This is a genomic window from Arthrobacter cavernae, assembly GCF_017368795.1.
Classification (GTDB): domain Bacteria; phylum Actinomycetota; class Actinomycetes; order Actinomycetales; family Micrococcaceae; genus Arthrobacter; species Arthrobacter cavernae.
Genome location: NZ_JAFNLL010000023.1, coordinates 1 through 40970, shown reverse-complemented (window position 1 = coordinate 40970; position 40970 = coordinate 1). Strand labels below are relative to the sequence as shown.

The following is a 40970-nucleotide window of genomic DNA, read 5'->3' as shown; positions in this document are numbered from 1 at the left end:
GGGCCTCTCACGGGACCCCGTGTACGCCGTCGAGCACGCCGTGACGGTTATCGCCACCTCGGTCCGCCGCAACTGACGTGGCCGGAGCTGACACGGAAACTGAAGCAGTCCGCTTAAATCCAAGTGGCCGGCACCCAACGGGTGCCGGCCACTTGATCAGCTCAGTCGAACTGGAGAAACCTTAGAGTGCGTTGACCTTCTTGGAGATCGCCGACTTGCGGTTTGCAGCGTTGTTCTTGTGAATAACGCCCTTGCTGACAGCCTTGTCCAGCTTGCGGCTGGCAGCAACAAGAGCAGTTGCAGCAGCATCCTTGTCCGAGGACTCAACGGCGACGGCAACGGCGCGGATGGCCGTCTTCAGCTCAGACTTGACTGCGTTGTTACGCAGGCGGGCCTTCTCGTTGGTGAGGATGCGCTTCTTCTGGGACTTGATATTAGCCACGTGTGTGAACTCTCTTTTTAATGCGGAAATGGTCTAGAGGGTTTTCAGGTTGGCCATCGACTGAGCGGCGTGGGGATGCCTATGGCAGCCAACCATGAGTGGCCGTCGACCTGCACGGACACACAGCTACAAAGGATAGCAGATTCGTGCGGCCGGACCGGGAATGCGGCTTAGCTCCAGCCGTGTCGCGTCCGCAGTTCCCGGGAGACCGTCTGGAATGTGGCGTTGTCCAGGATGGCGCCTTCGCGCCGGACGGTGGACGGGTTGACCCGGATGATCCTGTCCAGCTTCACCTCGCTCGGACGCCATTGGCGGTCCCAGGGACCGGCGCCGATGTCCACGTAGTCTCCGGACCGCGTGCCGTTGTCGTGGTCCTTGCTGGTCAACATGAGCCCCAGCAGCCACTTGCCGTCCCGCGCCACCAGAAGGACGGGACGGTCCTTCCCCCGGGAGTGGTCGTCCTCGAACGGCACCCAGCTCCACACGATTTCGCCCGGATCGGGCTGGCCGTCCGGTTTGGGGGAGTAGTGGATGGACGCCACGCCCTGGAAGTCGCCCGGGTAGGAGCCTGCGGACTCCCCGATGGCCGGACGTCCCGGCGTCGGGTGTCCCGACGCCGGACGCCGCACCTTGGTGGGGGCCGCCGCTTTGCCGCCCAGGAACCGCAGTGAACGCTTGATCAGATCGCCGAATACGCGCAGCTCGAATGCCATGGCACTACCGTACTGTGCCTTGCGCGGCATGCTCCCGCCCGGGAGTCGCTGGGCCCGGCCGGACCGCTGCGGGATTCCGCGTCCTTGCCCGGCCGGCCAATGTACGGCGAACCGCGCGTTCATGGGACACTGGAAGTTCAAATACGCGGCAAGAGCCGGGTGGGCATCGCCACTCCGGTAAACGGCCGTGTGAGTGTCGACAGTAAGGACCCTGCGTGTCTCCCATGGCCCGCACCGCACCGGTGCCCGCCGCGACAGATCCGGCCATCATCCGGAACTTCTGCATCATTGCCCACATCGACCACGGTAAGTCCACCCTGGCCGACCGCATGCTGCAGTACACCGGCGTCGTTCAATCACGCGACATGAAGGCCCAGTATCTGGACCGCATGGATATCGAACGTGAGCGTGGCATCACCATCAAGTCCCAGGCAGTCCGCATGCCCTGGGAACTGGATGGCACCAGCTACGCGCTGAACATGATTGATACCCCCGGCCACGTCGACTTCACCTATGAAGTCTCGCGCTCCCTGGCAGCCTGTGAAGGTGCAGTGCTCCTGGTGGATGCAGCGCAGGGCATTGAGGCCCAGACCCTGGCCAACCTCTACCTGGCGATGGAAAACAACCTCACCATCATCCCGGTGCTGAACAAGATCGACCTCCCGGCGGCACAGCCCGAGAAGTACGCGGCGGAACTGGCCAGCCTCATCGGCGGCGATCCGGAAGACGTGCTGCGCGTCTCCGGCAAGACCGGTGCGGGCGTCGAGGCACTGCTGGACAAGATCGTCCGCGATCTCCCGGCTCCGGTCGGCGACCCGGATGCCCCGGCCCGCGCCATGATCTTCGACTCGGTCTATGACACCTACCGCGGCGTGGTCACTTACGTCCGTGTGGTGGATGGCATGCTGCACCCGCGTGAGCGCATCCAGATGATGTCCACCCGTGCCACTCACGAGCTCCTGGAAATTGGTGTCAGCTCCCCGGAGCCCACCCCTTCCAAGGGCCTGGGCGTCGGCGAGGTCGGCTATCTGATCACCGGCGTGAAGGACGTCCGCCAGTCCAAGGTCGGCGACACCGTGACCAACCTGGCCAAGCCCGCATCGCAGTCCCTGGCCGGCTATGCGGACGCCAAGCCCATGGTCTTCTCCGGCCTGTATCCGCTGGACGGCACGGACTATCCGGTGCTCCGCGACGCCTTGGAAAAGCTGATGCTCAACGACGCGGCGCTCGTGTACGAGCCCGAAACATCCGCCGCGCTGGGCTTCGGCTTCCGCGTGGGCTTCCTGGGCCTGCTGCACCTGGAAATCACCCGTGAGCGTCTCGAGCGTGAGTATAACCTGGACCTGATCTCCACGGCCCCCAACGTGGAGTACGAGGTGACGCTGGAGGACAAGAAGATGGTCCACGTCACCAACCCCAGCGAATACCCCACCGGCAAGATCGCCGAGGTCCGCGAGCCCATGGTTTCCGCCACCATCCTGGCGCCGAACGAGTTCGTCGGCGCCATTATGGAGTTGTGCCAGAGCCGCCGCGGCGTCATGGGCGGCATGGACTACTTGTCCGAGGACCGGGTGGAAATCCGGTACCGCCTGCCGCTGGCCGAGATCGTCTTCGACTTCTTCGACATCCTCAAGTCCAAGACCCGCGGCTACGGCTCGCTGGACTGGAAGGCCGACGGCGATCAGGTGGCCGATCTTGTCAAGGTGGACATCATGCTCCAGGGCGAGCAGGTCGATGCCTTCTCCGCCATCACCCACCGTGACAAGGCCTACGCCTACGGTGTGATGATGACCACCAAGCTGCGCGAGCTCATCCCGCGCCAGCAGTTCGAAGTGCCCATCCAGGCCGCCATTGGCTCCCGGATCATCGCCCGCGAAAGCATCCGGGCGATCCGCAAGGACGTTCTTGCCAAGTGCTACGGCGGTGACATTTCCCGTAAGCGCAAACTTCTCGAGAAGCAGAAGGAAGGCAAGAAGCGCATGAAGATGGTGGGCCGCGTCGAGGTGCCGCAGGAAGCCTTCATCGCTGCCCTGACCACGGACGAGTCGAAGGACAAGGCCAAGAAGTAATGCGGCTGTTCGCCCAGAAAACAGCGGTACCGGCGCACGGCGGCACCCATGCCTAGCGTCCTTCCGCTCGGCGACCCGGCACCTGCGGACGGCCTCTTGCCGCCGCAGGTGCTCGACGGCGTCGGGCAGCGCAAGTTCGGGCTGTACGTGCACATCCCCTTCTGCGCTGTCCGCTGCGGCTACTGCGACTTCAACACCTACACGGCCACCGAGCTCGGTGGCGGGGCCTCGCAGGATGCCTACGCCACCACGGCAGTGTCCGAAGTGGACTTCGCCGCCCGCGCCCTGGCGGCGTCCGGGCTCCCGCACCGGCCCATGGGCACCGTCTTCTTCGGCGGCGGCACCCCCACGCTGCTCCCGGCGGAAGATCTCGCGCGGATCCTGGCTGCCGCCGTCGGGCACTGGGGCCTGGAAGCCGGCGCCGAAGTGACCACGGAAGCAAACCCGGACTCGGTCACGCCCGAATCCCTGCAGCTGCTGGCGGATGCCGGGTTTACCCGGGTTTCCTTCGGCATGCAGTCCGCGGTTCCCCACGTCCTGAAGGTCCTGGACCGTACCCACACGCCCAGCCGCGTTCCGCAGGTGGTGCAGTGGGCGCGCGACGCCGGCCTGGCCGTCAGCCTCGACCTCATTTACGGCACCCCCGGCGAGTCCATGGACGACTGGCGGCTCTCCCTGGAGACCGCATTGTCCTATGGTCCGGACCATATCAGCGCCTACGCGCTGATCGTGGAGGACGGCACCAAGCTTGCCGCCCAGATCCGCCGCGGGGAAGTTCCCGGAATCGACGACGACGACCATGCCGACAAATACGAACTCGCCGATCAGCTGATCATCGAGGCAGGGCTCAGCTGGTATGAGGTCAGCAACTGGTCGCGGACACCGGAGCAGGCCTGCCGGCACAACCTCGCCTACTGGCGCGGGGACGACTGGTGGGGCATCGGCCCGGGCGCGCATTCCCATGTGGGCGGCGTGCGCTGGTGGAACGTCAAGCACCCCACCGCCTACGCTTCCCGGCTGGCCGGCGGCGTGTCGCCCGCGGCAGGCCGGGAAACCCTCGACGCCGGAACCCGGCAGGTGGAGCGCATCATGCTCGAGGCCCGCCTTGGCGCTGGTCTCGCCGTCGACGCCCTCGACAAGGTCGGCCGCCATGCCATGGCGGGGCTCATCGCCGACGGGCTCGTGGATCCTGGGGCCGCGTTCAAGGGCAGGTTGATACTGACCCTGAGAGGCCGCCTGTTGGCCGACGCCGTGGTGCGCCGGATCCTCCCGGAGTAACTTTCAGGCTTACTTGATCCAGCGCAGGTTCAGTCGGTACCTGTGCGGCTGGCCGTGGTTGACGCGGATGCCGGCGGAAACCGAGAAGCAGGTCAGCGCGATCCAGATGCCGGTGGCAAGAATGGCAAACAGGTTTCCCACCACGGGCAGCAGCACCAGGATGTTCGCGAGCACGGCGGCGATGGTGGGCGGAAGCGTGAAGTTCAGGGCTTCCTTGGATTCCTGCGCCGTGAAGGGGCCGCGGTCGCGGAAGATCAGGTAGATCAGCAGGGAAGGCAGGCAGCCCAGGATGCCGCCGAAGTGGGCCAGCGTGGCCCACTGCCGGTCTTCGCTTGCTGTCAGGGGGAGGGCGTTGGCAGGAGCGCCATGGTACTGGGGCTGGCCTGCGGCGCTGCCCGGTTCTTCAGGAGCGTTCTGTGCCACTGTTTCTTCCTTAGGCTGTAAAGACGGTGCGGTCGTGCTGTCCCAGAATACTTCCTCGGCGCTTCATCGGCGGACCAACTCCCCGCTGCGCCATGGCAAATTGCCGAGGAAGCAGGGCCAATTGCTCAGGGAACAGTCAGGAAGTCGATGACTTCCTCCACCCTTCCCAACAGCGATGCTTCCAGATCCGCATAGCTGCGCACGGCGCCGAGGAGCTTTTGCCAGCCCAGACCAACGTCCTCGGCGGTGCTCGACGGCCAGCCAAAGGCCTTGAGGATCCCCGTTTTCCAGTCCATGCCGCGCGGGACCTCGGGCCATTGTTCAATGCCCAGCACCCTGGGCCGGATGGCCTGCCACACGTCCACATAGGGGTGGCCGACAATCAGCACGTTTCCCGCCGCCCCGGGCAGGGACATGGCGTCCGCGGCGATCCTGGATTCCTTGGAACCCGGCACCAGGTGGTCAACCAGGATGCCGAGCCTGCGGCCGGGGCCGGGGGAGAAGGCCGCGATCGCGGCCCTGAGGTCGTCGACGCCGTGCAGCGGCTCGACGACGATGCCCTCCACGCGGAGGTCGTCACCCCAGACCTTTTCCACGAGTTCGGCGTCGTGCTTGCCTTCAACCCAGATGCGGCTGGCCTTTGCCACCTGGGCGCGCTGGCCCTCGACGCGGACGGAGCCGGACGCCGTCCGGCCCGCCTGCGCACCGGCGGCGGGAGGGCGGGCGGCCGGCGGCATGAGGCGGATGGCCTGGCCCTCGAGCAGGAAGCCGAAGCCCAGTTGGAAGGACTTGGTCTTGCCGCGCCGGTCCTCGAGGGCCACCACGTGCATCCCGCCGGACTTCTCCACCCGCGTGACTTCGCCCACCCAGCCGGACTGCACGTCCTCAAGCACCATGCCGCGCTGCACGGCCACTGCGGGAAGTTGGCGTTTGGCCGGAGCAGACATGTCCTGCGGGCCCCAGTTGTCGTAGGACACAGAATTCACACCACTTTGCATCGGATCCTCACCGGCCGGACGGGCCGGCGGCTCCCGCGTGAAGGCATTCTCGGCGCAGGCGGTTCAATGCTAACAACGGCTTGGCTCATACTAGACTTGTTAGCACTTGGGCATGTTGAGTGCTAAGCAGAGGTCCGGCTGACAGCCACATCCGGGCCCGGGTTGGTCTGACGGGAGGTGTTGCAGTGAGCGAGCCACGAAAGCTGGAAGTGCTGCGCGCCATCGTTGAGGACTACGTCCACTCACGGGAGCCCGTCGGTTCCAAAGCGCTGGTTGAGCGCCACCACCTGGGCGTCTCCAGCGCCACTATCCGCAATGACATGGCCATCCTCGAAGAGGAAGGCCTGATCGCCGCGCCCCACACCAGTGCCGGCCGGATTCCCACGGACAAGGGCTACCGGCTCTTCGTCGACCGCATCTCGGCCGTCAAGCCGCTGTCGGCCGCGGAACGCCGAGCCATCCACTCGCTTCTGGAGGGGCCGGACGAGCTTGAGGACATCCTCGAACGCACCGTGCGGCTCCTGTCGCAGCTGACCAACCAGGTCGCCGTCGTGCAGTATCCGCACCTGAGCCGCGCCCGCGTGCGGCACGTCGAATTCGTGCTGCTTGCCCCCCGCCAGGTCCTTGTGGTGTTGATTGCCGATACCGGCAACGTGGAGCAGAAAGTCATCGACGCCGGTTCGGACGTGTCGGACGAGGCCCTGACCGCACTGCGGGCACGGTTCCTGGGCAGCATCTCCGGTTCGCAGTTGGACCTGATGCCCCAGGTCCTGCCCTCGGTTGTGGCGCTGTGCCCGCCCGCGCTCCGCGGCCTGGCCCAGGTCCTCGCCCACGGACTGGAAACGCTGACAAGCAGCAGCCGTGAAGCACGGATCCTGATGGCCGGCACGGCCAACCTTGCCCGGTCCAACGTTGACTTCCCGCTGAGCATCGGACCAGTGCTCGAGGCACTCGAAGAGCAGGTGGTCATGCTCCGGCTGCTCTCGGACATGGGCGATGACCCTCGCGGCGTAACGGTCAGCATCGGACGCGAGAACCCCTACGATGGCCTCTCCGAGGCGTCCGTGGTGGCAACCGGCTATGGTCCCGGCACCAACGCCAAGATCGGCGTCCTGGGGCCCACCCGGATGGACTATCCCACCACCATGGCGGCCGTCCGCGCCGTCGCCCGCTACCTTTCCCGCATTCTCGGCGGCTGAAAACCCCGCCGCCCAGCAACGATCGCAGTACAACCAGGAAGAGATACCGATTTTGAGCAGCCACTATGACGTTTTGGGAGTCTCATCGGAAGCCACCGGTGAAGAGATCAAGAAGGCGTACCGCAAGCTGGCACGCAAGCTGCACCCCGACGTCAATCCCGGAGAAGAAGTAGCCGAGCAGTTCAAGGCAGTCACCCACGCCTACGAGGTCCTCTCCGACCCGCAGAAGCGCCGCGTGTACGACACCACCGGCAACGAGAACGGCACCGACAACGGTTTCGGCGGAGGCTACTCCGGCCAGGGCTTCGCGTTCCAGGACATCTTCGATACCTTCTTCGGCGGCGGTGGCGGCCATGGCGGCCCCGCGTCGCGCATCCGCCGCGGCCAGGACGCCCTCATCAGCGTCCGCATCGATCTGCGCGATGCCGTCTTCGGCGTCAACAAGAAGCTCGAGGTGGACACCGCGGTGATCTGCCCCACCTGCAACGGCTCCTGCTGCCGCGAGGGCAGCCACCCCGAACGCTGCGACATCTGCGGCGGCAGCGGCCAGGTCCAGCGCGCGGTCCGCTCCATCCTGGGACAGGTCATGACTGCGGCCCCCTGCGGCTCCTGCGAAGGCTTCGGCACCATCATCAAGGACCCCTGCAACGAGTGCAGCGGCCAGGGCCGCATCCGCAGCCGCCGTTCGCTGACCATCAAGGTTCCCGCTGGCGTTGCCACCGGCACGCGCATCCAGCTGTCCGGCCAGGGCGAGGCAGGGCCCGCCGGCGGCCCCGCCGGCGACCTGTACGTCGAGATCCGCGTCAACAACGATCCCACCTACATGCGCGACGGCGACGACCTCCACGCCACGCTCAGCGTCCCCATGACGGCCGCAGCACTTGGCACCGAGCTGCGCCTGGAAACTTTCGACGGCACGCAGACCATCGACGTCAAGGCCGGAACGCAGTCCGGCGAGGTCATCACCCTGCACAGCCTGGGCGTCACCCACCTGCGCGGCTACGGCCGAGGCGACCTGAAGGTGCACCTGCAGGTGGAAACCCCCGGCAAGCTTGACGCCGCCCAGGAAGAACTCCTGCAGCAGCTGGCCAAGCTGCGGGGCGAGCAGTTCACCGAGGGCAAGCTCGTGGCCAGCGGAGGAGTCTTCGCCAAGCTCCGGGACAAGCTCGGTAACCTGTAACGGTGAGCAACCCCGTATTCTTCGCCCCGGCCGGCAGCTTGGACGGGCTGGGGCCCGGTTCGGTGTTTGTCCTGGACGGTGCCGAGGCCCGGCATGCCGTGACCGTCAAGCGCCTTGCCGTGGGCGAGCCCGTGGACATCGCCGACGGCGCGGGGAAGCGGCTGACAGGGAAGGTCTCCGAGGCCGGATCCGGAACCTTGGCCGTGGTGGCCTCCGAGGTCCTGGAGGAAGCCCGCCCGGCCATCCGGCTGGTGCTGGTCCAGGCCCTTGCCAAAGGCGACCGTGACGAACTTGCCGCAGAGACCGCCACGGAACTCGGCATCGATTCGGTGGTTCCCTGGCAGTCCGAACGCTCCATTGTGCGCTGGAAGGGCGACCGCGCCGCGAAAGCCCATGCGAAATGGCAGTCCGTGGTCACTGCCGCAGCCAAGCAGGCGCGCCGTGCCTGGATCCCGGACGTCCGCACCATCGTGGACACTGCCGGGCTGGCGAAGGCCGTGGAATCGGCGGACCTGGCCATCATCCTGCACGAGGACGCCCGCAGGCCGCTCAGGACGGTGCTGGAACAGTGGAGGGAACAGCTGCCGGAGCACGGCTCCGAGGAGCAGCCGCCCCGCGAAGTGCTGCTGATTGTCGGGCCGGAGGGCGGAATCTCGCCGCGCGAGGTAACCCGCCTGAGCGACGCCGGTGCCGTCACCGCCCTGTTGGGCCACCACGTGCTGCGGTCGTCGACGGCGGGACCCGCCGCCGTCGTACTGGCCAGCGACATCCTCGGCCGCTGGTGAGCAGCGGAAGGTGATCAGCGGACGCTGAAGGTCCGCGTATCCGTGTTCAGTTCCGTGGCATCGGCCGGGCCGGCCGGCTGGGAGACACGGAGTTCGTACTTTCCCTGCCCCAAGGCCACGGTAAAGGTGAATACGCCGCCCTCGCCGGGAACGGTGGACGCGGTCGTCTGCCCGTTGAGATAGTCCGACTTCTCGCCGTTTCCGTTCTCGCGCAGGATCTGCCAGCGCAGGGCCTTGGCTGTGTCGGTGCTGCGGCCGTTGAACTTGACGGGGCCCGCGGGCAGTGACATGTCTTCCTGCGGATCGATGATCCAGACCGGGGCCACGAGTGAAGCGTCGCGGGCCATGGGTTCACCAACTTTGACCTGTCCGAAGGCCATGAAATCCTTGTGGCCGTCGACCAGGATGACCACTTGGATCTGCTGCCCCGAGTTCACCAGGCCCGAGGTGGCGGCCGCCGCGCTTGCGGTGTAGACCAACTGTTGTACGGCACGCTCGGCCATGCCGGCATCCAGATTCGAATTGAAGGCATCACGGGACATGTCCACGGTGATGATGTTCTTGCCCGAGATCGATGTCGCCAGGCTGGCCGGATCCTGCCACGGCGTGAAGAAATCATGGTCGAGGGGCTTCTGGGCCATCATGATCCGCAGGGCCGTCGTGATGGGGTTCTCATCGCCGGTGATGTCCCGGAATTCCCGGTAAAGGGAGATATCGGCGCCGCTGCGACCGATCCAGTAGACCGGAACCTTGGTGGAGGCCTGCGTCGTTTCCAGGGGGGCGTTGCTGGCCGGTGCGGACTGTGCCACAACCGACGGGGTGGCGGAGGGGAGCGGAGTGCTTCCGCCGCTGGCTATGCAGCCGGTCAGGAGGAGCGCAGCAAGCAGCACGGGTGCCGCCTTGGCGGACCGGGTCCGCTTCCGGGCGCCCTTGAGGGTGCTCGCCTGCTGGGTGATGTCGTTTTCCTTGCCTCCGGGCCGCGTTGGGGCCTGCCCTGTCCAGATCGGCTTTTTGGTGCCGTAATGCCAGCTTGACACACGGCCGGGGCAGCCGGCCGGGCTTTTGGGGAAGGCCAGTTAACTGCAATCGGATTGATATGAGGCCGATGCCGAGTTGAGATCAAAAACCGGGAACACCCCGGAAATGCCGCCGCCGTCCCTGTCCCATGCGGGGCCCGGGGCCGCAGGCTGGCGTAGGATTGAAGGCATTCCGGCATGCGTGCGGGACCTCCGGGTTCAGGACGTTGACGGAACCAAGAAGCGGAAATTTCCGAACCGGAGGAGTACGGGCCGAACGGCCGGCACTATGACTGAATCACTGAATGGGCGGCCGCGGGCCAACAACGGCAACATCGCGCAGACGGAATTTCCGCACAGCGTTCCGGGTACCCGTACGGAGGTTGTCGTCTTCGACAACTCCGACCAAATGGTTCAGTCGCTTGGCAGCCACGATGAGGCCCTGCGTTTCATCGAGGAACAGTTTCCCGGTGTCGACTTCCATGTGCGGGGCAACGAACTCTCCATGAGCGGCCCGTCCACCATCATGCCGCGCATCATGCGGCTGCTGGAGGAAGTGAGGGGACTGGTTGCCAAGGGGACCATCATCACGCCGAACATTCTCCAGCAACTCGTGTCCCTGTTGCGCAGCCAGTCCGTGCAGAACCCCGTGGACGTCCTGACCCACAACATCCTCTCCAGCCGGGGCCGGACCATCCGTCCCAAGACCCTGAACCAGAAGAACTATGTGGACGCCATCGACGCGAACACGGTGATCTTCGGGATCGGCCCCGCTGGCACGGGTAAGACATACCTTGCCGTAGCGAAGGCGATCCAGGCGCTGCAGCTAAAAGAGGTCAGCCGCATTATCCTGACCAGGCCTGCCGTGGAGGCAGGGGAGAAGCTTGGCTTCCTCCCCGGCACCATGAGCGACAAGATCGATCCGTACCTGCGCCCGCTCTACGACGCCCTGCACGACATGATGGATCCCGAATCCATCCCGCGCCTCATGGCGGCCGGCACCCTCGAGGTGGCGCCGCTGGCCTACATGCGCGGCCGCACCCTCAACGACGCCTTCATCATTCTCGACGAAGCCCAGAACACCACACCGGAACAGATGAAGATGTTCCTCACGCGCCTCGGCTTCGGGTCCAAGATGGTGGTGACGGGGGACGTCACCCAGGTGGACCTGCCCTCTGGCGCCACGTCCGGGTTGAGGATCGTCCGGGAGATCCTCAAGGGGATTGAGGACATCAATTTCACGGTCCTTGACGCCGCCGACGTCGTCCGGCACCGTCTGGTGGCCGACATCGTGACCGCCTACGGCAACTGGGACGAAGCGCACCCGATCGGTGCCCACCAAGCAGGCACCCAACACAAACGTGGAGAACACAAATGAGCATTGAAGTCAACAACGAGTCCGGCGTCCAGGTGGACGAGGCCCAGTTGGTAACCCTGTCCCGCTTCATCTTCGAGCGGCTCTACATCCACCCACAGGCCGAACTGTCCATCCTCCTGGTGGACGAGCCCGCCATGGAAAAGCTCCACATCGAGCTGATGGATGAGCCCGGCTCCACGGATGTTTTGTCGGTTCCCATGGACGAACTGACGCCGGGCACGCCCGGCAAGCCGACGCCCCAGGGCATGCTCGGCGACATCGCCATCTGCCCGCAGGTTGCCGAGGTCCAGGCTCGCAACGCCGGGCACACAACACAGGATGAGATGCTCCTGCTCACCACCCACGGCATCCTGCATCTGCTCGGATTCGATCACGCCGAGCCGGAGGAAAAGGAAGAGATGTTCGGTCTGCAGCGCGATCTGCTGTCTGAGTTCCTGGGCAAGGAAGCCCCCACGGAGACCATGACGTGACCTCTGTCATCCTCGTCGGCATGGCGCTGGTCTTCCTGAGCTTCGCCGCCTTGTTGACTGCGGCGGAGGCCGCCTTCAACTTCCTGCCCCGGCACGAAGCAGAGCAGGCCGTCGTTAAAAGCAGGGGGAACGCCCTGCGCCGGATTCTCGCAAACCCGGTGGCACACATCCGGGCCCTGCGGTTTTGGCGCGTCTGGTTCGAAATGGCCGCGGCCGTCGCTGTCGCAGTCGTCCTCCACAGCCTGCTGGACAACGTCTGGCTCGCCGGGCTCGCTGCCACGGGCATCATGGCCGTCATCGGTTTCGCGCTGGTCGGCGTCTCACCGCGCCAGCTGGGACGCACACATTCCGGCGGCGTTGTCCGTGTCACAGCCCCGCTCATCAGGTTCCTGTGCTGGGTCCTGGGGCCCATCCCCAGCTGGCTCGTCACGCTGGGCAGCGTGGTGGCGCCAGGCGCCCCGGCCGGCGACGATGCCTTCGTCAGTGAAGAAGAGTTCCGGGAGTTCGTGGACCGCGCAGCCGAGTCGGACATGATCGAGGACAACGAGGCCGAACTAATCCACTCTGTCTTTGATTTCGGCGACACTCTGGTCCGCTCCGTCATGGTTCCCCGGACGGACATCGTGAGCCTCGGCACGGGTACCGGGCTCGAGGAGGCCATGACGCTGTTCCTGCGCTCGGGCTACTCCCGCATCCCGGTCATCGGGGAGAACACCGACCAGATCCTGGGCATCTTGTACCTCAAGGACGTGGCTGCCGCCCTGCACCGTGGCGACCCCGCCCAGCAGCCTGGCGATGTCGATTCCCTGGCAAGGGAGGCACGCTATGTTCCCGAGTCCAAGCCGGTCAGCGATCTCCTGAAGGAACTGCAGCAGGAATCCACGCACGTTGCCATTGTCATCGACGAATACGGCGGAACCGCCGGACTCGTGACACTGGAGGATCTCATCGAGGAAATCGTGGGCGAGATCGTGGACGAGTATGATGCCGCCGCCGACGAGGTTGTCGATTTGGGTGACGGCAGTTTCCGGGTGAGCGCCCGGATGAGCATCGACGATCTTGGGGAACTGTTTGGCATCGACCTTGACGACGACGAAGTGGACAGTGTGGGCGGTCTGTTCGCCAAGGCCCTCGGACAGGTCCCGATCGCCGGCAGCGCCGTCGAGGTCAGCGGGGTGTCCCTGAAGGCAGATAGGCTGGAGGGTCGCCGAAACCGGGTCAGCCACATCATTGCGGCAGCCATGCCAAAGGAAGACACTGACCTTGAAGACCTTCTTGACGAGGCCGACACAACGCAACAGGGAGTTCCACGTGAGCAAGCAAAATAAGAAGTCTGACGCCGATGACGCTTACGGTGGCTTCCACGCCGGGTTCTCGGTTCTCGTGGGCCGGCCGAACGCCGGCAAGTCCACGCTGACCAATGCCCTGGTGGGCCAGAAGGTTGCGATCACCTCGGCCAAGCCGCAGACCACCCGCCACACCATCCGCGGCATCGTCCACCGGGAGGACGCCCAGCTGATCCTCGTGGACACCCCGGGCCTGCACCGCCCGCGCACGCTTCTGGGCAAGCGCCTCAACGACCTCGTAGCGGACACGCTCGCCGAGGTCGATGCCATCGGCTTCTGCCTGCCGGCCAACGAGAAGATCGGTCCCGGCGACAAGTACATCGCCGCCCAGCTGGCCGCCGTCGGCCGCAAACCGATCGTTGCGATCGTGACCAAAGCCGACACCGTGGACCGCCAGGCCCTCACGGAACAGCTCCTTGCTGTTGCTGCCCTGGGGCGGGACGTCATGGGCGAGGCTGGCTGGGCTGACATCGTGCCCGTTTCGGCCACCGATGGCTTCCAGGTCTCCACCGTGGCCGACGTCCTGATCGGACACATGCCTTCATCGCCCCCGCTGTACCCCGACGGTGAGCTCACGGACGAGCCTGAGGCCGTCATGATCGCCGAGCTCATCCGTGAAGCGGCCCTCGAAGGTGTCCGCGACGAGCTTCCGCACTCGCTGGCCGTGGTGGTGGAGGAAATCGTTCCCCGTGAAGGCCGCACGGAAGACAATCCGCTGCTGGACGTCCGGGTGAACCTGTACGTCGAGCGTCCCTCGCAGAAAGCCATCATCATCGGCAAGGGAGGCAGCAGGCTCCGTGAAGTCGGAACCAACGCCCGCAAGGGAATCGAGACGCTCCTGGGCACCCGGATCTACCTCGACCTGCACGTCAAGGTTGCCAAGGACTGGCAGCGTGACCCCAAGCAGCTGGTGAAGCTGGGCTTCTGATTCCCGGCCCAGGCCCCGGCCCGGGACGCTGCGTGCGTCCGGGGCACGGTAAGGGACTTCCCAGATTCGGCCACTATGATGGCCGGAATCCAATGTTCGAGGAAAGGTACACCGAGTAGTGCGACGTCGCAACGCCCGCGAACGGGTCTCCGGCGCAGCCGGTCCCCGTGCAGCACGCCACGGGGCAGCCTCCGGCGCGCCCCGCCACATGAACCCGCAGAAGGGTCTTCCCCTCGGGCTGAAGGTCGTGACCGGCGTGGTTGCCGTGGTTGTTGTTGCCGGTGTTGCCTTCGCATCTTTCTGGTACATCCGGCTCCAGATGAACATCACGAAGGAACCACTGACGGCGGGCCAGAATACGCAGTCCGCGGTCAACGACAGCACTGACCGCCTGCAGATCCTGGTTCTCGGCTCGGACACCCGTGACGGAAAGAACGCCCAGTACGGCAATGTCGATGATTCCACCGGCTACGGCCACTCCGACGTCATGATGCTGCTGGATATCTCTGCGGACAACAAGCGTGTGAGCGTCATCAGCTTCCCCCGCGATCTCCTGGTGGATGTTCCCCAATGCACCGATCGGAAAACGAACACGGTATTCCCGGCCCGCAACGGGGTCATGATCAACGAGGCCATGGCCGAAGCCGGCATCGGCTGCGCCGTGGACACGGTCAACAAGTTGACCGGCCTGGAGATCGACCACTTCATGATGGCCGACTTCAATGCCGTGAAGGAACTGTCCAAGTCCGTCGGTGGTGTCGAGGTCTGCGTCAGCGATGCGGTTTTCGATCCGGACTCCCGCCTGCGTCTGGCCAAGGGCACCTCCATGGTGGAAGGCGAGCAGGCACTGTCCTTCCTCCGGAGCCGCCATGCGTTCGGCGACGGCAGCGATCTCGGCCGGATCAAGGCCCAGCAGAGTTTCCTGTCCGCCCTGACGCGGAAACTGAAGGCTGACGGCACGCTGGGCAACCCCCAGAGGCTCCTGACGATTGCCGACGTCGTGACCCAGAACCTCACCGTTGATGAAGGCCTGGCCAATGTGCCCGCGCTCCTGACCATCGGCGGCAGGCTCAAGGACATCGATGTTTCCAAGGTTGCCTTCGTCTCCGCGCCGATCACCGCGGCACGGACCGACGTAAACCGCCTGGAACTTCTGGAGCCCCACGCCTCCCAGCTGTTCGCAGCGCTCCGCGCCGATCTTGACCTGACAACCCCCGGAGCCACCGCCAGCCCCACGGCCAGCGCTTCGGCCCCGGAAACAGCCGCACTGCCCGCATACAACAAGGCCCTCCAGCCGGTCTCCGTGGCCGACGGCAGCGGCCTGGCCGGGCGGGCCCAGGAACTGATGGCGACGCTGACCGGTGCCGGTTTCACCCAGGCCATGGCCTATGCCGCCAACCCGGTCGCACAGACCGTGGTCTACCACGGGGATGGTTTTGCGGATGTGGCTGCCGATGTTGCTGCCCTCTACGGCATCCCGGCGTCCCAGGTGCAGCTCTCGTCCGCGGTGACCGGCGTCCAGCTCTATGTCGGCGGGGACTTCAGCAGCGGAAGCAGCTACGGTGCGGCATCAGTGCCTCCGGATGTCGTCAACCAAACGGCAAGCGACACGGTTTGCCAGACTGTCAATCCCTTCCTGATCACGGGCTAGAAACCCGGGCTGGAACCGCTGCAGAGCGCTGCGAGAAAGCCTGCCGCCCGTTTCCGGGCGGCAGGCCGTCGTCGTCCTACCAGATGCTGACGCGCTCCTCCGGCGACATCCACATGGCGTCATCCTGGTCCACGCCGAAGGCCTCATGGAATGGGCCGAGATTCCGGGCGATGGCATTCGTGCGGAACTCGTTGGGGGAGTGGGGGTCGGTGGCGAGGCGCCGGATGGCCTCTTCCGCCCGGATGACCTGCCGCCATCCGGCCGCCCAGGACATGAAGAAGCGCTGCTGCCCGGTCAGTCCGTCAAGTACCTCAGGCTCGGCGCCGTCCAGGCTCAGCAAGTATGCCTTGTAGGCGATGGTGAGCCCGCCGAGGTCGCCGATGTTCTCGCCCAGCGTCAGTTTGCCGTTGACGTTGTGCTCCGGGGCGGCGTACGGGAACAGGGCATCGAATTGGGCAACGAGCTTGGCTGTCAGTCCTTCAAACGCCGTGCGGTCATCCGCGCTCCACCAGTTGCGCAGCGCTCCGCTGCCATCGAACTGCGAGCCCTGGTCATCGAAGCCGTGTCCGATCTCGTGTCCGATCACGGCTCCGATGCCGCCGTAGTTGACGGCGTCGTCGGCATCCGCGTTGAAGAACGGCGGCTGGAGGATCGCGGCGGGGAAGACGATCTCGTTGAGCATCGGGTGGTAGTAGGCGTTGACGGTCTGCGGTGTCATAAGCCACTTGCCGTGGTCCACGGGCTTTCCGATTTCATCGAGGTGACGGTCGACGTCGGCGTCGTGCGCCCGCTCGACGTTGCCCAGCAGGTCCGCAGGATCGATGTCCACCGCGGAGTAATCGATCCATTTGTCCGGGAAGCCGATCTTGGGGCGGAATGCGGCGAGCTTCTTCAGCGCTTCCTGCTTCGTGTCCTGCCCCATCCACTCCAGTCCGGTGATGCTTTGCCGGTACGCCTCGATCAAGTTGGCGACAAGAGTCTGCATCCTGGCCTTGTGGCCTTCCGGGAAGTGCCGGTCCACATAGATCTGGCCGACGGCCTCACCGAGGGCGGCCTCGACGACGGCGACACCCCGCTTCCAGCGGTCCTTGTTCTGCGGCGTGCCGCTGAGGGTGGTGCCGTAGAAGGCGAAATTGGCATCCACGAACTCCCGAGACAGGTACGGAGCCGCCGAATTGACCACTCGGAGCGCGAGCCATTCCTGCCACGTTCCCAAGTCCACCGTTTCGAGCAGCCCTGCTGCTCCGGAGAAGAAGTCCGGGGTGCTGAACACCAGTTCAGTCCGCTTGTCCGGAACAATCCGGGCGGCCTCGAACCAGGTGTCCAGCAAGGGGAAGAGCTGGCTGCCTTCCTCTGCCGTCTTCAGGTTGTAGGTCTTTTGCGGATCCCGCATCGTGACGTTGTCCCAGTGGTGCGAGGCCAGCGCGGTTTCCAGCGCCACGATGCGGCCGGCTGCGGCCTCGGCATCGGGGACTCCGGCCAGGCCAAGAATCCCGGCGACGTAGTCGCCGTAGGCTTGCACGATCGGCGCGAATTTTTCCTCGCGGTAGTAGGACTCGTCGGGCAGGCCCAGGCCACCCTGGCCGGTGTAGAGGAGCACGCGTTCCGGATTCCCGGCGTCGGGGGCTGGGTAGATCGAAAAGAGTCCCGATACATCGCAGCGGAACAGGCGTCCCACGAGCGCCATCAGCTCGGCGGCGGAGCCTGTGGCAAAGACTTCGGCCAGGCGGGCCCGTATCGGGTCCAGCCCTTTCACCTCCGCGGCGGCCTCGTCCATGAAGCTCGCATACAGTGCGCCGACCTGGCGCTCGACGCCGGTGCCGGCCCCGCCCTGCGCTGCGGCCTCCTCGATGATCGCCTTGACGGCCAGCTCGGCGCCGTCCCGCAATGAGGTGAACGTTCCCTCAAGCGGCCTGTCATCGGGGATCGTGGTGCTCTTCAGCCAGGCGCCGTTGACGTGCTGGTAGAGGTCGTCCTGCGGCCGGACGCTGTGATCGATGTTGGACAGGGTGATCCCCGACTGTGGCACAAGAACTCCTTGAACGACGCTGTGCAGCCGGCGTTGCCACCGTTGCCGCGTCTGCATAGTGGACGTTGCGTAGGGTGTTGCACTGTCATCATACGCAACGTGTTAGTGTGAAAATGTGCGTGCAGGAATGCTTCTTCTTAGCTGCCGCGGCGAGGCCTAAAAGCGATCTGACGCTGGGCCATCCTCGCCGCGGAGTTTCGTGTTGCCCGGCCAAGCTTCCGTAGTTTCTGAGAGAAAAGGCCTCCACGCCATGCGTAATGCACAAAAGCCCTCCGGCATGCCGATCCACCGTTACATTCCCTTCCAAGACCAGATCTCCGTTGAGCTCCCGGACCGCACTTGGCCGGACAAGGTCATCACCCAGGCTCCGCGGTGGTGCGCCGTGGACCTGCGGGACGGCAACCAGGCACTGATTGATCCGATGAGCCCGGCACGCAAGCTGAAGATGTTCCGGCTGCTGGTCAAGATGGGCTTCAAGGAAATCGAGGTTGGTTTCCCCTCCGCCTCGCAGACGGACTTCGACTTCGTGCGCCAGCTGATCGAGGGCGGTCACATTCCGGACGACGTCACCATCCAGGTCCTGACGCAGGCCCGTGAGCACCTGATCGAGCGGACCTACGAGTCCCTGGTCGGCGCCAAGCAGGCCATCGTCCACCTCTACAACTCCACGTCCGTGCTGCAGCGCCGGGTCGTCTTCAACCAGGACGAGGACGGCATCCTCGACATCGCCCTGCAGGGGGCGCGCCTGTGCAAGAAGTACGAGGAAACGCTCTCCGACACCCACATCACGTACGAATACTCGCCCGAGTCCTTCACCGGGACCGAGCTCGAATATGCCGTCCGGGTCTGCAACGCCATCGCCGATATCTTCGAGGCGTCCGCTGACAAGCAGGTCATCATCAACCTGCCCGCCACGGTCGAAATGGCCACGCCGAACGTCTACGCAGACTCGATCGAGTGGATGCACCGCAACCTGCACCCTCGCGAGGGCATCATTATCTCCCTGCACCCGCACAATGACCGCGGCACCGGCGTCGCCGCCGCGGAGCTCGGCTACCTGGCCGGCGCAGACCGCATTGAAGGCTGCCTCTTCGGCAACGGTGAGCGCACCGGCAATGTGGACCTTGTCACCCTGGCCCTGAACATGTTCGTCCAGGGCGTCGACCCGATGATCGACTTCTCGGATATCGACGAGATCCGCCGCACGGTGGAGTACTGCAACCAGTTGCCCGTACCGGAGCGCGCACCCTACGGTGGCGACCTCGTCTTCACCGCTTTCTCCGGCTCCCACCAGGACGCTATCAAGAAGGGTTTCGAAGCCCTGGAGAAGGACGCCGCGGCCGCCGGCAAGGAAGTCGACGACTTCACCTGGCAGGTTCCCTACCTGCCCATCGACCCCAAGGACCTGGGTCGCAGCTACGAGGCCGTCATCCGTGTCAACTCGCAGTCCGGCAAGGGCGGCGTGGCATACCTGCTCAAGAACGAGCACAACCTGGACCTGCCCCGCCGTGCACAGATCGAGTTCTCCGGTGTCATCCAGCGGCAGACCGACGCCGTCGGCGGTGAAGTCAGCGGAGCCCAGCTGTGGCAGGTCTTCCAGGACGAGTACCTGCCCTCCGACGACGCCGCCAGCCAGTGGGGCCGATACTCTCTGGGCAGCGTCAGCACCGAAACCGATGAAACCGGCTCCATGACCATGAACGCCACACTGCGCATCGACGGCACGGAAGCCCGCCGGACCGGCCACGGCAACGGCCCCATCGCCGCCTTGCTCGACATCCTGCACCATGACGGTGTGGATGTCCGTGTCCTCGACTACAGCGAGCACGCCCTCTCGGAAGGCGGCAGCGCCAGCGCGGCCGCCTACGTCGAGTGCGCCGTCGGCGAGCGTGTCCTGTGGGGCGTGGGGATCGACCCCAGCACCACGACCTCCTCGCTGAAGGCCCTGATTTCTGCCGTGAACCGCGCAGTCAGGCTGCCGTGAACCGCGCAGTCAGGGACGCCCAGGCCTAAGCCTGCGCTGTGTGGTGCCGGGAATCCCGGCACCACACAGCGCCGGTGGTGCACGGCAACAGCGGCATGGTGCGAAGATTGACTGTGACCAATCCATCCTTTGCAGCACGGTCCTACCGGGACGACGCCGTGGTGCTGCGCACGCACAAGCTGGGTGAGGCCGACCGCATCATCACCCTCCTGACCAAGCACCACGGGCAGGTGCGGGCGGTCGCCAAGGGCGTCCGCCGCACCAGCAGCCGCTTCGGCGCGCGGCTCGAACCGTTCATGGTGGCGGACCTGCAGCTCGTCTCCGGCCGCACGCTCGATATCGTGACCCAGGCCGTGGCAAAAGGCGCCTACGGCAGTAGCATTGCCGCCGACTACGGGCGCTACACCGTGGCTGCCGCCATGACAGAAACCGCCGAGAAACTGACCGACGCCGACGCCGAATCGGGCACCGCACAGTACAGCCTCCTTGTTGGTGCGCTGGCCGCGTTGAGCCGTTCGGACCATCCGCCGGAACTGATTCTCGATTCCTATTTGCTGCGTGCCCTCGCCACCGGTGGCTGGGCACCGAGCTTCACCGACTGCGCCCGCTGCGGGGCTGCGGGCCCGCACAGCGCCTTCGCGGCACCGCTGGGCGGTATGGTCTGCGCCGAGTGCCGCCCGCCGGGATCACCGGCACCGGCGCCAGAGACAGTCATTCTGCTGGGCGCACTGCTGACCGGCGACTGGAATACCGCAGAGGGTTCCGATTCCCAGCACCGCCGCGAAGCCGCCGGCCTCGTGGCCGGCTACCTGCAATGGCACCTTGAACGAGCATTGAAATCCCTTAGACACGTGGAGCGAAGCTGACTGTGGCACTCGGAAAGAAGAGCAAGACAAGCCAGGCCCGGACTGCCCCGGTGACCGCGCCCTATCCGCACCCGTCCGGGGCCGTGCCCCCCGCCATCCCGGCCGAATTGATACCGCAGCACGTCGCCATTGTCATGGACGGCAACGGCCGCTGGGCCAACCAGCGCGGCCTGCCCCGCATCGAGGGCCACAAAGCAGGCGAACCAGCCCTGCTGGATGTCATGGCCGGTGCCATTGAACTGGGCATCAAATACGTCAGCGTCTACGCCTTCTCCACGGAAAACTGGCGGCGGTCGCCGGAGGAAATCCGCTTCCTCATGGGATTCAACAAGGACGTGCTGCGCCGCCAGCGGAACCAGCTCGACGATTGGGGCGTGCGCATCCGCTGGGCCGGCAGGCGCCCCCGGCTGTGGGGTTCGGTCATCAAGGAACTTGAGGAAGCCGAGGACTACACCCGCGGCAACGACACCTGCACGCTGACCATGTGCGTCAACTACGGGGGCCGGGCCGAGATCGCCGACGCCGTGTCCGCCATCGCCCACGATGTGGCGGCCGGGAGGCTGAAACCGGGGTCCGTCACTGAGAAGACCATTCAGAAGTACCTGGACGAACCGGATCTGCCGGACGTGGACCTGTTCCTGCGCAGCTCCGGCGAGCAGCGGCTGTCAAACTTCCTGCTGTGGCAGTCCGCCTATGCCGAGTTTGTTTTCATGGACACGCTCTGGCCCGACGTCGACCGCCGCACCCTGTGGGACGCCGTCGAGATCTATGCCAAACGCGACCGCCGCTACGGCGGTGCGGTGGATGCCGCCCCCGCGCAGTAGCGCAGCGCTGAATGCCGGCCGGACGGACGGACAAGTCAGTAGGGGTACGAGGCCAGCCAGATGGCAACATCGCGGTACGCCTGCTGCCGGATGGTCCGCCGCGACAGGAACACGTCGTGCAGGGCGCCAGGGTAACGGAACACGGCAGTGCGGCGGCCGAGCCCCAGGGCCCGCCGGGACGTTTCCTCGACGTCGATCACGGCATCCGCGCGCATGAGCTCCGCGGACCACTCCGCCTGGATGCGGGTGCGTCCGGACAGCAGCACCAGCACCGGTGCGTCGATGTTGAGTTTGCGTTCGACGGCGCTGTGCCCGGTCAGGACGGCTTTGCTCCAGCCCGCCCGGATGGGGAACGAGGCTCTGGGCCGCCAGTCGGGGTCGAGGAGCCATTCGCCGTGCGCCTCGCTGCTGACACTTTCCCAGTAGGCGGGCATCTCGGGAAAACGGAAGGGACGCTTGGGGTCCGTCCGGGCGAAGGGTTCCACCAGGTGCATCGCGATGCTGCGGATGAGGCTGCTGCCCTGCAGTTCGAGCCACGGTGCGTTGAGCGTCAACGTGCCGATCCGGCCGGGGTGGCGGTCTGCCCACAGGGCTGCCACCAGGCCACCCAGGGAATGGGCGATCATATGGATGGTGGGGACCGTGGTGTTCCCGGTGCGGGTGGAGACGTCCTGCTCAATCGCGAGCAGCGCCGCCGCGATGTCTTCGTCGTAGGCAGCCAGATCGGTTGTATAGCCCGGGGTCTGCCCCGGCAGCAGGCTGCGGCCGAACTTGCGCAGATCGAGGGCATAGAAGTGGAACCCTGAGGCGCCCAGGTACTCGGCCAGTTCAGTCTGCAGGAAGTAGTCAGCCCATCCGTGCAGGTAGAGCACGGCCCGTGGCGGGCCCGCCGGATCCACAGGCATGGTCCGCAGCCGGCGTTTGGTGAAGGCGGACAGGGCATCGAGGATCCCGTGCGGAGGCGCAGGGGCCGGCGCAAGGTGCCGGACGAGGGTTGCCTTCACGGGTCCCTCGTCGTCGGGGAGCAGGGGGAGCTCCAGGGCTTCAAACCCCTGTCCCAGCACATCCGGTGTCCAGAGCGGACGAGTGGTTTCGTTGACGGTCATTGCACCCCTTCAGGCCGGCGGTCCGGCTCCTCGTACTCAATGAAGCCCCGGATCCACCGGGCCAGCCTGGCATAGGCATCGGCCCGGACCGGCGCCGCGGACAGGAAAACATCGTGCAGGCCGCCATCCACGCGTTCCAGCGTGACAGTACGGCCCAGCGCCATGGCCCGTACGGCAATGACGTTGACATCCAGGACGGCATCGGAGCGCCGCATCACTTCCTGCCAGACCATGCCGTTTGCGCTGGCGGACGAGGTCAGCACCAGCACCGGAATATCGATGCGCAGCCCGCGGGCCACCTTTGAATGGCCGGCCAGCACGGCCCGGAGCCAGCCCGCGCGGACGGGAAAGGCCATGGGCGGCCTGATTTTGTCGTCCACCAGCCATTCACCCTCCGCGGAACGGCTGATGCTGCGGTAATAGAAACCACGCTCGGGCAGCCGGAGCACTGCGGTGGGGCGCAGCCGCGCAATCGGGCCCACCATGGTCTGTGCCGCACGCCGCACCAGCGAGCTGCCATGCATTTCTAGCCAGGGGCTGTTCAGCACCAGGTACTGGACGTCATCGGGGTTGCGGCTGACCCACAGGGCCGCGATGAGGCCACCGGTGGAGTGGCCCATGAGGGTGAGCGCATGCGTGCCGGCCGGTGCCTGGGCCTGCTCGGCGCGGATGAGTTCGATCGCCTTCCTGATCTCGGCGTCGTAGTCGTCCAGATGGGCAACGTAGCCGCCAGGGGTTTCCGGCTGCAGGCTGCGCCCATGGTTGTGCATGTCGAGGGCATAGAATATGAATCCGTGCCTGCTCCAGAACCGTGCCAGCTCCACGTTGAAGAAGTAGTCACTCCAGCCGTGCAGGAACAGTACGGCGCCGTTGCTGCCCGTCCGGACGGAACCACCCGGGACGGCGGCTGAACTGACATGGCGCACCAGCGTGGCCCGGCGGACTACGCCGTCGGAACCGGTTGCGTCAAAAGTGCAGGCCTGGAAGTCCTCACCCAGGATGTCGGTTTCCCACTCCATGGCACCAGCTTAGACACCGGCCGCTGCTGCGCGGCCGGCAGCCGGCGCCGAACACTCCCGACGTCGGCCTTGATCCGTCCGCCGGCATGAGCCGGCATGATGTGTGTCACGTTCAGGGATCGGCATGCGTACATGCTAGCCCGCGGCCTAGTCACCGGTTTGGTGCGCGGGTGGGAAACCGGAAAACTAGGAGCATGCGCGTTTATCCCACCTTCTTCAAACTGGCCTTCTCCTGGATGGATGCCGAAAAAGCCCACAAGATCGGCTTCCAGGCGATCAGGACTGCCCACCGCACGGGTGCGGGTCGGATTCTTGCGAAGATGACGGCGCCGGATGCCTCGCTGCGCACGGAGGCGTTCGGCCTGACCTTCCCGTCACCGTTCGGCCTGGCCGCGGGCTTCGACAAGGAAGGCCACGGCATCGAGGCCCTCGCCGAACTCGGCTTTGGGCACGTTGAGGTGGGCACCATCACTGGCCAGGCGCAGCCCGGCAACGACAAGCCGCGTCTCTTCCGCCTCATTGAGGACCGGGCCGTGGTCAACCGCATGGGCTTCAACAACGACGGCGCCGCGGCCGTGGCACCCCGCCTCAAGGACGCGAGGGCCGCGCTCCAGCGTTCCTACGCTGGGGTCCGGCCCGTCATCGGCGTCAACATCGGCAAGACCAAGCTCGTGGAGCTCGAGGACGCCGTGGAGGACTACCTCGTCAGTGCGCGGAGCCTCGCGCCCGCAGCCGACTACCTGGTGGTCAACGTCAGCTCGCCCAACACCCCCGGCCTGCGCCTGCTGCAGAACGTGGAAACCCTCCGGCCATTGCTCCGCGCCGTCGGCGACGCGGCCGACCAGGCCGCCGGCCGCCACGTGCCGCTGCTGGTGAAGATCGCGCCGGACCTCAGTGATGAGGACATCGACGACGTCGCGCGCCTTGCGCTCGACCTCAAGCTGGACGGCATCATTGCCACCAACACCACGATTTCCCGCGACGGCCTCGTGGCGGACTCCGGGAAGGTGGAAGCCCTGGGTGCCGGCGGCCTCTCCGGTGCCCCGCTCAAGCAGCGTTCCCTTGAGGTCCTCCGCCGGCTCAAGGCAGCGGCAGGGGAGGACCTTGTGCTCATTGCCGTGGGTGGAGTGGAATCGGCAGAGGATGTCCAGAAACGCCTTGACGCCGGCGCCACGCTGGTCCAGGGCTACACGGCCTTCCTCTATGAGGGGCCGTTCTGGGCAGCCGGCATCAATAAGGCCCTGGCGAAGCGCCGCAGGACGAAGTAGCAGGACCATGTAGCCATGGCCGCCGGCGATCCGCGCCGGCCTGCGGACAAAGAAGCACCCCGGACCATCGGTCCGGGGTGCTTTTTCAATAGTTGGCTGTCTGGCCGTCCGGCCATTGCCTAGGACGGGAACTCGCCGCGCTTGACCAGCGGCTTGGGCAGGCGGAGCTTGCGGAACTGCAGGGAGCGCATGCTGCCGTACCAGACGGTGCCGCGTTCCACCTCGCCGAACTTGTCGAGCAGCCGCTTGCGCAGTTTCCGGGACAGGATGAAGACATCCACGAAGACGGCCAGGAACATGACCCAGAAACCGATCAGCACGTAGCTTAGCTGGTCGCTGGACGAGGGAATGATCAGCGAGATCACCACGAAGAGCAGGGCGCCGAACATGAGGTACTCGCCGAGGCTGAAGCGGGCGTCCACGTAGTCGCGGGCGTAGCGCTTCTGGGGTCCCTTGTCCCGCAGCGGCAGGTACTTTTCGTCCCCGGTGTCGAGGGCCTGGCGCATTTTCTGGCGCTGGTCCTGGATTGCCACACGCTCGGCTTCCTTGGAAGCCTTGCGGTCCGTTGGCACCAGGGGACGCTTGCGGGCGGCCTCCTGGTCCTTGCGCTTGGGTGTCGGGGTACCTTTGCCGGCACCTGACTCCTGCGCGGCGGCGTGGGCCTGGTCAACTACGTCTTGAGCGCTGGGCTCTTCCTTTTTACGTCCAAACACCCATAAAGAATACCCCGCGGGATAGTGGCGCGGATTACGTAACGATGGTGATGACGGGGCGCCCGCTCCGGATGGCACCTCGTACTGGTGCGCGGTTCCCCCGTTGTAGTGTTTGGCCATGACTTCAACGAACGCGGAGATCCCGCAGAACCAGCAAGGGAACCCCGGCACCATCAACGTCGAGGCCCTGCGCCAGGCCGTCAATTCCTCCTTTGACAGCACCGTTGCCCGTCTGAAGGACCTGGTGGCCATCCCCGGCATTGCCTGGCCGAGCTTCGATCCGGCCGAGCTGGAGCGCAGCGCCGAAACGGTGGCGGAGCTGGTCCGTGCCGCCGGCATGGACGATGTCCGGATCCTGCGCTGCGACAAGGAAGACGGCACCCCCGGCGGACCCGCCGTCGTCGCGCGTCGCCAGGCGGCCCCGGGCAAGCCGACCATCCTTCTCTATGCACACCACGATGTGCAGCCGCCCGGCGACCGCGCCCTCTGGGAATCCGAGCCCTTCACGGCAGAGGAGCGCAATGGGCGCATCTACGGCCGTGGTACCGCTGACGACAAGGCTGGCATCATGGTGCACCTGGCAGCCCACGCCGCTGTGGCCGCGGTCCTCGGCGCCGGCTTCGGACTGGGTGTGACGTTCTTCTTCGAAGGCGAAGAAGAAGCCGGCTCGCCGACATTCCGGACGTTCCTGGAGACGCACCGGGAGTTGCTGCGCGCCGACGTCATCGTGGTGGCCGACTCCAGTAACTGGAAGGTAGGCGTGCCGGCACTGACCACCAGCCTGCGCGGGCTCGTTGACGGGACCTTCGAAGTCCGGGTCCTTGAGCACGCCGTGCACTCCGGGATGTTCGGCGGTCCCGTTCTCGATGCCCCCACGCTGCTGTCCCGCCTGATCGCCACCCTGCACGACGACGACGGCAATGTCGCCGTCGCCGGCCTGGTCGCCAAGGACGAGGCCGGCGTCGACCTCACCGAAGCCGAATACCGTGCCGATGCGTCAGTGCTCGACGGCGTCCGGCTGGCCGGCTCGGGCACCATTGCCTCCCGCCTGTGGACCAAGCCGGCGCTCTCGATCATTGGCATTGATGCGCCCGCCGTGGATGTCGCTTCGAACACTCTGGTCCCTTCGGCCCGCGCCAAGTTCAGCCTGCGCCTGGCTCCGGGCCAGGACCCGCAGTCCGCCATGGAAGCCATGCGGCAGCATCTGGAAAGCCATGCACCCTTCGGTGCCCGTGTGACCTTCACACCGGGGGAGTCCGGCAACGCGTTCTCGACGGACACTGCCTCCCCTGCAGCCCGCATCGCCATGTGGGCGCTCGGGGAGTCCTGGGGGGTCAAAGCCGTGGAGATGGGCATCGGCGGTTCCATCCCCTTCATTGCGGACCTGACCGAGATGTATCCGGACGTCCAGATCCTGGTCACGGGTGTTGAAGACCCGGATTCGCGCGCCCACAGCGCCAACGAGTCACTGCACCTTGAGGACTTCCGCCATGCCGTCCTGGCCGAGGCGCTGATGCTTGCGCGTCTGAATGCCGAAGGCCTTGAAGGCTAGGCACGCCGGCCTGGCCCTTGCCCGGCGGCCTCAGTCAACTTTTGGGAACAAGTCAATGGTGGTGGCGGTTACGTCAGGAGTTATAGCTATGCGTCCACTCGACGTAGCATGGAGCTATAGCCCGTACGTAATTTGGTAAGGGCAGGCAGCGCGGAAGCGCCGCCGCCAGGAGCGTCATAAGAAGGTAGGCCAATGAGCACTGCAACCAACGAAAACAGCACCGGAGCCACGCTCGCCGCAGGCGAGGAGCTTCCCACGCACGAGGTCCAGCTGACCGACGTAGCAGCAGGCAAGGTCCGGAGCCTCCTCGAGCAGGAAGGGCGTACCGATCTGCGACTTCGCGTTGCCGTGCAGCCGGGCGGCTGCTCGGGCCTCATCTACCAGCTCTACTTCGACGAGCGCCTCCTTGACGGAGACGCTGTCCGCGACTACGACGGCGTCGAAGTTGTTGTCGACAAGATGAGCGTTCCCTACCTGAGCGGCGCGAGCATCGACTTCGAGGACACCATCTCGAAGCAGGGCTTCACCATTGACAACCCGAATGCCGGTGGCTCCTGCGCCTGCGGCGATTCGTTCCACTGATCTGAGTCTTTCGCCGCATGTCGGCCCAGTTCGCAGCGGGTTTCGACCCGATCCGAACCAGTGGGCCGACATGTCTGCGAAAACCGCCGCGTAGCGGTAAGCTCTACATCGGGTAGTAAAACTTTTAGTGTGCCCGGTGGGCCTTTGGCCTGCCGGGAGACAGCAACAAGAGGAAGGGCCGTCTGTGAGTTCGCAGAACCGAACCGGCAGCCGACGCATAAAGATCACATCGATCACTGGCTTGGCACTAGCCGGCGCGTTGGTTTTGACCGGATGTTCGCCAGAGGTAGAGAAGGGTTGGCTGCCGACAGAGCGCGGCACCACCAACCACACCGACCGGATCATGGACCTCTGGGTCAACTCATGGATCGCCGCCCTCGCCGTCGGCATCATCACGTGGGGCCTGTTGGTCTGGTGCATCATTGCCTACCGTCGCCGCAAGGGCACCACGGGATTCCCCCGGCAGCTCAGCTACAACCTGCCGCTCGAGGTCTTCTATTTGACGATCCCGCTCTTCATGGTCCTGGTGTTCTTCTACTTCACCGACCAGGACCAGCGTGCCATCGATGACCGCTCCCAGCCGGCCGACGTCGTCGTCGACGTCCGCGGCAAGCAGTGGGCCTGGGACTTCAACTACAAGCAGGGCCAGGTCATCCCCGAGGACCTCTATGAGGCCGGCGTCCAGGCGCATCTCACGGGCAATGAGGTCGACAAGGAGAAGCTCCCCACCCTGTACCTGCCGGTCGGCAAGTCGGTGGACCTGGAGCTCAACTCCCGCGACGTCATCCACTCTTTCTGGGTTCCCGCCTTCCTCCAGAAGCGCGACATGATCCCCGGCAAGACCAACTACATCAGGTTCACCCCCACCAAGGAGGGCACCTACGACGGCAAGTGCGCTGAACTCTGCGGCGAGTACCACTCCGAGATGCTGTTCCGCGTCAAGGTTGTCTCCGAGCCTGAATTCCAGGCCCACATGGACAAGCTGCGCCAGGACGGCAACACGGGCCTGCTCGGCGAAAAGTACGACCGCAACCCGAACCTGAACGAAACCAAGTAAGGGGAGCGACGTGGCTACTTACACTCAATCCGCCGGGATCCTCGAGGCTCCCGTAGTTCCTAAGTCCAAGGGACGCATCGTCGTCAACTGGATCACCTCCACGGACCACAAGACCATCGGGTACATGTACCTCATTGCGTCCTTCGTGTTCTTCTGCCTGGGCGGCGTCATGGCGCTGCTCATCCGGGCGGAACTGTTCGAACCCGGCATGCAGATCCTGCAGACCAAAGAGCAGTACAACCAGATGTTCACCATGCACGGCACCGTGATGCTCCTGATGTTCGCAACGCCGCTGTTCGCAGGCTTCACCAACGTCATCATGCCGCTGCAGATCGGTGCACCCGACGTCGCCTTCCCGCGACTGAACGCGCTGGCCTTCTGGTTCTTCCTCTTCGGCTCCACCATCGCCGTCTCCGGCTTCATCACCCCCCAGGGTGCTGCATCCTTCGGTTGGTTCGCTTACGCTCCGTTGTCAAACACGACGTTCAGCCCCGGCGTCGGCGGTGACCTCTGGGTCTTCGGCCTAGCCCTGTCCGGCTTCGGCACCATCCTCGGTGCGGTCAACTTCATCACCACCATCGTCTGCATGCGCGCCCCGGGCATGACCATGTGGCGGATGCCCATCTTCACGTGGAACGCGCTGGTGACGTCCATCCTGGTCCTGATGGCGTTCCCGCCGCTGGCTGCAGCCCTCTTCGCGCTCGGCGCTGACCGTCGCTTCGGCGCACACATCTTCGACCCCGAAAACGGCGGCGCAGTCCTGTGGCAGCACCTGTTCTGGTTCTTCGGCCACCCCGAGGTATACATCATCGCCCTGCCGTTCTTCGGCATCGTGTCTGAAATCTTCCCGGTCTTCAGCCGCAAGCCGATCTTCGGCTACAAGGGCCTTGTCTACGCGACGATCGCCATTGCTGCTCTGTCCGTGACAGTGTGGGCGCACCACATGTACGTCACCGGTTCCGTGCTGCTGCCGTTCTTCGCCTTCATGACCATGCTGATCGCGGTACCCACCGGCGTGAAGTTCTTCAACTGGATCGGTACCCTCTGGCAGGGTTCCATCACCTTCGAAACCCCCATGCTCTGGAGCATCGGCTTCCTAGTGACCTTCCTCTTCGGGGGCCTGACCGGCATCATCCTGGCCTCCCCGCCGCTGGACTTCCACGTCTCCGACTCCTACTTCGTGGTTGCGCACTTCCACTACGTGGTCTTCGGCACCGTTGTGTTCGCCATGTTCGCCGGCTTCTACTTCTGGTGGCCGAAGTGGACGGGCAAGATGCTCAACGAGCGTCTGGGAAAGATCCACTTCTGGCTCCTGTTCCTGGGCTTCCACGGCACCTTCCTGATCCAGCACTGGCTCGGTGTAGAAGGCATGCCCCGCCGCTATGCCGACTACATGCCGCAGGATAACTTCACGTGGATGAACCAGTTCTCCACGATCTCCTCCTTCGTCCTGGGCGCCTCGCTCCTGCCGTTCTTCTGGAATGTCTACATCACCTGGCGCAGCAACAAGAAGGTCGAAGTTGACGACCCGTGGGGCTTCGGCGCCTCGCTCGAGTGGGCAACTTCCTGCCCGCCGCCGCGTCACAACTTCACGTCCCTGCCCCGCATCCGTTCGGAGCGCCCGGCACTGGACCTGCACCACCCCGAGCTGGCCCCGTCGCACAGCGTCGCTGAACTGAAGGAGAGCGCCAAGTGAAAGTAGAATCGTGGCTCTTCGGAGCCGGAGTCTTCTTCTTCATCCCCGTCTCGCTGGCTTACGGCTTCCTGACCAACTGGTCCGAGTGGGTCGGCATCCTGGGCATCCTCCTCGTCGGCGGCCTCGCCGGCATGATCGGCGCCTACCTCGGTTTCACCGGCAAGCGCATCGGCATGCGCCCCGAGGACCGTCCCGACGCTGAAATCCACGAAGGCGCCGGCGAGCAGGGTCACTTCAGCCCCTGGAGCTGGTGGCCGCTGGTTCTCGGCCTGGCTTGCGCCGGAGGCTTCCTCGGCCTGGCCGTGGGCTTCTGGGTGATGTTCGTCGCTGCCGGCCTCGCCCTTGTGGCACTGGTCGGCTGGGTCTTCGAATACAGCCGCGGAGACCACGCGCACTAGCAAGTCCCGCAAGACAACGACGGCGGGCCCCACCAATTTGGTGGGGCCCGCCGTCGTTTAAGGCCGGTACAGAAGCCGTCAGCGGCTTTCGCTGGCCTGCAGGAGGGCCGACAATGCGGCCAAGGCACCTTCTGCGTCGCGTACGGTACTGCCGGCCGGCAGGGCGTCGGCGGAGACCTCAAGCAGCACTTCGCAGCCATGACCGAAGTCCTCGGTCATGACCTCCAGCAGTGAACGGGCGTCCACCGGATGCTGGCCGGGCTTCCTGATGGTGACGGGCAGGCCCGTGTCCGTGACTGCCCGGACAAACACGGCAGCTGCGCGGGCGTGCAGACCTATCTCCGCGGCAACGATGGCTTTGTGCTCCGGCAAGCGGGCTCCTTTGCTCTGACGGACGTGTGCCGCCACTGGAATCAGTTCCATACAAGCGTAGCGCCGCCGCGGCCACTGCGGCGCCTGCCCGGTCGCTGGTCTAGACCTGAGATCGGCGTGGCCTACCCTTGTTGTATGAAGCAAAGTGAGCAGGCGCGGCGCTGTGGCTGAAGCATCCGCGATCGCAGGCGAAATCGACCGGAACAGTGGCGTGCCCATCTACGTGCAGCTGCGGGAAATCCTGCGGGGATTCATCGGGCAGTCTTGTCCGCCGGGCTCGGCATTGCCCTCCGAACGCGATCTGTCGGAGCGGTTCGGACTGGCCCGCATGACCGTGCGTCAAGCTATCGACGCCCTGGTTGGTGAGGAGGTCATCGAGCGCGTCGTAGGGCTTGGAACATTCGTCAAGAAGCCCAAGCTGGACCTCCAGGTAAAGCTGACGTCCTACAGCGAGGAAATGCAGCGGCGCGGCATGGTCCCCGCGGCGAAGGTCCTCAGCTTCGAGCAAATCGCCGCCAGCGCCTTTCTGGCGCGCGAACTGCAGTTGGATGAAGGAACACCCCTGGTCCGTTTCCGGAGGCTCCTGCTGGCCGATAACGAGCCGATGAGCGTGGATGAGAACTTCATTCCGGCGCACCGTGTCCCGGGCCTGCTGGACGAGGCTCCGCCCACGTCCCTCTACAACGTCCTGAGCGAACGCTACGGACTGGTCATGGAATGGGGCGAGGACATGATCGAGGCGACTGCCGCCTCGCCGTCCACCGCCCGGCTCCTGAACGTCGACGTCGGTTCGCCCCTGCTGAAGATCCAGAGGCACGCCTTTGTTGCCCGGGCCATGGTGGACTATTCCGTCTCGTACTACCGGGCGGACAGGTACAAGCTCTGGATCCCGCTGCAGCGTCCCGGAACCAGGCCAACGCGCAACTATTCGACGGGCTACCGCACCACGTAAGGCATACGCTGCGTATTGAGAAACGAAAAGAGGGGCCCGGTCCAATGGACCGGGCCCCTCTTTCTTGAGCGGTGTCAGCTAGTGGCTGAGGCTCTTCTGTTCTTCGCCGGATTCAATGGCTTCGTGGTGGCCGTGGGCATGGGCCGCTTCGAGTTCCGCGGGCGTTGCCGGGGCAACACGGTCCTCGAAGAACCACTTGGAGAGCGCGGCGCGGCGCTTTTCCTTGTTGGTGACCACGCCGTGTTCGTTCGGAACGGCCGGCAGCGGAGCCGGGGATTCGAAACCGACCAGCTTGTAGCGCTTGTACTCATCCAACGGTGCGTGGACTTCGATAAACTCGCCGTGCGGCAGGCGCACGATGCGTCCGGTCTCGCGGCCGTGGAGTGCGATCTCGCGGTCCTTGCGCTGAAGGGCCAGGGCCACGCGCTTGGTCACGATGAACGCCAGGACCGGGCCAAGGAAGAACAGCGTGCGCAGCCAGTAGGTCACGTCGTTCAGCGAAACGTGGAAGGCGGTTGCGATGAGGTCGGAACCCGCTGCCGCCCACATGACGCAGTACCAAGTGAAACCGGCCACACCGATCGCCGTACGGGTGGGGGCGTTGCGTGGGCGGTCCAGGACGTGGTGCTCACGGTTGTCCTTGGTGACCCAGCGTTCGATCCACGGGTACATGAACAGCACCGTGAAGATGATGCCTGCAGGCACAAGGGCCGGGAGCAGGACGTTCAGCGTCAGGGTGTAGCCGAAGACGACGTACTCGAAGTGGAAGTCGTTGATGACACCCGGCATGAGCCGGAGTGCGCCGTCAACGAAGCCGATGTAGAAGTCAGGCTGGGTACCGGCGGAAACCGGCGAGGGGTCATACGGGCCGTAGTTCCAGATCGGGTTGATCGTGAATGCGGCAGCCATCAGGGCGATAACGCCGAAGACGATGAAGAAGAAGCCACCGGCCTTCGCAGCGTAAACCGGCCCCAGCGGGTAGCCGACGACGTTGCCGTCGCTGCGGCCCGGGCCGGGGTACTGGGTGTGCTTGTGGACGACAACCATGAACAGGTGGATGACGATCATCAGCAGGATCAGTGCCGGCACGAGCAAGATGTGCAGCACGTAGAGGCGACCGATGATGGCGGTGCCCGGGAATTCCCCGCCGAACAGGAAGAACGAGGTGTACGTTCCAATGACCGGGATTGACTTGACGACTCCGTCGATGATGCGCAGGCCATTGCCGGAGAGCAGGTCATCGGGGAGGGAGTAGCCCGTGAAGCCGGCAGCCATGGCCAGGATCAGCAGAACACCACCGACAACCCAGTTCATTTCACGCGGCTTGCGGAAGGCACCGGTGAAGAAGACGCGCAGCATGTGCACACCCAAGGACGCCACGAACAGCAGCGCGGCCCAGTGGTGGACCTGGCGCATGAACAGACCGCCACGGATATCGAACGAAATGTTCAGCGAGGAACTGTAAGCTACGGACATTTCGACGTTGTACAGCGGCGTGTAGGAACCCTGGTAGTGGGTCTCGGCCATGGACGGGTCGAAGAAGAACGTCAGGAACGTGCCCGACATCAGCAGGATGACGAAGGAATACAGCGCCACCTCACCGAACATGAAGGACCAGTGGTCGGGGAAGACTTTGCGTCCGAATTCGCGCAGGATGCCGGAGCCGCCTACACGCTCGTCTACGAAGTCCGTGAAACGGCCCACTTTGGTCTTGGCGACGAAGGGGGCTTCAGCTGTTGATGCGGCGCTCATGCTCGTCACGCTCCCAGTAACTCGGTCCGACAGGTTCTTTGAAGTCGCTCGTGGCTACGAGGTAGCCCTCAGCATCGATGGCGATGGGCAGCTGGGGGAGCGGACGGCTGGCCGGGCCGAAGATGACCTTGCATTCCTGCGTGAGGTCGAACGTCGACTGGTGGCAAGGGCAGAGCAGGTGGTGGGTCTGCTGCTCGTAGAGAGCAACGGGGCAGCCAACGTGCGTGCAGATCTTCGAGTAGGCAACGATGCCGTTGTAGCCCCAGTTTTCGCGGCCCGGTGAGGGGTTGAGCGATTCCGGGTTCAGGCGCATGAGCAGCACAACGGCCTTGGCCTTTTCGTTCAGCTTGCCTTCGTGGAGCTCGTTGAGACCTTCGGGGATGACGTGGAACGCCGAACCGATGGTGACATCCGAGGCCCTGATGGGGGTGCCGTCGGGATCACGCGTCAGTCGCTTGAGCTTGCCGCCCTCCGGTGCCCACATGGTGTGCGCCAGCTTGTCGTCAGGGCGCGGACCAAGGTCGCCGAAGACGGCCAAGGCCGGCAGCGGGGCAAGAGCCACGGCACCCAGAAGGGTGTTGCGGATCAGGGGACGGCGCTTGATGCCGGTTTCCTCGACAATGTCGTCGACGATGCGTACGGCGGCCTGGCGGTCTTCCTCGCTGCGGATGCCGTGGCGCTCTTCCGACACTTCGTGGTCCGGCATAAGGGCCTTGGCCCAGTGCACAATACCTGTGCCGATGCCGAGCATCGCGAACGCCGTGCCCAGACCCAGCAGAAGGTTCTGCGTGCGGATCGTGGCAATCGAGGAATCGTGTCCCAGATCGATGGCGAAGTACGCCACCAGGAAGATCACGGTACCGAAGATCGAGCTGCCAAACAGAATGGCAACCTGACGCTCGGCACGCTTTGCGGCTTTCGGGTCCGTGTCAGCCAGGCGCAAACGATGCGGAGGCAGTCCAGGATCCTGGAACTTCTCCACCTCATTCTGACCAGCCGTAGCTACGGTGCCCGAGGGGTTCGGACTGCCGTCACTATGGTTGCCCATAATTCGCCTCATCCTTCTCTCGTTGTCTCGGCCTGAGCCGAGTTAATTATCAGTTCCAACCTGCTGACCGTGCAGCAGAAGTTTTTGTGGCCGTGGTGCGGCTACGAAGTGCGTGACGTCAGCCAGATGGTGAAGGCAATGATGACGCCGAGACCGGCGACCCACACGAACAGACCTTCAGCCACCGGACCCAAAGCACCGAGGTCGGCACCGCCCGGGGAGCCGTTGGCCTCGATCGTCTTCAGGAAGGTGACGATGTCGCGCTTGCCCTCCGGGGAGACATTGGAGTCGTTGAACACGGGCATGTTCTGCGGGCCCGTGACCATGGCCTCGTAGATGTGCTTGCCGCTCACATCGGCCAGGGCCGGCGCGAACTTGCCGCGGGTCAGGGCACCGCCAGCTGCCGCCGCATTGTGGCACATGGCGCAGTTGACGCGGAAGAGTTCGCCACCGTTGGCTGCGTCTCCCTTTTCGTCAAGAAGGTGCTCTTCGGGAATGGCCGGGCCAGCGCCCAGGGAGGCAACGTAAGCCGACAGCTCGTGCGTCTGCTCATCGTTGAACTGCTTGGGCTTCTTCTCGGCCTGGGGGCCGTTCATCTGCATGGGCATACGGCCGGTGCCAACCTGGAAGTCAACTGCGGCTGCACCTACGCCGACCAGCGAGGGGCCGTCCTTGGTTCCGCTGGCACCCATGCCGTGGCACGTGGCGCAGTTGGCGGCAAAGAGCTTGCCACCCTCCTCTGCGTCATTCGCACTGAAGCTTGTGGTGTCGGCCTTGGCCTGGTTGACGGTTGTGGCAACGGCGTAAAGCCCACCAGTGAGGAGGAGCCCCATCAGCAGCAGCGCTATGGCTGCCAGTGGGTGACGTCGCTTCTGCGAGAGTGCCTTCACGTGGTGGTTCCTTTATTCGATCCTGCGTCGGCTCCGTGAGCCGCTTCTTGAAATTCTGCCTCTTGTAGAAAAAGAGTCAAAGCCGGGCTTACTTGAGGACGTAGATGACCAGGAAGAGGCCGATCCAGACAACGTCAACGAAGTGCCAGTAGTACGAGGTGACAATGGCCGACGTCGCTTCAAAGTGCCCGAACTTCTTGGCAGCAAAAGCGCGGCCGATGATGAAGAGGAAGGCGATAAGGCCGCCGATCACGTGCAGACCGTGGAAGCCGGTCGTTATGTAGAACGCGGAGCCGTAGGCGTTGGACGACAGGGACACATGCTCTGAGACGAGCATGGCGTATTCCATCGTCTGGCCGGCCACGAAGAACGAACCCATGATGAAGGTCAGGACGAACCATTCGGTCATGCCCCAGCGGGTGAACTGCAGCGGGCCGCCCGTGCGGCGCGGTTCAAGCCGCTCGGCGGCGAAGACGCCCATCTGGCAAGTAAAGGAACTTGCAACGAGGACGATGGTGTTTACGAGCGCAAACGGGAAGTTGAGCTTGGCGGTCTCTTCGGCCCACATCAGTCCGGATGTGGAGCGCAGAGTGAAGTACATGGCAAAGAGACCGGCGAAGAACATCAACTCACTGGACAGCCAAACAACGGTTCCAACAGAAACCAGATTGGGGCGGTTCAGCGTCGGGTGCGCCGGGGTACTGGGGGCATGGGTCGCAGATGTCACAAGGACATTATGTCTGTAAAAGTCCAGACTTCCCAATGCGAACCACCGAATCCGGAGACTTTTTCTACAAAGACGCGAAATCGCGCTGAAAAGTTCCCGGTGGGGCCGGCATTGGTCATGGGAGCCGCTCGCTCGATAGCATCAGGAGGTGACTTCACCGGCATCGGCACAGCAAACCAGCACCTGGCCTGGGATCATCTCAGCGCTCATCAACGGGACCGACCTTGAAGTCGACCATACGGCCTGGGCCATGAACAGCATCATGTCCGGCGAAGCGACTCCGGCGCAGATCGCGGGGTTCCTGGTGGCCCTCCGGGCCAAAGGTGAAACCGTGGAAGAGTTGACCGGCCTGGTTGAGGCCATGGTCAGCCACGCCAATCCCATCTCCATCGCCGGCGAGAAGCTCGACATCGTCGGAACCGGCGGCGATCAGCTGAACACCGTGAACATCTCCACCATGGCCGCGCTCGTATGCGCCGGGGCCGGCGCCCGTGTGGTCAAGCACGGCAACCGGGCGGCGTCGTCGTCGTCGGGCTCTGCCGACGTCCTTGAAGCCCTCGGTGTGCGCCTCGACCTGCCGATTGACAGGGTTGCCCGGAACGCGGAAGAGGCGGGAATCACCTTCTGCTTTGCCCAGGTCTTCCACCCTTCTTTCCGCCACACGGCAGTCCCCCGCAAGGAACTGGCCATTCCGACGGCCTTCAACTTCCTGGGTCCGCTGACCAATCCCGCCCATGTGCAGGCATCGGCAGTGGGTGTTGCCAACGCCAGGATGGCGCCGCTCGTGGCCGGCGTCCTGGCGAGGCGTGGCAGCCGCGGCCTCGTCTTCCGTGGCGATGACGGCCTCGATGAACTCACCCCCACGGGTCCTTCCACTGTCTGGGAAATCCGGAGTGGACAGGTAACTGAGCAGACGTTCTCGCCGGCCGGGCTTGGCATCCGTGCATCCACCGTGGCGGATCTGCGCGGCGGGGACGCCACCGCCAATGCCGTGGTTGTCCGCGACGTGCTTGCCGGCCGGCCGGGCCCCGTCCGTGATGCCGTGCTGCTCAATGCCGCGGCGGGCCTTGTCGCCTTCGATACGCAGGCTGACGGAACCCTGACAGAGCGGATGCATGCCGCGCTGGGGACTGCCGCGGAATCCATCGACTCCGGGAAAGCGGCTGCCGTCCTGGCGAAATGGATCGAACTCAGCCGGGGATAGGCTGCGTTCCCACCGTCAATCCAGTCCCACCGTCAATCGAGTCCCACGGCACTGCAAAAGAGCCGCCGACGTGGTGTGCCGGCGGCTCTTTGACGTTAAGGTCCCCTACTGCTCGAACCCCAGGGCAAAAGCCGCGTCAAGATCGTGCTGCGAGTAGGAGCGGAAAGCGATGTGGGTGGTGGTGTGGACCACGGCCGGCACTTTGGAGAGCCGGTCGGCAATGACATCGGCAAGTTCCTCATGCTGGGATACGCGGGCCACTGCAATGAGGTCCCACTCGCCGGTGACTGAATAGACCTCGCTGATGCCCTCGATGGCAGAGATTTCCTCTGCGGTTTCCGGGATGCGCGAAGCATCCGTCTTGATCAAAACGAAAGCGGTGATCACGTAAGGCCTTTCCGGAAAAGCATCGTTGCGGTTGCTTTCAAGCCTAGTACATCAGGCCCTTCGGCGAGGCGCTTCAGGCGCGTGGCCGGGACCTTCGGAAGCGCCTTCCCAGGGCGATGATTCCGCGGTAGCCGAGCAGGAATACGGCCAGGCTGATCAGTGCAACGATCACGAAGGGAAGAACCACGGACTGCCCGGTGATTGCCCGCAGCAGCATTCCACCTGCCACGGCGCCGATCCACACTGCCACCCCCGCTGGCCAGAGGGCCAAGGGGGCGCGCCACGCCCGCACGGCGAGCCAGGCAATGGCTGCACCGGCCAGGAAAGGCCATGCCGTTGCGAAGACGCCTGTGATGACATCTCCACGTGCATGGGCATCGCGGCCGATGGCAGCGAAGACGAGGATCAGCAGTGCATCAACTGCCGCCGTGAACACGGCTGCAGGAACTGTGGTGCGGGAAGGTGAACGCATGCTTCCGACACTATCCGGGGTGCTGCCCTTGTACGAAGCCGGCAAGCCGTCCAAGCTTGCGTCAAGGAGAACATGCCGCAGACCGCCCGGGAGGAACCGTTGAAGCTCATTCAGGTAGCCCAGTACGCCGAGGACCTTGAGCGGGCGTCGGCGTTCTATTCGCAGCTCCTGGAGGCGGAGCCGCGGGCCGTCTTCGATCCGCCGGGCCTGCTCTTCTTTGACCTCGGCGGGGTGAGGCTCCTGCTGGAGAGGGGAGCGCCGTCGTCGCTGTTCTACCTGGAAGTTGCCGACATCCATGGCCGGATCGAGGACCTTCGGAGACGGGGCGTGAGAATCATCACCGATCCTCACGTCATCTTTACCCATGAGGACGAGCGCCTTGGTCCTGCCGGATCCGAGGAATGGATGGCCTTCTTCGAAGACAGCGAAGGCAACACCGTCGGTCTGGTCAGCCGGATGCGCGCCGCCGGCGATTAGGTGCAGACGACCCGACGGCGTCGTGATGAGCGCCGCCGTCGGGCGTTGTGTGATGAATGCCTCGGTACTAGCCTCGAACAGGGGCCAAAAAGGGACCCCGACGGACTCGAAGGGTGGGCGCCATGCAGAAGATTTCCACGTGTCTCTGGTTCAACAGCGAGGCCGAAGAGGCCGCCGCGTTCTACACAGCTCTGTTTGCCGATTCATCCATCGGCCAGACCATGCCTGGACCCGACGGCAAGGCCATCACGGTGGAGTTCGAGATTGAGGGCAGGGAGTTCACGGCATTGAACGGCGGTCCGGCGTTCAACTTCACCGAAGCTGTTTCACTGGTCGTCAACTGCGCAACTCAGGAAGAAGTCGACAAGTACTGGGATGCGCTGGTTGCCGGTGGCGAGCAAAGCCAGTGCGGCTGGCTCAAGGACAAGTACGGGCTGTCCTGGCAGATCGTCCCGACTGCCCTGCCCGGGCTGCTGACCGGCCCGGACGCAGCCGGTGCCCAGCGTGCCATGGAGGCCATGCTCCGGATGCAGAAGCTCGACATCAACGTCCTGCAGAAAGCGTACGACGGCGACTGAATGTTCGGGGGCAGTTGCCTTTGTGCACTGCTAGCATGTCCGCACGGCGACGCACGGCGCCGCCCATCGAATGAGGAGAACCGATCATGACAACCCGCCTCAACCCGTATCTTTCCTTCCGGGACAATGCCAGAGACGCCATCACGTTCTATGAGACCGTCTTCGGCGGCGAACTCACCATTAGTACCTTCGGTGAATTCCACGCCAGCGAAGATCCCGCCGAAGCCGAGAAGGTCATGCACGGCATGCTGGTTTCCGGGAACGGACTCGTGCTCATGGCTGCGGACACGCCCAACAGCATGGATTTCACGCCGGGCAACAACTTCTCGGTCTCGCTGAGTGGCGAGAGCGCGGATGAAGCCGAGCTGCGTGGCTACTGGGACAAGCTCTCCGACGGCGGCACGGTCACCATGCCGCTGGAGCCGGCGCCGTGGGGTGACACCTTCGGCATGTGCATCGACAAGTTCGGCATTGCCTGGCTCGTCAACATTGCAGGGGCGCCGGCCGCATAGTCCGGGTGCTTCATCCACAGTGCGAAGGGGCTCCGTCCGGATTGAGTGTGGACGGAGCCCCTTTCGCGTTCATGCGCCGGAGCGAGCATGGCTGCGTGCCGTGGCCCAGGCGGCGGACCCGTGCGGTTCTAATTCTTGAGATGTTGCGTGAGGACTTCGTACTCCTCCACGCCGAGGATCTGCATGTGTTGTGCTTCGCTGCTCTCCGTCCGGATCGCGTTTGCGGCTTGCTGGCTTCCGGTCAGAGTCTCCTCGCTGTCCCATAGTGTGATGGAAAGGGAGGTAGTTCCGGTTCCCTTGAGGTAGTAGATCCCCCGGCATCCGGGGAGCTCGAGGACCCGGTTGACGGTGTCTTCGGTGGGGGCTCCTGTGGAGTCTGGGCCCGGCTGGTAAGTGCTGACTCGAGCGAACATTGTTTCCTCCGGTCGTCATCCTTGGCGTCTGCTGCCGTTGGGAGCCCGTGAAGGCGTGGCTGGAATGAACTAGCTCCTGGGCCTGTGATGTCGGGTTCCTTCCACTAGTAAGCACCGAATAGGGCCCGTGGGCAAGCATCCAGCCCTGCCCGGCTGCAGGGCCAGTACCGGACCGGAGGGTGGGCGTGTTGTGGTGCGGCCGTTGGATACCTTCGC

At 64.7% G+C, this 40970-nt stretch carries 40 protein-coding genes; 24 read left to right on the top strand and 16 right to left on the bottom strand.

From position 1 onward, the window contains the following. Positions 1-181: 181 nt before the first annotated feature. On the bottom strand, positions 182-442 hold the full coding sequence (gene rpsT / locus J1902_RS10575) for a 30S ribosomal protein S20 (protein ID WP_207616215.1): 261 nt from the start codon (positions 440-442) through the stop codon (positions 182-184). Between the two features lie 170 nt (positions 443-612). Beyond that, positions 613-1155: a type II toxin-antitoxin system PemK/MazF family toxin gene (locus J1902_RS10570; RefSeq protein ID WP_207616214.1), complete on the bottom strand. Its 543-nt coding sequence runs from the start codon at positions 1153-1155 to the stop codon at positions 613-615. A gap of 215 nt (positions 1156-1370) precedes the next feature. Between J1902_RS10570 and lepA the strand changes: the two genes are divergently transcribed. Then, positions 1371-3224 (top strand): translation elongation factor 4, encoded by a 1854-nt coding sequence (lepA, locus tag J1902_RS10565; protein WP_207616213.1) that lies wholly within the window; start codon positions 1371-1373, stop codon positions 3222-3224. 48 nt (positions 3225-3272) lie between these two features. Continuing rightward, on the top strand, positions 3273-4502 hold the full coding sequence (gene hemW, locus J1902_RS10560) for a radical SAM family heme chaperone HemW (protein WP_207616212.1): 1230 nt from the start codon (positions 3273-3275) through the stop codon (positions 4500-4502). Positions 4503-4511: 9 nt separating this feature from the next. Here hemW and J1902_RS10555 read toward each other — a convergent pair whose 3' ends face one another. Then, positions 4512-4925, bottom strand: coding sequence for a DUF4870 domain-containing protein (locus J1902_RS10555; protein WP_207616211.1), 414 nt, complete (start codon positions 4923-4925; stop codon positions 4512-4514). A gap of 125 nt (positions 4926-5050) precedes the next feature. Continuing rightward, positions 5051-5902: a DUF3097 family protein gene (locus J1902_RS10550; protein ID WP_207616220.1), complete on the bottom strand. Its 852-nt coding sequence runs from the start codon at positions 5900-5902 to the stop codon at positions 5051-5053. A 206-nt stretch (positions 5903-6108) separates the two neighbouring features. On the opposite strand from J1902_RS10550, the gene hrcA reads away from it, so the two are divergent. From hrcA to J1902_RS10535, 3 genes are read left to right on the top strand one after another with little or no spacing between them, the layout of a single operon-like run. Further along, positions 6109-7122 carry a heat-inducible transcriptional repressor HrcA gene (hrcA, locus tag J1902_RS10545; protein WP_207616210.1) on the top strand — a complete coding sequence of 338 codons (1014 nt, stop codon included), beginning with the start codon at positions 6109-6111 and terminating at the stop codon, positions 7120-7122. A 52-nt stretch (positions 7123-7174) separates the two neighbouring features. Beyond that, positions 7175-8302: a molecular chaperone DnaJ gene (gene dnaJ, locus J1902_RS10540; protein WP_207616209.1), complete on the top strand. Its 1128-nt coding sequence runs from the start codon at positions 7175-7177 to the stop codon at positions 8300-8302. A gap of 2 nt (positions 8303-8304) precedes the next feature. Next, a complete protein-coding gene (locus tag J1902_RS10535; RefSeq protein WP_207616208.1) occupies positions 8305-9087 on the top strand; it encodes a 16S rRNA (uracil(1498)-N(3))-methyltransferase in 783 nt (260 codons plus the stop codon). Between the two features lie 14 nt (positions 9088-9101). Here the strand turns inward: J1902_RS10535 and J1902_RS10530 are convergent, their stop codons facing one another. Further along, positions 9102-10124, bottom strand: coding sequence for a GerMN domain-containing protein (locus J1902_RS10530; protein ID WP_372434457.1), 1023 nt, complete (start codon positions 10122-10124; stop codon positions 9102-9104). A gap of 268 nt (positions 10125-10392) precedes the next feature. Here J1902_RS10530 and J1902_RS10525 point away from each other — a divergent pair, with 268 nt between their 5' ends. The 5 genes from J1902_RS10525 to J1902_RS10505 all read left to right on the top strand — a co-directional run bounded on the left by J1902_RS10525 (position 10393) and on the right by J1902_RS10505 (position 15876). After that, a complete protein-coding gene (locus J1902_RS10525) occupies positions 10393-11481 on the top strand; it encodes a PhoH family protein (protein WP_207616207.1) in 1089 nt (362 codons plus the stop codon). Next, complete coding sequence (ybeY, locus tag J1902_RS10520; protein WP_207616206.1) at positions 11478-11951, top strand: rRNA maturation RNase YbeY; 474 nt, start codon at positions 11478-11480, stop codon at positions 11949-11951. The genes J1902_RS10525 and ybeY overlap by 4 nt, the downstream gene beginning before the upstream one ends. Continuing rightward, positions 11948-13279, top strand: coding sequence for a hemolysin family protein (locus J1902_RS10515; RefSeq protein ID WP_207616205.1), 1332 nt, complete (start codon positions 11948-11950; stop codon positions 13277-13279). Before ybeY ends, J1902_RS10515 begins: the two co-directional genes overlap by 4 nt. Beyond that, a complete protein-coding gene (gene era / locus J1902_RS10510; protein WP_307794428.1) occupies positions 13263-14225 on the top strand; it encodes a GTPase Era in 963 nt (320 codons plus the stop codon). The genes J1902_RS10515 and era overlap by 17 nt, the downstream gene beginning before the upstream one ends. A 118-nt stretch (positions 14226-14343) precedes the next feature. Next, entirely contained in the window at positions 14344-15876 is a 1533-nt protein-coding gene (locus J1902_RS10505) for an LCP family protein (protein WP_307794427.1), read from the top strand. Between the two features lie 76 nt (positions 15877-15952). On the opposite strand, the gene J1902_RS10500 is transcribed toward J1902_RS10505, so the two are convergent. Further along, on the bottom strand, positions 15953-17905 hold the full coding sequence (locus J1902_RS10500) for a M13 family metallopeptidase (RefSeq protein ID WP_307794426.1): 1953 nt from the start codon (positions 17903-17905) through the stop codon (positions 15953-15955). 250 nt (positions 17906-18155) lie between these two features. Between J1902_RS10500 and leuA the strand changes: the two genes are divergently transcribed. The 3 genes from leuA to J1902_RS10485 all read left to right on the top strand — a co-directional run bounded on the left by leuA (position 18156) and on the right by J1902_RS10485 (position 21579). Beyond that, positions 18156-19889: a 2-isopropylmalate synthase gene (leuA, locus tag J1902_RS10495; RefSeq protein WP_207616203.1), complete on the top strand. Its 1734-nt coding sequence runs from the start codon at positions 18156-18158 to the stop codon at positions 19887-19889. A 113-nt stretch (positions 19890-20002) separates the two neighbouring features. Then, entirely contained in the window at positions 20003-20755 is a 753-nt protein-coding gene (gene recO / locus J1902_RS10490; RefSeq protein WP_207616202.1) for a DNA repair protein RecO, read from the top strand. 2 nt (positions 20756-20757) lie between these two features. Further along, positions 20758-21579 carry an isoprenyl transferase gene (locus tag J1902_RS10485; protein ID WP_207616201.1) on the top strand — a complete coding sequence of 274 codons (822 nt, stop codon included), beginning with the start codon at positions 20758-20760 and terminating at the stop codon, positions 21577-21579. Between the two features lie 35 nt (positions 21580-21614). Here J1902_RS10485 and J1902_RS10480 read toward each other — a convergent pair whose 3' ends face one another. Beyond that, a complete protein-coding gene (locus tag J1902_RS10480) occupies positions 21615-22685 on the bottom strand; it encodes an alpha/beta hydrolase (protein ID WP_207616200.1) in 1071 nt (356 codons plus the stop codon). Then, complete coding sequence (locus J1902_RS10475) at positions 22682-23704, bottom strand: alpha/beta hydrolase (RefSeq protein ID WP_207616199.1); 1023 nt, start codon at positions 23702-23704, stop codon at positions 22682-22684. The genes J1902_RS10480 and J1902_RS10475 overlap by 4 nt, the downstream gene beginning before the upstream one ends. 194 nt (positions 23705-23898) lie before the next feature. Here J1902_RS10475 and J1902_RS10470 point away from each other — a divergent pair, with 194 nt between their 5' ends. Next, the gene (locus J1902_RS10470; protein ID WP_207616198.1) at positions 23899-24972 is read left to right on the top strand and encodes a quinone-dependent dihydroorotate dehydrogenase; all 1074 of its coding nucleotides are present in this window, start codon (positions 23899-23901) and stop codon (positions 24970-24972) included. Between the two features lie 119 nt (positions 24973-25091). On the opposite strand, the gene J1902_RS10465 is transcribed toward J1902_RS10470, so the two are convergent. After that, positions 25092-25685 carry a DUF3043 domain-containing protein gene (locus J1902_RS10465; RefSeq protein ID WP_207616197.1) on the bottom strand — a complete coding sequence of 198 codons (594 nt, stop codon included), beginning with the start codon at positions 25683-25685 and terminating at the stop codon, positions 25092-25094. Between the two features lie 118 nt (positions 25686-25803). Here J1902_RS10465 and J1902_RS10460 point away from each other — a divergent pair, with 118 nt between their 5' ends. From J1902_RS10460 to J1902_RS10440, 5 genes are all read left to right on the top strand, one after another. After that, positions 25804-27237, top strand: a complete 1434-nt coding sequence (locus tag J1902_RS10460; RefSeq protein WP_207616196.1) for a dipeptidase — start codon at positions 25804-25806, stop codon at positions 27235-27237. Between the two features lie 192 nt (positions 27238-27429). Then, positions 27430-27819 carry a HesB/IscA family protein gene (locus J1902_RS10455; RefSeq protein ID WP_207616195.1) on the top strand — a complete coding sequence of 130 codons (390 nt, stop codon included), beginning with the start codon at positions 27430-27432 and terminating at the stop codon, positions 27817-27819. Positions 27820-28003: 184 nt separating this feature from the next. Then, positions 28004-28876, top strand: coding sequence for an aa3-type cytochrome oxidase subunit II (gene ctaC, locus J1902_RS10450; protein WP_207616194.1), 873 nt, complete (start codon positions 28004-28006; stop codon positions 28874-28876). A gap of 10 nt (positions 28877-28886) precedes the next feature. Then, complete coding sequence (gene ctaD / locus J1902_RS10445) at positions 28887-30572, top strand: aa3-type cytochrome oxidase subunit I (RefSeq protein ID WP_207616193.1); 1686 nt, start codon at positions 28887-28889, stop codon at positions 30570-30572. Then, positions 30569-30970, top strand: a complete 402-nt coding sequence (locus J1902_RS10440) for a cytochrome c oxidase subunit 4 (protein ID WP_207616192.1) — start codon at positions 30569-30571, stop codon at positions 30968-30970. The genes ctaD and J1902_RS10440 overlap by 4 nt, the downstream gene beginning before the upstream one ends. Before the next feature lie 78 nt (positions 30971-31048). Here the strand turns inward: J1902_RS10440 and J1902_RS10435 are convergent, their stop codons facing one another. Continuing rightward, entirely contained in the window at positions 31049-31342 is a 294-nt protein-coding gene (locus J1902_RS10435; RefSeq protein ID WP_207616191.1) for an HPr family phosphocarrier protein, read from the bottom strand. Between the two features lie 163 nt (positions 31343-31505). Between J1902_RS10435 and J1902_RS10430 the strand changes: the two genes are divergently transcribed. Then, the gene (locus tag J1902_RS10430; RefSeq protein ID WP_207616190.1) at positions 31506-32294 is read left to right on the top strand and encodes a GntR family transcriptional regulator; all 789 of its coding nucleotides are present in this window, start codon (positions 31506-31508) and stop codon (positions 32292-32294) included. A gap of 78 nt (positions 32295-32372) precedes the next feature. On the opposite strand, the gene qcrB is transcribed toward J1902_RS10430, so the two are convergent. The 4 genes from qcrB to ctaE all read right to left on the bottom strand — a co-directional run bounded on the left by qcrB (position 32373) and on the right by ctaE (position 36711). Further along, positions 32373-34046, bottom strand: a complete 1674-nt coding sequence (gene qcrB / locus J1902_RS10425) for a cytochrome bc1 complex cytochrome b subunit (RefSeq protein WP_207616189.1) — start codon at positions 34044-34046, stop codon at positions 32373-32375. Further along, positions 34024-35094, bottom strand: a complete 1071-nt coding sequence (qcrA, locus tag J1902_RS10420; RefSeq protein ID WP_207616188.1) for a cytochrome bc1 complex Rieske iron-sulfur subunit — start codon at positions 35092-35094, stop codon at positions 34024-34026. Before qcrA ends, qcrB begins: the two co-directional genes overlap by 23 nt. Before the next feature lie 101 nt (positions 35095-35195). Beyond that, the gene (qcrC, locus tag J1902_RS10415; protein WP_207616187.1) at positions 35196-35984 is read right to left on the bottom strand and encodes a cytochrome bc1 complex diheme cytochrome c subunit; all 789 of its coding nucleotides are present in this window, start codon (positions 35982-35984) and stop codon (positions 35196-35198) included. A gap of 88 nt (positions 35985-36072) precedes the next feature. After that, positions 36073-36711 carry an aa3-type cytochrome oxidase subunit III gene (gene ctaE, locus J1902_RS10410; protein WP_307794425.1) on the bottom strand — a complete coding sequence of 213 codons (639 nt, stop codon included), beginning with the start codon at positions 36709-36711 and terminating at the stop codon, positions 36073-36075. Between the two features lie 148 nt (positions 36712-36859). Between ctaE and trpD the strand changes: the two genes are divergently transcribed. Next, positions 36860-37915 carry an anthranilate phosphoribosyltransferase gene (trpD, locus tag J1902_RS10405; protein WP_207616185.1) on the top strand — a complete coding sequence of 352 codons (1056 nt, stop codon included), beginning with the start codon at positions 36860-36862 and terminating at the stop codon, positions 37913-37915. A 105-nt stretch (positions 37916-38020) separates the two neighbouring features. Here trpD and J1902_RS10400 read toward each other — a convergent pair whose 3' ends face one another. Both J1902_RS10400 and J1902_RS10395 read right to left on the bottom strand, forming a co-directional pair. Next, positions 38021-38302 (bottom strand): Lrp/AsnC family transcriptional regulator, encoded by a 282-nt coding sequence (locus J1902_RS10400; RefSeq protein ID WP_207616184.1) that lies wholly within the window; start codon positions 38300-38302, stop codon positions 38021-38023. Between the two features lie 73 nt (positions 38303-38375). After that, positions 38376-38774, bottom strand: coding sequence for a DUF3054 domain-containing protein (locus J1902_RS10395; protein ID WP_207616183.1), 399 nt, complete (start codon positions 38772-38774; stop codon positions 38376-38378). A 99-nt stretch (positions 38775-38873) separates the two neighbouring features. On the opposite strand from J1902_RS10395, the gene J1902_RS10390 reads away from it, so the two are divergent. The 3 genes from J1902_RS10390 (at position 38874) to J1902_RS10380 (ending at position 40341) form a co-directional block, all read left to right on the top strand. Continuing rightward, entirely contained in the window at positions 38874-39251 is a 378-nt protein-coding gene (locus J1902_RS10390) for a VOC family protein (protein WP_207616216.1), read from the top strand. Between the two features lie 122 nt (positions 39252-39373). After that, complete coding sequence (locus J1902_RS10385; RefSeq protein ID WP_207616182.1) at positions 39374-39829, top strand: VOC family protein; 456 nt, start codon at positions 39374-39376, stop codon at positions 39827-39829. Positions 39830-39915: 86 nt separating this feature from the next. Further along, positions 39916-40341, top strand: a complete 426-nt coding sequence (locus J1902_RS10380) for a VOC family protein (RefSeq protein ID WP_207616181.1) — start codon at positions 39916-39918, stop codon at positions 40339-40341. Positions 40342-40970 lie beyond the last annotated feature (629 nt).

Coding starts and splice junctions, on each gene's coding strand:
- J1902_RS10570 (WP_207616214.1), bottom strand. CDS start 1,155: ATGGCATTCGAGCTGCGCGTATTCGGCGATCTGATCAAGCGTTCACTG.
- hemW (WP_207616212.1), top strand. CDS start 3,273: ATGCCTAGCGTCCTTCCGCTCGGCGACCCGGCACCTGCGGACGGCCTC.
- J1902_RS10525 (WP_207616207.1), top strand. CDS start 10,393: ATGACTGAATCACTGAATGGGCGGCCGCGGGCCAACAACGGCAACATC.
- ybeY (WP_207616206.1), top strand. CDS start 11,478: ATGAGCATTGAAGTCAACAACGAGTCCGGCGTCCAGGTGGACGAGGCC.
- leuA (WP_207616203.1), top strand. CDS start 18,156: ATGCGTAATGCACAAAAGCCCTCCGGCATGCCGATCCACCGTTACATT.
- J1902_RS10480 (WP_207616200.1), bottom strand. CDS start 22,685: ATGACCGTCAACGAAACCACTCGTCCGCTCTGGACACCGGATGTGCTG.
- J1902_RS10475 (WP_207616199.1), bottom strand. CDS start 23,704: ATGGAGTGGGAAACCGACATCCTGGGTGAGGACTTCCAGGCCTGCACT.
- J1902_RS10470 (WP_207616198.1), top strand. CDS start 23,899: ATGCGCGTTTATCCCACCTTCTTCAAACTGGCCTTCTCCTGGATGGAT.
- J1902_RS10460 (WP_207616196.1), top strand. CDS start 25,804: ATGACTTCAACGAACGCGGAGATCCCGCAGAACCAGCAAGGGAACCCC.
- J1902_RS10455 (WP_207616195.1), top strand. CDS start 27,430: ATGAGCACTGCAACCAACGAAAACAGCACCGGAGCCACGCTCGCCGCA.
- qcrB (WP_207616189.1), bottom strand. CDS start 34,046: ATGAGCGCCGCATCAACAGCTGAAGCCCCCTTCGTCGCCAAGACCAAA.
- qcrA (WP_207616188.1), bottom strand. CDS start 35,094: ATGGGCAACCATAGTGACGGCAGTCCGAACCCCTCGGGCACCGTAGCT.
- J1902_RS10395 (WP_207616183.1), bottom strand. CDS start 38,774: ATGCGTTCACCTTCCCGCACCACAGTTCCTGCAGCCGTGTTCACGGCG.
- J1902_RS10385 (WP_207616182.1), top strand. CDS start 39,374: ATGCAGAAGATTTCCACGTGTCTCTGGTTCAACAGCGAGGCCGAAGAG.
- J1902_RS10380 (WP_207616181.1), top strand. CDS start 39,916: ATGACAACCCGCCTCAACCCGTATCTTTCCTTCCGGGACAATGCCAGA.